Here is a 57,671-nt window from a genome sequence, read left to right as displayed (position 1 = left end):
ACGTTGCGCCGGGTGGCCTCCAGGGTGCGGCGCAGGACCTCCGCGTACTGCACAGTGCGGTAGCGGGCCTGCTCGGCGGCGAGCTGGGCGTCGGCCAGCCGGCCGCGGCTGATGAGCACCTCCAGCTTGACCTCGGCGGCGATCTGCGCGCTCGTGACGTCCGTGTCGAGCGCGCCCACCAGGACGTTGACGGCCTCGTCGGTGGTGCGCAGGTACACCCCGCCGCCGGGGCCCGGCACCTCCTCGATGAGCTTGAAGTCGTAGTCCCGCCTGACGTACTCGCCGTCGGCGCCGAAGGTGCCGTAGACCGCGCGGAAGCCGCGGTCGGCGCTGCCGACGTTGATCAGGTTCTCCAGCACCCAGCGGGCGACGCGCTCGTGCTCGCCGTGCGCGCGCGACGGCGCCTGGGCGGCGACCCGCGGCAGCAGCCTGGCCACTATCTGGTCGTGGTCCGCGCCGGTGTCGAAGTCCATCGTGAGCGTCACCAGGTCGATCGCGGCGAGCGCCACCTCGGCCATCGCGTACACCGAGTACGCGCCGGCGAGGTTCGCCTTGCGGGCGTCGAGGTCGTGCAGCGGCGCGGTGCAGGCGAGCGCCTTCAGCCTGCGGGCCAGGCCCTCGTCGGCCGCGGGCTCCGGCGCGGGGCGCACGGCGCCCGGCAGGGAGTACGGCGCGTACGGGACGGTGGTGGTCACGCCCCACACATTAGGCGGTGGCGCCGACAACGAACGAAACGGCACGGACCGCCACGGGGCGGACGCTCCCCGCGAGCGCGCACGGGATGCCATGATCATGCGTACGGGTGCGGCGGACCGCCGCGGTGTCGACTCCGGGCGGATCATCATGGCGGACACGGTCATCGATCTCAACGCCGACCTCGGCGAGGGCTTCGGGCGCTGGCGGCTCACCGACGACGAGGCGCTGCTGTCCGCGGTGACGAGTGCGAACGTCGCCTGCGGCTTCCACGCCGGCGACCCGGCGACCATGCGGCGGGTGTGCGCGCTGGCGGCCGAGCGGGGGGTGCGGATCGGCGCCCAGGTGTCCTACCGCGACCTGGCCGGCTTCGGGCGGCGCGCGATGGACGTGCCGCCGGACGAGCTGGCGGCCGAAGTCGCCTACCAGATCGGGGCGCTGGAGGTGTTCGCGCGCGCGGCGGGCTCGCGCGTGTCGTACGTGAAGCCGCACGGCGCGCTGTACAACCGGGCGGTGCGCGACGAGGAGCAGGCCGCGGCGGTGGTGGCCGGCGTGCGGCTGGCCGGTCCGCTGCCGGTACTGGGCCTGCCGGGCTCGGAGTTGCTGGCCGCGGCGGCCCGCGCCGGGCTGCCCACGGTGCCGGAGGCGTTCGCCGACCGCGCGTACACCGCCGCGGGCACGCTGGTGCCGCGCCGGGAGCCGGGTGCGGTGGTGGAGGACGGCGACGAGGTGGTGGCGCGGTCGGTGCGGCTGGCCGGGGACGGCCGGGTGACGGCGCTGACCGGCCAGACCGTCGAGGTCGGCGCGCGGTCGCTGTGCGTGCACGGGGACACGCCAGGGGCGGCGTTGCTGGCCGGCCGGGTGCGGGCGGCACTGGAGGGCGCGGGCCTGCGGGTCGAGGCGTTCACGTGAGGTCGGCCCGGCGGATGAAAGGTGCTGGCCGATGAGGGGTGCGTGCGGATGAGGGTGCGGGTGCTGCCTGCGGGCGCTTCCGGGGTGCTGGTCGAGACGGCGGACGGCGCCGCGGCGGCCGCGCTGCACGCCGAGTTGGTGCGCCGACGCGGCGAGGGCTCCTTGCCGCAGGTCACCGAGATCGTGCCGGCCGCCCGTACCGTGCTGGTCACCGGGCTGGCCGATCCGCGGGCTTTCGCCGCGGCGCTGGCCCGGTGGGAGGTGCCGCCGGTGGAACCCGGCCGCGGGGAGGCGGTGGAGCTGCCGGTGCGCTTCGACGGTCCCGATCTGGCGGAGGTGGCGGAGCGGTGGGGGATGCCGCCCGCGCAGGTCGCGGACGTGGTCACGGCGACGCCCTTCCGGGTCGCCTTCTGCGGATTCGCCCCGGGCTTCGGCTACTTGACCGGGCTGCCCGAGCGGCTGCACGTGCCGCGCCGGGCCACCCCGCGCACCGCCGTGCCGGCCGGCTCGGTGGGTCTCGCCGGGCCCTACGCGGGCGTCTATCCGCGTGCCTCGCCCGGCGGTTGGCAGCTCGTCGCCACCACCGACGCGCTGCTGTGGGACCCGGCGCGCGAACCCGCGGCGCTGCTCGTACCCGGCGCCGATGTCCGCTTCACGGTGGCGACATGACCGCCCCGCGGGCTCGACGCCGGTGTGCCGGGCGGCCGTTCGGGGGTGGCCGGCGGTGACCGCGGCGAACGGCCGTACCGGGACCGTCGCGGCGGTGCTGCACGTGCTGCGGGCGGGCCTGCTGACCACCGTGCAGGACCGGGGCAGGCCAGGTCACGCGCATCTCGGCGTGCCGCGCTCGGGGGCGCTCGACGCGCCCGCGCTGGCGCTGGCGAACCGGCTGGTCGGCAATCCACCGCACGCGGCCGGTCTGGAGACGACGGTGACGGGGTGCGCGGTGCGCGCCTCGCGCCCGGTCGTGGCGGCGGTGACGGGAGCCGCCTGCGCGGTGCGGGTGGACGGGCGCCCGGTGGCGTGGGGTGCGCCGGTACGGGTGCCGCAGGGGTCCGTACTGGAGGTGGGCGCGGCCGCACGGGGCCTGCGCAGCTACCTGGCGGTGGCCGGCGGCGTCGCGGTGGCCCCGGTGCTGGGCAGCAGGTCGACGGACCTGCTCTCCGGGCTCGGCCCGCCGCCGGTCGCCGACGGGTCCGACCTGCCGGTCGGCGCGCCCATCGGGCCGAGCGCCGCGGCCGACCCGCAGCCGTACGGCGCCGCCGGTCCGCGGCCGGGGGGCGAACTGGTGCTGCCGCTCACGCCGGGGCCGCGCGACGACTGGTTCACCGCGGGCGCGCTGACGCTGCTGCGCACCGCGTACTGGACCGTGTCGCCGGCTTCCAACCGGATCGGGCTGCGCACCCTCGGGCCCGCGCTCACCCGGGTACACGACGCCGAACTCCCCAGCGAGGGCATGGTGCTGGGCGCCGTCCAGGTGCCGCCGGACGGCCGCCCCGTGGTCTTCCTCGCCGACCATCCGACCACCGGCGGCTACCCGGTCATCGGCGTGGTGCCCGAGGCGTCGCTGCCCGCGGCGGCCCAGTCACCCCCGGGCACCAGAATCCGCTTCGTCCCGCTGCGCGCCTCCCGCGTGAGCTGAACCGTTGCCGTTGCCGTTGCCGTTGCCGCTGACGCGGCGGGAGCGGGGCGTACGGGCGCGGGCGCCGCCGCTGCCGCAGCTTCGAACACCGCCGGGTGCAGGAGCTGCTACCGCGCTGACCGCCCGACCGGCGGACCCGCCGGGTGCGGGCGCGGCGGACGCGCCCGGCACCGGCGCCGCTGCCGAGGGCTCGAACACCGCCGGACCGGCGGAACGGCCGGGTGCAGGAGTTACTACCGCGCTGACCGCCCGACCGGCGGACCCGCCGGGTGCGGGCGCGGCGGACGCGCCCGGCACCGGCGCCGCGGGGGCGCACACCGCCGGACCAGCGGGCCGGCCGGGCGCGGGCCGCACGGCAGCACCCGGTGCGGGCACAGGCGCCGCCGCTGCCGCGGCCTCGAACACCGCCGGGCCAGCGGGCCCGCCGGGTGCAGGAGTTACTACCGCGCTGACCGCCCGACCGGCGGACCGGCCGGGTGCGGGCGCGGCGGACGGGCCCGGCACGGGCGCCGCTGCCGCGGCCTCGAACACCGCCGGGCCAGCGGGCCGGCCGGGCGCGGGCCGCACGGCAGCACCCGGTGCGGGCACAGGCCCCGCCGCTGCCGCGGCCTCGAACACCGCCGGGCCAGCGGGCCGGCCGGGTGCGGGCCGCACGGGAGCATCCCGTGCAGGCGGGGGCGGCGCTGCTGCCGGTGCGGCGGGCTCGAACGCCGCTGGACCGGCGGGCCGGTCGGGGGCGGGGGCGGCCGACGGGGCCGGGAGGGGGGCGCCGGCGGGGGTGAGGCCGAGGGCGGCCAGCGCCGCGGCGGCCGCTTCGGCCGCGGCGTGGTCGAGCAGCGGGGTGGCGCCGCGCGCAGCGGCCCGGTACTCCTCCGCCGCCAGCCGCAGCAGATCCGGCAGCAGGTCGGTGCAGCGCTCGGCGATCCAGCGGGTGCCGCGGGTGGCCATCCACCACACGGACGAGGCGCGGCCGGGCGGCCGCCCGTCCGGTGTGAGGCGCGGCGCCGGACCCCGGGCGAGTCCCGCCGCGCTCAGTGCGGCGTGGAAGTCCCGTGCCAGCAGCCGGTGTCCGGTCTCGCTCGGATGCAGCCGGTCCGCGCTGAGCGTGCCCGGGTCGGCCGTCCAGGCGTGCTGCGCGACGTGGACGTGCAGCGCGCCGTGGTGTGCGGACAGCGCGTGCCCGACGTCGTTGAGCGCCCGCATCCGGCGCCCCAGCGGCCGGGCGAGCGGCCAGGGCAGGCCGAGCACGGCGCCGGGGTCGGGCAGGCACGCGGTGAGCAGTTCGGCGCCTGCGGTCCGCAACGCGCCCATGGCGGCGTGCAGTTCCGCTGCGACCGCGGCGATGTCGAATCCGCCGCGGAGCGTGTCGTTGCCGCCCACCAGGACGGACGCCAGGTGCGGCCGGTGGCGCAGCGCGACGGCCAGCTGCGGCCCGGCCACGTCGGCCGAACGCGCCCCGCTCCACGCCGCGTTCACGATCAGGACGTCGTCGCCGAGGGTGGCGCCGAGCAGCGCCGCCCAGCCGCGCCAGCCGCCGCCGGGCAGCGGGTCGCCGACGCCTTCGCTGAGCGAGTCGCCGAGCACGGCGAAGCGCAGCCCGGCGGGCGCGGCGCCGGGCTCGTTCACGACGGCGCCCTGGCGGGCGTGAGGGCGGGCGCCGCGGCCCCGTGGGCGGCCAGGAAGGCGTGCACGGCGGCCGGCCAGGTGTACTGCTCGGCCCTGGCGCGGGCCCGCGCGCGCCGCCGCGCCTCCGGCTCGGCCAGCAACCCCCGTACGGCCGCCGCGTACTGGGCCGGGGTGTCGGCCGCCGCGCCGGCCTCGCCGACCAGGGCGGGCAGCGCGGAGCGGGCGCTCACCACGGCGGGCGTGCCGCAGGCCAGGGCCTCCAGGGCGGCCAGGCCGAAGGTCTCCACCGGCCCCGGTGCGAGCGCGACGTCGGCTGCGGCGAGGAGTGCGGCCAGGTCGGTGCGGGAGCCGACGTGGCCGAGGAAGGTGACCGGCAGTCGGGCGGCCGCGGCCCGTTCGGCGAGCCGGGCGCGCAGCGGGCCGTCGCCCGCCACGACGAGCGCCGCGTCGACGCCGCCGCGCCGCAGCCGGGCGAGCACGTCCAGCGCGGTGCCCGGCTGCTTCTCCGGGGACAGCCGAGAGCAGAGCACCAGCAGGACGGCGGCGCCGCCCGCGTGCCGGCGGCGCACCTCGGGGTCGCGGTGGGCGGGGTGCCAGGCGTCGAGGTCGACGCCGAGCGGTGCGTGCACGACATTGCGCGCACCGATCCTGTCGAACTCCGCCGCCGCCCACGCCGTGGTGCACACGACCTTCGTGTAGGCCAGCGCGGTACGGCGGTTGAGGGCGTCGGCGGTGCGGCGGGCGGGTCCCCGCGGCACGCCCCACGCGCCGAGGACACCGTCGGCGCTCTCGTGCGAGACCATCACCGCGGGCACCCGGTGGCGCCTCGCCCACTCCCCCGTCCACCGCAGGGTGGTGCGGTCGGAGACTTCCAGCCGGTCGGGCGCGAGGGCCGCGAGCGCGGCCTCCACCGGGGCGCGGCGGGCCAGCACCCGGTAGCCGCCGGTGCCGGGGATCTCGGGTCCGGGGAGGGTGATCACCCGTCCCTGCGCGGTGAGTTCGTCGCTCGCCGCGGGTCCGGGGACGACCAGCACCGGTTCGTGCCCGGCGGCCGCGTAGCCCTCGCCGAGGTGGCGCAGCGCGGTGCGCAGGCCGCCGGAGACGGGCGTGACGAAGTTGGCCACGCGCACGATGCGCAGGCCCTGTTGGGGCGCGCGGGCCGAGCGGGCGTACGGCGGGTGCGCGGTCATGCGGCGGCCGCCGTGCGCTCGCCGAGGACCTCGGCGTAGTGGTCGAGCAGTTGGTCGCCGACCGCCTCCCAGGTGCGGTTGGCCACTTCGGCGCGCGCCTCCGCCCCGTAGCGCATCCGCAACCGTGGTTCGACGTGCAGCAGTTGGATCGCGGTGCGCACCGAGAGGGCGTCGCCGGGCGGCACCAGCAGGCCGGTGCGACCGTGCGCGACGAGGTCGAGCGGGCCGCCCACCGCGGGTGCGACGACCGGCACGCCGCTCGCCATGGCCTCCTGGACGGTCTGGCAGAACGTCTCGAACGGCCCGGTGTGGCAGAAGACGTCGAGCGAGGCGTAGATCCTTGCGAGGTCGTCGCCGGTCCTGCGGCCGAGGAAGACCGCGCCGGGCAGCGCGCCGCGCAGCGCGGGAGCGCTCGGCCCGTCGCCGACCACGACCACCCGCACGCCGGGCAGCGTGCAGGTCTCGGCGAGCAGCTCGACCTGCTTCTCCGCGGCGAGCCGGCCCACGTAGCCGACGATCAGCTCGCCGCGCGGGGCGAGTTCGCGGCGCAGCGCGTCGTCGCGGTGCGCCGGGTGGAAGCGCACCGGGTCGACGCCGCGCTGCCACAGGTGGACCCGGGGCACGCCCTGCCCGGTGAGAGCGGCCACCGAGGCGCTGGAGGGGGCGAGGGTGCGGGCGGCGGCGGTGTGCACCGCGCGGATGCGCCGCCAGGCGGCGGCCTCACCGGCGTTGAGATACGTCCTGGCGTACCCGGCCAGGTCGGTCTGGTAGACGGCGACGGCGGGGATGCCCAGCCGGGTGGCCGCGGCGAGGCCGCGCACGCCCAGGACGAACGGGCTCGCCAGGTGGACCAGGTCCGCCCGGTGCGCGCTGATCGCGGCCGCGGTGCGGCGGCCGGGCAGCGCGACCCGCACCTGCGGGTAGCCGGGCAGCGGCAGCGAGGGGACGCGGACGACCGGACAGGGGTCGGCGGCGGCATCCGGCATGTGCGGGCCCGCGGGGGCGACGACGAGGGGGGCGTGCCCGCGCCGGGCGAGGTGTTCGGCCGTGCGCAGCGCGCAGTGGGCCACTCCGTTGACGTCCGGGGGGAAGGACTCGGTGACGATGGCGACTCTCATACGGTCGTTGTCGCCGCCCCGGGAGTTGTCAGGGCCACGTGGATCTTTCCCGAAGGGGAACGCCCTATGAGCGTTTGCGCGCGCTGCGCCCCGATGGGGCGCGGTCAGCCCACCACTGGCCTGCGGCCCGCGACGACGGCGACTGCCCCCCGGGGGCCGGTGGCCCACCGCGCGCCGCACCGCAGCCTGTCGCGCAGTTCCCCGCGCCCCCCAAAAGACCGGCCCGCGCCCGAAGCGCCGAGCCCCGCCCCGGCAGGGGCATCGCGCCGGCCTGCGGCCCGCGACGACGACAACTGCCCCCCGGGGCCGGTGGCCCACCGCGCGCCGCACCGCAGCCTGTCGCGCAGTTCCCCGCGCCCCCAAAAGACCGGCCCGCGCCCGAAGCGCCGAGCCCCGCCCCGGCAGGGGCATCGCGCCGGCCGGCGGCCACAACGGGCCCAGGTCCGAGCGCCAAGGCTCGCCCTCGCAGGGCGCGGAGAACGCGCCGCCCGGCGCGAGTGATCAGCGGGCGGCGGTGTCTCCGGAGCTGAGGCGGCCGCGGACGGCGGTCTGCACCTCGGCCTCCTCGGCGGGGTCGGCGGCGAGGCGGCGCAGCTGGGTGAGGACGCGGACATCGCCGGAGGCGGCCCGGTGGGCGGCGAGTTCGCGGGTGGACTCCTCGCAGTCCCAGAGGCACTCGACGGCGAAGCCCGAGCCGAAGCCGGGGTCGGAGGCGGCGAGCGCGCGGGCCGCGGTGCCGCGCAGCTGGGAGGAGGAGGTCTCGCGGTAGACGTGGCGCAGCACCGGGGCGGCGCGGCAGGCGGTGTGCGCCCCGGAGCCGGCGGCGCCGCAGGCCACGTGCCCGTCGGCCAGCCGGCCGACCCCTTCGATGAGCGCGTCGAGCCCATCGGCGTCGGCGCCGCCGGTCTGCACGGTCCTGCGCAGGGCGGCCAGTACCAGGTCGCCGTCGCCGGGTCCGCCGCGGCGGGCGAGCACGCGGGCGGCCGCGGAGCCGAGCGGATCGGTGCGGGCGGCCCACTCGCGGGCGCGGTCGAGCGTCTCCTCGTCGCGCAGCCGTTCGAGGGACTCGACGGCGGCGCGCAGGACCCGCTCGTCGCCGTCTGCCGCGGCGGCCTCGATGAGGTCGAGCCGCTGGGGGTCGCGGCGGTCGGTGAGGTGGCGCAGGGCGGCGGCGCGGGCCGCCGACGGGCCGTGCAGCGCCGCGTCGAGCAGCGCGGGCCGGTCCTCGGGGCCGGCCACCGCGCCGAGGCAGCGGGCGGCGGCCTGGTCGCGTTCGACCGCGGGGTAGCCGCCCAGGCCCTGCTGGGCCCAGTCGAGCACGGCGGCGACGCTCCAGCCGGGGGTGGGCCCCGCGGAGCGCAGCTGGCGCTGCCAGCGGTCGAAGGAGACGCGCTCGGCGGCCTTGCGGACGCGTTCGGCGGTGGCGGGCCGCGCGGGGTCCTCGGCCCACAGCTGCCAGGGCCGCGGTTCGTACGCCTCGCGGACCGCGCGGGCGAGGTCGGCGTCGCCCTCGGCGGTGGCGGGGAAGCGGGCGACGATGTCGGGGCCGAGCGAGCGCAGCCCGTTCTCGTCGTCGCGCACCGCGAGCTCGTCCAGCGCCCATTCCCAGCAGCCGCCGGTCGCGGCGTAGCGGCGCAGCAGGTGCAGGGCGTCGCGGCGGCCGTATCCCGCCAGGTGCCCGAGGACGGACAGGGCGAGGCCGCAGCGGTGCTCGTCGGGCGCGACGAGGTCGTCCGGGTGGAACAGGTGCTGTTCGATCCCGTCGAGCGGGCCTTCCAGATCGGAGTAGAGGCGCGCGTAGTAGAGGGAGCGCGACTCGACCCGCCAGTCGAGGCGGGGGTCGCGCAGCACGCAGTGCTCCAGGGCGGCGAGGGCCTCCGCCCGCGGCGCCGCCAGGGCATGCAGGGGCCCGTCTCCACGTCCTCGCTGGAGGAGGCCGAGAAGGGTGCCGCTGGGCGCTATGTCTGGGTCGAACATGAGGTCAGCATCCGGTGCGGGGGATTCCATGGCAACGGGATTTCCGCTGCCGGTGCCCGGCATCCTTACCGGCCGCCGGACAATCCATGCCTGGCGGGGAGTGGGACGGATCCGTGGGGACGGGCGGCGGAAGCCTACCGGCCCGTGGGCGGGATGTCGCTTCCGGGCGGTACGGGAGGGGTCGGCGCCCTACCCGCCGGCTGTTGGCAGATCCCCACAACAGGCGGCCGCAACCGCTTACCGTGCGACGGCCGGGCCACTCGGTGCCCGTACAAGTGATCGGCCAGGTGGGAGGCCGAAAGACGGCGGGAGCGGCGCGTTTTCGACGGTCGTGCGGCATATGCCAAGAGCACCACCGGATCGGGTATCGCAGAAACCCTTACGGCCCATCGCTCACTGTGCAACAGTCGTTACCGGTCCTTCCCGTCCGCCGCGGCCGCTCCGGCGCCTGCCAGCAGACCTGTTCGGAGTGCGTCATGCCGTCCCCCACGCACGCGGGTCACCCCGCAGCTCAGCCACCGGATCCCGGTGCCGTGGACGCGCTGATCTCCCAGGCGCGTCAGCTCAGGACCCGCGTCGACGCCGTCCTGCGCGACGGCGGCACCCCGGCCGAGGACCCCCGGCAGCGCTGGCAGCGCGCGCTGTGCGACCTGGCCGTGCACCAGCTGGACGACCTGGGCACCCATCTCGGCCAGCTCAAGAGCGGCTTCGAGCTGGACCTCCCGGTCGAGGACCTGCCGGTGGACGTGCCGGCCCGCAGCGAACCGCCGGACGCGGCCGCCATCGGCGCCCTCGGGCGGGCCGGGAGCGCCGAGTGGGACCTGCTCACCGACGAGGTGCAGTGGTCCGACGAGCTGTACCGGATCTTCGGCCGCTCCCCGCTGGACGGCCCGCTGACCCTCGACGAGCTGCCGTCCTGGCTGTTCTCCGAGGACCAGCAGCTGCTCACCGAGTTGGTCACCGGCTGCCTGGTGGACGGGCGGCCGATCGACGGCGAGTTCCGTATCGTGCGCGCGGACACCACGGTCCGCACCGTGCACATGGTCGGCGAGCCGGTGCTCGGCCCCGACGGCGGCACCGTCTCGATGTGGGCGGTCGTGCGCGACGTGAGCGATCTGCGCCGCAGCCAGCGCACCCTGCGCGAGACCCGCGACTCGCTGGAGCGCCAGCGGCAGATCGCACGGACAGAACGGCGGCTGGCGGTCGAGCTGCAGGAGGCCGTGCTGCCCCCGTGGCGCGGCACGCTGCGGTTCCCGCAGGACGGCGGCCCGATCACCATGGACCTGGCGGCGCACTACCTGCCCTCCTCGACCAGCGCGCTGATCGGCGGCGACTGGTACGACGCGATGCAACTGCCGGACGGCGCCTCCTTACTGACCGTGGGCGACCTCACCGGGCACGGCGTGGCCGCCACGTCGGGCATGGCGATGCTGCTGGGCGCGCTGCGCGGGATGGCGGTGGCGGGCCTGCAGCCCGGACCGCTGATGCGCTGGCTGAACGAACTGCTGGACACCTCGCCGCAGCCCGCCCTGGGCAGCGCGCTGTGCTGCCGGTACGACCCGCGCACCCGCCTGCTGCACTGGTCGCAGGCCGGGCACCCCGCCCCCCTGCTGTTCCGCGAAGGGACGGGGCGCGTGCTGGACCGCCCGGACGGCGTGCTGCTCGGCGCGACCTCCGGCGCGCAGTACGCCCAGGCGACCGAACAGCTCGCGGCCGGAGACCTGCTGGTGCTGCACACCGACGGCCTGATCCCGCGCCGTTCGGCCGATGCCGCAGACCCGGAGGTCGCCGAGCGCCAACTGCTCGCGATGGCACCGCTGTTCGCCGGTGCGCGATCCGCCCAGGACTGTCTGCGGATGGTCGCGGAGGAGTTCGGCGTGCCGGACCGCGAGGACGACGCCTGCGTGCTCATCGCCCGGATAGGGTGACCTGCCGGTACCCGCGCGCTCACACCGACAGCCGGCCGCCGCCCGGCTTCCCGGCCCTCCCCCTCTTCTGCGGCAGCGCGCTCTCGATCTCCTGGCGCAGGTCCTGGATGCGGCGGTAGTCGGCGTAGCGGCCGGTGAGCCGGTACATCTCGCGCAGCCGGTCCCAGGTGCGGTGGGAGGACGTCGATCCGATGGTGAGCAGCGCCATCCGGGCGTAGGCGTCGGCCTGTTCGGGGTCATCGGCGATGAAGCAGGCCGACGCGAGGGACAGATAGTCGAAGATCATCGACCGGTCGTGGCCGCCGCTGCGCAGCGCGATCGCCTGCTTGGCGTGGATCTGCGCCAGCGCCGCCGCCGACGGGTCGTAGTCGGCGAGGGTTCGGTAGGCCAGCGCCTCCATGCCGTGCAGGTCGGCCTCGTCGAAGTTCTGCATCCAGTTGGGCGCCGCACCGCCCTCGCCCGCGGAGACGAAGAGCTCCTCGGCCTCGCCGAGCGTCCTGCGCATGGCCTGGCCGTGGCCCATGGACGCCTGCGCCCAGGCCTCGATGGTGTGCAGCATGGCCCGGGTGCGGGGCAGCGCGGCCTCGCCGGAGCCGGACTTGGCGAGCTTCATCAGGTCCAGCGCCTCGTCGGGCCGGCCCAGGTGCACCATCTGCCGGGCCGCCCTGGACAGCGCCTCGCCGGCCCGCGGCCGGTCGCCGCCCTCACGCGCCGCGTGCGCGGCGATGACGAAGTACTTCTGTGCGGTGGGTTCCAGGCCCACGTCGTGCGACATCCACCCGGCGAGCACGGCGAGGTTGGCCGCCACGCCCCACAACCTCCGCTGCAGATGCGGCGGATGGCGGTAGGAGAGCATGCCGCCCACCTCGTTGAGCTGGCCGACCACCGCCTTGCGCTGGAGGCCGCCGCCGCGGGAGGCGTCCCAGGCGCGGAAGACCTCCACGGAGCGTTCCAGTGACTCGATCTCCTGGGAGCCGATCGGGGCGGCTTCGTAGCGGTCGTAGGCGGCGGGGTCGGCGTGCAGGGGGTCGTCGAACACGGGGGCGTCGGCTGCGAGGGCCGGGTCGGTGTGCAGCCAGTCGTGCATGGCGGAGCTGAGTACGGTGCCGGAGGCGAGCGCGGCGCCCGCGCCCACCAGACCGCGTCGGTTGAGCATGAGGTCCATTCCCGTGAATTCGGTGAGGACCTCGGCAGTTCGCTCCGGTGGCCACGGCAGGCCGTCTCCGGTCTGTCTCTTCCCCGTCTGCCGGCGCCGGTCGAACCCGAGATCCTCGATGGTCACGACACGGCCGAGACGCTCGGTGAACAGCGCCGCCAACACCTTCGGCACGGGTTCGCGCGGCGACTCACCGGTGTCGATCCATCGGCGGACCCGCGAGGTGTCGGTCGCCAGCTGCGGGTGGCCCATGGCCGCCGCCTGCCGGTTGACCAGCCGTGCGAGTTCGCCTTTGGACCAGCCGGTCAGGCCGAACAGGTCCGCGAGTCGGGTGTTGGCTTCGTTGCCCACGTCAAGCCCCCAGGTTCCTCGGCGCAGTTGACAGTAATCCCCTCGACAATCGCCCGCGACTATTCGCCATGGTTCGCCAGGGTTCGCCAGATGGTCTGCCACCCGCGCGGGGGTGTCAGGTAGGAACGCGCCACCCCGTCCAGGCGCCGCATTCCCCAGGGTGCGGTGGCCGGGCCGGGGGCGGCGCGCCGTCAGTCCGCAAGGCACACGAAGGGAATTGCTTCCTCCATGTATCCGGCATCGTCCTCCGTGTCCGCCCCGACCCGCCCCGTGTTCCCCACTGTCGCGGAAGCGGGCCTCCGGCAGCCTCCCCGTCGGACGGCGACCGCCGTGCGACGGGGTCTGGCCACCGGCTCCCATCCGCTCAGCGGGAGACTCGACTTGACCGGGCCGCAGCAGGCACAGCTTCGCACCGCGGTCGCCGCGGTGCAGCGGATCTGCCCCGAGTTCGTCCCCGCCCAACTGCTGCGCCGCGGCGGCCGCACCGCGCTGCTGATCGGCACCTCCGGGCGGGCCCCGGCGGTGGCCAAGTGCCTGCTCGACCACTCGCCCGCGTGGACGGAACGTTTCCGCCAGGAAATAGCGGCCTACCGCACCTTCGTCCGCCACCGCCCGCCGGTGCGGGTGCCGCGGCTGATCGCGGCGGACCCGGAGAGCTGCGTGCTGGTGATGGAGCGGATGCCGGGACGGGTGGTGACCCCGCAGCGCCATCCGCTGCAGACGCCCACCCGCGGCGACGTCCGCGCGGCCCTGTCGGCGTACTCGCGGATCAACATGTGGCGGCCGCCGGCCGGCGCCTTCGACGCGCCGATCGACTACCCGATGCGCATCGCCCGCTACCACGAACTGGGCCTGCTGACCGACCGCGACACCGGCGACCTGCACAAGCTGCTGCACGGACTGGCGCACGCCCAGGGCCAGTTCTGCCACGGGGACGCGCTGCTGTCCAACGTGCTGCTGTCGCCGGCCGGTCCCTCGCTCGTCGACTGGGAGCACGCCGGCTGGTACCTGCCCGGCTACGACCTGGCGGTGCTGTGGTCGGTGCTCGGCGACGACCCGGCCTCACGCCGGCAGATCAGCCAGCAGGCGCAGGCCCCGGGCCCGGACGCCAGGGACGCCTTCCTGGTCAACCTGATGCTGGTGCTCACCCGGGAGATCCGCACGTACGAGACCGCGGTCCAGCGCACGATGCGCGCGCAGGGCCCTGCCGGGCCCGGCGCCGCGGAGGTGGGCGAGGAGCAGCGGCTGCTGCTGCGCCGGCTGCACGACGACTGCGGGCTCGCCCGCCGGGCGGTACGCGCCGCGGTCGGCACCCGCTGACCGCCCGCGCGCACCCGCCCCCGGCCGCCCCCGGCCCGCACCCGCCCGCCCCCGGCCCGCACCCGCTCGCGCGCCCGCGTGCGCCCGCACCGCCCGCCGGGCCGGAGGAATTCGCCGGCTGCGCGACCTCACCCCAGTGGTCCACACCACTGACGCGGTCCAGGTCGGCGCGCCGGGCCGGGGAAACTTCACCGCACCGGCCCTGACGTGCGAAGACGGTCTCGTATACGAGGAGCTGACGGGTGGTTGACGGATGATTCGCCAGCCGATACCTCTGTGGTGCCGATCGATCGGCACCACCTGGAGGAGGCCGCTGTGCAAGGATCCGCTCCCCCGTCCGGCAGACGCGCAGGACGCCGCCTGTCCCGTACGGTGACAGCCGTGGCCGCCGCCGCCGCGCTGCTGCCGGTGTTCGGCACCGCGCACGCCGCGGAGCCCGCGCAGAACGACACGGCGAGCCCGCTGCAGCAGGCGTTCGACGCGGCGGCGCAGCAGTACCGGGTACCGCAGAGCGTGCTGCTCGGCGTCTCCTACATGGAGTCGCGCTGGGACGCCCACCAGGGCGTGCCCAGCGTCACCGGCGGCTACGGCCCGATGCACCTCACCGACGCACGGGCCGCGCTCGAGCAGTTCCCCCAGCAGGGTCTCGGCGACGGCGGCGACGACGGGCGCGGCGACGACTCGCGCCCGCTGATCACCCACCAGACCGCGCAGGCGCCCGACGTGGCGGCGCTGCCCGCCGACCTGACCACCCTGGACCGGGCCGCCGCGCTGACCGGCCGCTCCGCGGACGCGCTGCGCGAGGACCCGGCGGTGAACGTCGAGGGCGGCGCGGCGCTGCTCGCGGACACCCAGAAGTCCCTGGGCGAGCCGCTGAGTTCGGACCCGGCGGACTGGTACGCGGCCGTCGCGCGCTACTCCGGCGCCGACGACCGGGCGACGGCCGCGTCCTTCGCCGACGACGTCTTCGACGTGCTGAAGCAGGGCCAGACGCGCACCACCGACAGCGGGCAGCGGATCGTGCTGGCGGCCGACCCTTCGCTGGTCCCCGCGACCGGCCAGGCGCAGCGTGTCGGCCTTCCCGCGGCCAACGCGGCGGGCACCGAGTGCCCGCCGGGCCTCGGCTGCGAGTGGGTGCCGGCGCCGTACCAGGACATCGGAGGCGGTGACTACGGCAACTACGACAAGGCCGACCGGCCGGCCTCGCAGAAGATCGACACGATCGTCATCCACGACACCGAGGGCTACTGGGACACGGCGATGCAGCTGGTCCAGGACCCGACGTACCTGGCCTGGCACTACACCGTCCGCTCCTCCGACGGGCATGTCGCGCAGCACGTGAAGACGCAGGACGTCGGCTGGCACGCGGGCAACTGGTACACCAACGCCAAGTCCATCGGCATCGAGCACGAGGGCTTCCTGATCGATCCGGGCACCTGGTACACCGAGGCGATGTACCGCTCCTCGGCGCGGCTGGTGCGCTACCTCGCGGCGAAGTACGGCATCCCGCTGGACCGGCAGCACATCCTGGGCCACGACAACGTGCCGGGGCCGACCGCCTCGTACATCCCGGGCATGCACACCGACCCGGGCCCGTACTGGGACTGGGCGCACTACATGCAGCTGCTGGGCGCGCCCATCCACGCCACCGCGGGCGCCTGGGGCGGCGTGGTGACGATCGACCCGGACTTCGAGGCCAACCAGCCGCTCTACACCGGCTGCGTCAAGGCGGGCGACACCTGCCCGGCCTACGGCTCCGAGGCGGTCCGGCTGTACTCCGCGCCGAGCCTGGACGCACCGCTGGTCAAGGACGTCGGCCTGCACGGCGCGACCGGGACCAGCACCACCGGCGTCAACGACATGGGCGCGCGCGCCTCCACCGGCCAGCAGTACGCGGTGGCCGGCCGGCAGGGCGACTGGACGGCGATCTGGTACCTCGGCCAGGAGGCGTGGTTCCTGAACCCGAAGACGCAGCCGACCGCAGTCGACTCGCTGGGCCTGGTGGTCACCCCGAAGAAGGGGCTCGCCTCCATCCCGGTCTACGGCCGCGCCTACCCGGAGGCCGCCGCGTACCCGGCGGGCGTGCCGGTGCAGGGGCTCTTCCCGATGCCCTACACCATCCCGGCCGGGCAGCGGTACGTGGTCGGCAACGTGGTGCACGGCGAGTACTACTACGCGGTGACCTTCGACACCGCGGCGAGCCACCAGGTGGTCCGCGGCAAGAACGTCTACTACGAGATCCAGCTCGGCCACCGGGTGGAGTACGTCAGCGCCGACGACGTGACGCTGCTCCCGTCGGTGCTGGGCGCCCCGCACTGAGCCACCCGGCCCCGGCGGGACCCGCCGCGGCCGCAGGGGCGCCACCGGATCGCTCCGGTGGCGCCCCTCCGCGCAGCGCGCCTTGGCCCGGCGCGCCTCGGCCCGGCCTGCCTCCGGCCGGGGCCCGGCTCCGGCTCAGCCCGCCTGGAACATCTCCGCGGGCAGCGGCTTGAGCAGCTGGTAGAGGTCGTCGGTGATCGGCCGGTCCCAGGTGGCGATGGTGACCTGCACGCCGTCGCTCCGCTCGAACTGCGCGCAGGCCACGCGCGCCTCGGAGATCTTGATCCGGCGGACGATCAGCAGGCTGTCGCCGTGCATGACCGGGGTGTCCTCGGACTTGGTGACCTCGGCCGGCTCGTCGTTGCCGAGCGCCGCGAGCAGCTGGGCCACCTCGAAGGGCACCTGGCCCTCCTCCAGCTCGCGTGCGGGCGAGCCCTCCGGCAGGTTGCCGATCAGCATCGCGGGGCCGCGGCCGCCGAACAGGTCGTACCGCAGGTAGATCCCCTGGCAGCTGCCGTCGGGTCCGGGCAGCAGGCCCGCCCCGAGGTCGCCGGGCCAGTCCCCGGGGTCCATCGCGAGGACGTCGAAGTCCGGCCCGGTGGGCGTGGCTGCGCTACGGCGGCGGAGGAAGGACATGCCGCCATCGTACGGGTCCGCACCGCCCACCGGGAGCCGGGCGCACGCCCGTCCGGGGGCGGCCGCGCACCGCCCGGGGCCGGGCCCACGGCCCGTCTTCCCCGGGGGCGGCCGGCCGCGAGCGGCGGCGGGTGCGGTGGATCGCGAGGCGCAGGGTCGTCCTCGTACCGGGTCGCACTCGGACCGGTCAGACGACGCAGCGAGGTGCCGTGCCAGGCGCCGGGAGCCCCCCTTTGAGGACGGGCGCTAGGTGCCGCCCCGGGTGGCGGGCTCGGGCGGGTGCACGGCGGGCGCCGGGATCAGCGCCAGCTCGCTGCGGGCGCGGGCGGCGAGTCCGTCGGCGCCGCAGTCCAGCGCGCCGGCAAGGCCCCGGCGCAGCCGGTCCGCGGCCGCGGCGTGCGCCCCTTCGCCGCGCAGCGCGGCGCCGTGCGCGACCAGGGCGACGGCCAGCTCGTGCGCCGAGGGCGAGCCGGTCAGCCGGTCGACGGCCTCGGCGAGCAGCGTCCGGCCCTCCTCGCCGCCGACGACCTGGGCGGCGATCCGCAGCGTCCGCCCGGTCGCGGAGTCCGCGCCGAACTGGCGCGCCCTGGCCACCGCCTCCAGCGCGGTGGCGCGGGCCCGTTCGGGTGCGTCGTACGCCTCGGCGAGCGCGAGGTGCGGCTGCCAGGGGCACCAGGCGGGGTTGCGCATCCCGCGGGGGTCGAGCCGCCGGCCCACCGCGGCCAGCTCGGCGGCCGCCTCCCGGTGCAGGCCGCGGGCGAGCAGCAGCTCGCCGTGCACGGCCTGCGCGTCGGGGAAGGTCACCGCGGCGGGGAACGGCGCCTGGAAGGCGTACTCGGCGGCCAGCGCGGTGGCCTCCTCGGTCCGCCCGCGGGCCAGCAGGATCTCGATCAGCACCGCCACCGAGTACCACTGCACGGGGGTGCCGCGGCCGACCCGCTCGGCCAGCCGCAGGCCGTCCCTCGTCAGCGACTCGGCCTCGACGAGCCGTCCCTGGCGGAAGCGCACGTAGCCGAGCAGCAGGTAGCCGAAGGACAGGTGGGCGCCGCGCCAGCCCTGCCGCTCGAAGTCGGCGATCCCGGTGGCGAAGAGGTCCTCGGCGCGGTCCGGGCGGTCCGCGTAGACGTAGACCATCGCGACCAGGACCGGCACCTCGAAGCCGCGGTTCTCGTCGGCCCACGGCAGGCCGCCGTCCAGCGCGCGGCCCGCGTGCCGCAGCGCCGTCTCGGTGGGCTCACCGCGCAGCACCGCGTCCCAGGCGCGCAGGCCGATGATGTACCGCTCGGTGAGGTCGCGGCCGGTGAGCCGGTCGGCCAGCCGGGCGAGCCGGCGCGAGCGGCTCGGCGAGTCCGGCTCGTCGGCCCGGAAGGCGTCCCACATGAACTGCTCGGCCTGCATCCGCAGCCGGGTGCGGGCGACCGTGGCGGTACGGGCCGCGTGCCCGACGACCTCGGCCGCCTCGCTCAGCCGGTCGCTGTGCGCGAGGGACTGCGACAGCCGGAAGACGATGCCGTCGCGCAGCGCGGGGTCGTCGATCGGCTCCTCGAGGGCGGCGCGCAGGTGGTTGACGGTGATGGTGGGTTCGAGCAGCTGCGAGGAGCACCCCAACTCGTACAGCACGGCGGCGCGTTCGTCCGCGGGCGGCGGTTCGCGCAGCGCCCTCGCCAGCTGGCTGCGGGCCGCCTCGGGGGCACCGGCCCGCAGCATCTCCCCGGCGGCGGAGCGCAGTTGGTGGACCACCCAGGGGTCGCCCTCGGGGTGGGTCTCCAGCAGGTGGCGGGCCGCGGCGGCCGGACCGAGCCCCTCGTCGACCACCGACCAGGCGGCCTTGCCGTGCAGGGCGACCCGCACCGCGTCGGGGATGGCCCGGTAGACGGCGGTGGCGATCAGCGGGTGGACGAACTCCAGCGTCCTGCTGCCGGTCAGGATGCGGGCCTCCCGCAGCCGGTCGGCGCAGTCGGCCGCCTCCTCCCGGCCGAGGCCCGCGACGGCCGCGGCCAGCGCGGGCTGGATCTCCGTGCCGAGCACCGCGGCGGCCCAGGCCAGCCGCACGGTGGAGGGGCCGAGCCGCTCCAGCCGGTTGATCAGGCCCCGGCCCTTCGCGGCGGCCGCGAGGTCGCGCAGCAGATGGATGCTGGAACCGTCGGGGCGCAGCCCGCGGTCGCGGACCTTGGCGGTCAGCTCGACCGCCTCGAACGGGTTGCCCGCGGTGACCGCCCAGCACTCGCGGCAGAAGGCGTCGTCGGCGTGCGGGCCGACGGAGGCCCGCACCAGCTGCCCGATGGCGTCGGCGGTGAGCGGTTCGAGGCCGACCGGCCGGTGCCCGGCGCGGCCCGGCAGCCCGCGGAACGCCTCGGCGCCCGGAGGGAGTTCGTCCGGGCGGTAGGCGACCACGATGAGCAGGGCGAGTTCGTCGGCGCGCGGCGCGAAGGCGGCCAGCCAGTTCAGCGACTGCGGGTCCGCCCAGTGCGCGTCGTCCAGGACCAGGACGACGGGGGCGAGTTGGACCGCGAGGTGGGTGAGCACCCAGTCGAGGCCGTCGCGCAGGCCCTGCGGGTCGGGCGAGGCGCCATCGGCGGTGCACAGTCCCAGGGCGGGGCCGACGATGCCGTACCAACTCCCCAGCGTGGCGCGGATCTCCGCGTCGGGGACGCCGGCCAGCCGCGGCTGGAGCAGCTGCCGGGCGACGTGGAAGGCGACCTGCTGCTCCTGGTCGCCGCCGCGGGCGGACAGGACGGTGCAGCCGCGCTCCGCGGCGCGCTGGCGTACTTCGGCGAGGAGTGTCGTCTTGCCGAGTCCGGCCGGACCGGCGAACGCCAGCAGCCCGCCGCGGCCGCGGGACAGGGCGTCCAGCGCCTCGCCTGCGGCGGCGAGTTGGGCCTCGCGTTCCAGCAGCTCACGCTGCGGCATGGTGCACCCCCTGGCCACGTTGGCCTGCTGAGGGGTCACAGCGTACGCCGACGGATGCGCTGTGTGAGGAGGAACGACCGTGCCGGTTCCGCCCCTGGCAGGAGGCGTTACCGGCACGGCGTCCCGTGGTCGGCCCGACCGGACCCTCCCACGTGCGCGCCCGCCCGGCCAGCCCCGCTCCCGTCACCACGCCCCCGTGCGCCCCACGTGCGCCCCGTAACCCGCCGTAACCCGCCGCTCTCGCCTCCGGGGTGCTCCGAGCCCCCGCCGTCGCGCTCAGCGGGAATCGGTCGCGGCCCGCTTGCGGGCGTGATGGCGGGCGACCCGCGCCCGGTTCCCGCACGACGGCTTGCACCACTCCTGTCGCGGGTGCTCCTGCACGAAATACCGCACGCAGCGCGGCGCCGGGCAGGCCCGCAGCCGGGCCCGGTCCGGCCCGGCGAGGAACGTGATCGCGGCCCTGGCGAGCGCGGCGGCGAGCAGCTCCGCGTCCGGGCCGACGGCGTCCGGGCGCGCGGCGGGTGAGGCGTCAGGGGCCGCCGCCGCGTCCGGGCGCTCCGCGTACGGAGCGGCCTCGTAGTGCGCGCGGGGCGCGGCGTCCTGCGGCCAGGTGAGGTGGGGGACGACGGGCACGCGGGCCGCGGCGGCGTTGAGCCGGCGCAGGGCGGTGTCCGGGTCGGGCAGCCGGGTGGCGTCGGCGCGGCTCGGCGGCGCGGGGCGCACCGCGCGGGCGAAGAGCGCGCGCACGGCGGTGCGCACCTCCACGACGGCGGCCACGCTCCGTTCGTCGCAGGCGAGTCCGGCCGGCAGGGCGAGCCGCCGCAGGCGCTCGCGCACCCAGCGGTCGAGCCCGGCGGGGTCCGCGAGGTCGTCGGCGACCCCGCCGTTCCCGTCGTGCCGGATGGTCACCGCGAGTTCCAGCGCGAGATGATCAGCTTCCATTGGCTAATGCTATCGTCAGCGAACACCATTAACACCAAGGGGGTACCCGTGTCCGACCTCCGCGAACTGCTGCGCGGAATCGAGGTGTTCTCGGGCGAGCTGCCGGAGTTCGACCTCACGGAACTGCCGGCCGACCCGCACGAGCTCTTCATCGACTGGCTGCTCGGCGCCGTACGGGAGGGAATCCGCGAGCCGCACGCGATGACGCTGTCGACCGTGGACCCCGAGGGCGACCCCGACGCCCGGGTCCTGATCCTCAAGAACATCTCGGCCGAGGGCTGGGAGTTCGCCTCCGACGGGCGCAGCCGCAAGGGCCGCGACCTGGCCGGCCGCCCGGCCGCCGCGCTGACCTTCTACTGGCCGGAGCAGGCCCGGCAGGTGCGGGTGCGCGGCGCGGTCGCGCCCGCCACCGCCCAGGACTCCGCGGCCGACTTCCTGGCCCGCACCGCCACCGCACGGGCCGAGGCCCTGCTCGGCCGGCAGAGCACCCCGCTCGGCGGATTCGCCGAGCGCGAGGCCGCGGTGCGCGCGACAGCCGCCCGCATCGAGGACGACCCGGGCCTGGTCTCACCCGACTGGACCCTGTACGTACTGCGGCCGCACCGCGTGGAGTTCTGGCAGGGCCGCGAGGACCGCTCGCACACCCGCGTCGCCTACACGCGCGGCGCCGGCGCCTGGGAGCGGGGGCTGCTGTGGCCGTGACGACGCCGGCCCCGGCCGCGCTCCAGGCGGCCCTCACCGCCGGGCAGGAACGGCTGCGCGAGCTGCTGCCCCGCCTCACCGAGGAGGCGGTGCGGGCCCCGAGCGCGCTGCCCGGCTGGAGCCGCGGGCATGTGCTGACGCACCTGGAGGGCGTCGGCCTCGCCCTGGCCCGGCAGGCGCGGTACGCCCTGCGCGGCCGGCAGATCGAGGTGTACGACGGCGGCCGCCCCGCGCGCGACGCGGCGATCGCGGCAGGCCACGGGCGCAGCGCCACCGTACTGGCGCAGGCGCTCTCCGCGGCGCTCGACGAGGTCGCGGCGTCCTGGTCCGCGGTCACCGCGGACGACTGGGCGCGGCCGGTGCGCTACCGCGACGGCACACTGCTGGACGCCGGCCTGGCCTGGTGGCGGGAGGTGGAGATCCATACGACGGACGCGCTGCTCGGCCCGTCGACCGCGGACTGGCCGCCCGCCTTCAGCGGCTACCTGGTGGAGTACCTGGCGCCCCGGGTCCCGGCGGGAGTCCGGTTGACCTTCGACGCCGACGACGGCCCGTACCACTGGACGGTCGGCGAGGGCAGGGAGCTGGCCGTGAAGGGCCGGCTCACCGATCTCGCCGCCTGGCTGGCGGGCCGCCGTCCGGCCCGCGCGCTCGCCGGCGATCCGCTGCCCACGCTCACCGACTGGCCCTGAGCGCGCGCCGGCGGGGCGGGTCCGGCGGCGCCTCGGCGTCCTGCCCGGATCCGCCCCGGCGGGCGATCCCCCAGCGCTCCGGCCGGAGCACTAGGTCAGATCGAACTCGCCGTCCCGCGCGCCGAGTACGAAGGCACGCCACTCGGCGGGGGTGAAGATGAGCGCGGGACCGTCCGGACTGCGTCCGTCCCGCATGGCGATGTACCCCTCGACGAACGCGATCTGCACGTCGCCGGTCCCCTGGCTGCTGGAGAGCCACTCCGCGTCCGTCAGGTCGACCTGCGGCTTCTTTCCGTTGGTCAACGGCTGCCCGACAGTGCTTTCGGCCACGTCCGTTCTCCTCCCACGTCGGCGTCCGCGCCCAGACTATCGGCCGCGGCACCGCCGGGCGCAAGATGGCAGAACCCGCCCCGCACACCGCCTTTTCGGGTAAAGAGGTCCTCCGCCGCGGCGCCCGTGCCGCCTTCCGTCCCGGCCCCGCGCCTCGGCCCCCGCCCCGGCCTGCCGTCCCGTCTGGATTCTGTACCTACTGGTATGTACACTCGCTGCCATGGACACCGCCGAACGCCTCATCGAGAGCGCACAGCAACTCCTGTGGGAGCGCGGCTACGTCGGCACCAGCCCCAAGGCCATCCAGCAGCGGGCGGGCGCCGGCCAGGGCAGCATGTACCACCACTTCCGCGGCAAACCGGACCTCGCCGAGGCCGCCATGCGCCGCAGCGCGGCCCAGTTGCGGGCCCAGGCCGAGGCGGTCCTGGCCGTCGGCGACTCCGCCACGGCACGGCTGGGCGGATACCTCGAACGCGAGCGCGATCCGCTGCGCGGCTGCCGGGTCGGCCGGATGGCCATGGACCCGGACGTCATCGCCAGCGACGAGCTGCGCCGGCCGGTCGAGGAGACGTTCGCCTGGCTGCGGGACCGCCTCGCCGAGATCGTCGCGGAGGGCGTCGCCGCCGGCGAACTGCGCGCCGGGCTCGACCCGTCGGACACCGCGGCCGCCATCGCCGCGGTGGTGCAGGGCGGTTACGTGCTGGCCCGGGCGGCCGGCTCCCGGGAACCGTTCGACGCGGCGGTACGCGGCGCGGTCGCGCTGCTGGCCGCCGCGCGCGCCTGACGCCCGGCGACCGCACCCCCGCCCCCGACGCCCCTTCGACGACCGCGACTTCGGCTCCCCCGAACCCGAACCCGCCGCTGCACCCGAGGAGTCCGCACGTGCACGCCATGAACTACCGCATCACCCTGCCCGCCGACTACGACATGGGGATCATCAGGGAGCGGGTCAGGACCCGCGGCCACCTCCTCGACGCGTACCCGGGGCTCGGCTTCAAGGCGTACCTGGTCCGCGAGCGCGGCACCGCGGGCTCACCGGTGAACCAGTACGCGCCCTTCTATCTGTGGAACACGCCTCAGGGCATGAACTCCTTCCTCTGGGGGGCCGGATTCCAGGGCCTGGTGGACGACTTCGGCCGCCCCGCCGTCGAGCACTGGACCGGGATCGCCTTCGAGCGCGGCCCGGCGGTGGCCGCCGCGCCGCGACAGGCGACGCGCGCGGCCCGCCGCCTTGCGGACACCGAGAACCCGGCGACCGCGGTCGGGCACGCGGTCGGGGAACTGCCGGAGGCGGCCGCCCGGCCGGGCGTGCACAGCTCGGCGCTGGCGATCGACCCGCGCACCTGGGAGCTCGTGTGCTTCACGCTGTGGGAGGACGAGGCCCCTGACGAACCGGGCGCGGAGCGCAGCAGTGTGCTGCACCTGTCCCGGCCCGGTCTGGACGCCATCGACGGCGGGCGGCAGTGGTGAGCGCCCGCCCGACGCCCGGCCCCGACCCCGACCCCGGCCTCCAGGCGGCCATGGTGAGGGCGCCGCTGGATCGTGACGCCGGCTACCGGCTGCTGGCGGAACTGGCCGGTCCCGCCACCGTCGAAGGCACCCTCACCGGGCTGGACGCCCTCGCGCCCGGCTTCCCCGACTGGATCGTGACCGCGCTCTTCGGCGGCACCTACCAGCGCGAGGGACTGGCGCTGCGCGACCGGCAGATCGCCACCCTCGCGGCGCTCACCGCGCTCGGCGGTGTGGAGCCCCAACTCGACGACCACGTGCGCAACAGCCTGCGCATCGGCGTCGAACCCCGGGAGATCACCGAGGTGATGGTGCACCTCGCGCCGTACGTCGGCGTGCCGAAGGCGCTGGCCGGCCTGCGGGTGGCCGCGGCCGTGTTCCGCGACGTGACGCCGTCGGCGTCGGCGGGCGTAGACGGCGCGGACGGCGCGTCCGAGGCCGCCGACGACGGGGACGCGGAAGCCGGCCCGGCGGCGGGCGGCGCCCGATGAGCGCGATCCGCACCGTCCTCGGGGACATCGCGCCGGACGCCCTCGGTGCGACCGACGCCCACGACCACCTCTTCTTCGCGGCGCCCGCGCTCGCCGGGCAGGAGCTGGACGATCCGGCGGCGGCCGAGGCCGAGTTGGCCGCCTACCGCGCCGCGGGCGGGACGGCGGTCGCGCAGTGGACGCCGTTCGGCCTCGGGCGGCGGGCCGCCGAACTCCCCGCCGTCTCCCGGGCGGCCGGGGTGCACGTGGTGGCCGCGACCGGGCTGCACCAGGCGGCGCACTACGACCCGGCGCTGGTGCGGGGGCTGCACGCACGCGGGCTCGGCGGGTTCTTCACCGCCGAGCTGACCGAGGGCATGGTCGAGGGCGACGATCCGGACGGGCCGCGCGGGCCGGCGCGGGCCGGCATGATCAAGGTCGCCGGGATGTTCCACGGCCTGGACGACCACTGCCGCCGGGTGATGGCGGCCGCCGCCGAGGCGCACCACGCGACCGGCGCGCCGATCGGCGTGCACCACGAGGCCGGCACCGCGGCCCCGGACGTCCTGGCGCTGCTGCACGGCGAGTGGGGCGTGCCGGTGACGTCTCTCCTGCTCGGCCATCTGAACCGCTTCCCCGATCCGGGTCTGCTCCGCGAACTGGCCGCGTCCGGAGCCTTCCTGGCGTTCGACGGGCCGTCCAGGGCCCACCACGCCACCGACTGGCGGCTGGTGGACTGCCTCACGGAGCTCGCGGCGGCCGGCCACCTCCGGCAACTGCTGCTGGGCGGGGACACCGTGGTCGCCGCGGCCCGGTCGGTGACCGGCGACGGGCCCGGCCTGCCCCATCTGCCGCGGGTGCTGCGTCCCCGGCTGGCACGGGCGCTCGGCGAGGAGGCGGCGCGGGCGGTGTTCGTCGACAATCCGGCGCGCGCGTTCGCGGTGGACTGGCGCGGTGGCACGCCGTACGGACGGCGATGAGCCGTCGCGGTCAGGACGGCAGGGCCAGTTCGGTGACGACGGCGGCGTGGTCGGACGCCCACACGCCGTCCACGGCGGTGTCCGCGGCGCGGCGGGTGAGGCGCACCCGGCCGCGGCCGCCTTCGCCCGGCGGGCCGACCAGGATGTGGTCGATGCAGCTGGGCCGCGATCCGAAGCCGGCCGCGTCGCGGTGGGCCATGTCCCAAGTGCCCTGCGGCAGCGCGGGATCGGCGAACCGCCAGCCGTCGAGCAGCACGAGGCCGGGGGCCGCGGGCGCGGTCTTGTAGCCGCACAGCAGCCGCATCTCGTCGAAGTCCGGCTCCGCGTTGAAGTCGCCGGTCACCACCGGCGGATGGGCGTGGCCCGCACTGCGCTCCCCTACGAAGGCGGCCAGCGCGCTGACCTGCGCGCAGCGGACGGCGGACTCGTCCAGGCCCGAGTTGAGGTGGGTGGTGAAGAACGGCAGCGGGCCGCCCGGCGTGTCGATCAGCGCGTGCAGCGCGGTCTTCCCGTCGTCGGGAAAGTCGCCTGCGGGCAGCCGCAGTTCCGCCGTCTCCAGCAGCGGGTGGCGGCTGAGCACCGCGATGCCGACGTCGACGCTCGTGTCACCGCCGTTGCGCCCGTGCCAGCGGTCCTGCACCGGCGAGCGCGACCACGTCCAGTGCATGCCCAGCTCTGCGGCCAGCCATCGCGCCATGTTCTCGCCGCCCGGCGCCGCGCTCCCCCACACCTCCTGGAGGCCCAGGACGTCCGGGCGCTCCCGGCGGAGCGTGTGCAGCACGGCGGTGCGACGCCGCTCCCACGGTCCGAACCGCCACCACAGGTTCCAGGTCATCACCCGCAGTGTGTCGCTGCCGATATCCACTCGCCGACGCCCCTCTTCCGCTCTACCGTGGCGCAGTGCCCACCCACGTGATCATTCTGAACGGCGGTTCCAGCGCGGGGAAGAGCAGGCTCGCGCGCTGCCTTCAGGACGTGCTGGTCCGCGAATGGCTGACCTTCGGCGCCGACACCCTGGTCGAGGCGCTGCCGGCCCGGCTGCGCTCCTCGGCCGGCGGGATCGGCTTCGCGCCGGGCGGCGAGGTCGCCACCGGCGACGCCTTCCAGCGGATGGACGTCGCCTGGTCCGTGGGCGTCGCGGCGATCGCCCGTGCGGGCGTGCCGGTGATCGTCGACGAGGTCTTCCTCGGTGGCCCGGCCTCCCAGGCCCGCTGGCGGGCCGCGCTCACCGGCCTCGCCACCCTCTGGGTGGGCGTCCGCTGCGACCCCGACGTGGCCGCGGCGCGCGAGGCCGCCCGCGGCGACCGGCCCACGGGCATGGCCCGCACCCAGGCCGCCGCGGTGCACCGCGGCGTCCTCTACGACGTCGAGGTCGACACCACCCACACCGACGCAGCGGGCTGCGCCCGCACGATCGCGACCCACGTGATCGACTGACCCCCCGGCGCGCCCACCGCGCCTCGGGGGGCTGCCCCGTCTCCCAGTCCCGTCGCCACGAACCCCGCGGAACGCCTGCCGCGCCGGGCCCTCACATCCGGCACGACCGGAACACCACCCGGGCTCACGCAGCGTCGCCCCACACCCCGCGGACGCGGCCACCCGGAGGAGTCTGGCCCTCCCCACGCGGCGGCCCGCCCGCCAGGCGCGGCCACCCGGAAGGGGCCGGCCCGCCAAGCGCACGGCGCGGCCCGCGCCGGCGGGCACCCGCAGGGCGCAGCCCTCGCGGCCCACGGACGCGGCCCGCGTCCACCGTTTCGACGCGGCGTCAGCCGCGCGGCGTGCGGATCAGCAGGCGGGTGGGCAGGACGACGTCGCGCGGCGGCGCGGACTCGCCGTCGATGCGGGAGAAGAGCAGGTCGGCGGCGGTCGCGCCGAGGGCGTGGGGGTCCTGGCTGACGACGGTGAGCGGGGGGTCGAGCCGGTCGGCGAGCGGCAGGTCGTCGAAGCCGACGACGGCGACAGGGCGGGGGCGCGGCGGGGCGTCCAGGACGCCGAGGGTGATGAGGTCGTTGCTGGTGAAGAGCGCGGTCGGCGGCTCGGGCAGCGCCCACAGGCGCTCCAGCGCGGCGTGCGTCTCGCCGTGCGACCGCAGCCCGTGCCGGACCAGCGCCGGATCGGCGGGGACGCCGCGCTCGGCGAGCGCGTCGAGATAGCCCGCGTGGCGCTCCGCCTGGGTCCAGATGTCGTAGCGGTCGCCGAGGCAGGCGATCCGGGTGTGGCCGCGGTCCAGCAGGTGGGCGACGGCGCGGCGGGCGCCGGCCCGGTTGTCGACGGTGACGGTGTCGACGGCCAGGCCGCGGGCCGGCCGGTCGACGCACACCACGCGCGTGCCGCGCTGCATGGGCTGCCGCAGGAATCCGTGGCCGCCGATCGTCGGCACCAGGATCAGGCCGTCGACCCGGCGGGCGGTGAACGCCGCGATCACCTCGCGCTCGCGGCGCGGGTCGTCGTTGGTGCTGCCGACCAGCACCACGTAGCCGCGGCGGTGCGCCTGGTCCTCGACCGACCGGGCCATCAGCGCGTAGAAGGGGTTGGCCAGGTCGTCGACGACCAGGCCGATGGCCGAGGTGCCGAGGTTCTTCTGGCGCAGGCTGCGGGCGTTGTCGTTGCGCTGGTAGCCGAGTTCGCGTACCGCGCGCGCGACCCGGGCGGCGGTGCCGGGGGCGACTCCGGCCTCACCGGCGACGACCCGGGAGACCGTCATCGGGCTGACCCCGGCCGCGCGGGCCACGTCCTTCATCGTCGGGCGCTCCACGGGCCTCCCTGTCGTCGCCGGTCGACGGTCGCCGCGTCCACCGTGGCGACAGCCTCGCACAGACGCGGGGCGCGCAGGCACCCGCGGCGCCTCGCGCGCACACCCCGCGCCAACGTCGCGTGCCGCCGCCCCACCGGTCGCCTCCCGACCCCTTGACACCACGTCAGGTACACATCAAGAATGCGATTCCGCTTGGTAACGTTCACATTGCTTCGAGCCGCTCCTGCCCCGAGGCCGCCCGGCGTCACCGCGCCGTGCCGCCTCCGCGAGAAGGTGGTACTCCGTGCTCCCTGCCGTGCTCCGCTCCCGCACCACGGGCGTCCTGAGCGCCCTGTTACTGGCCGCTCTCGGCGTCGGCGGCGTCACCTCCGCACCGGCCCACGCCGCGACGCTCAACCTGACGCAGTACGCCGACCCGTTCGTCGGCACCGACGACAGCTCCGCCCCCAACCCGGTGCCGGGCGGGGCCGGCGGCAGCACGTACCCGGGGGCGGTGGTGCCCTTCGGCGGCGTGCAGTTCAGCCCCGACACCCCGACCGCGTCGCCGTCCGGCTACCGCTACTCCGACACCTCCGTCGAGGACTTCAGCCTCACCCACTTCGACGGCGCGGGCTGCCCCAACAACGAGGACCTGCCGCTGCTGCCGATCACCGGCGCGGTCGGCGCCTCCCCCGGCAGCAGCTGGACGAGCTACGCGTCCGCGTACACCAAGTCCAACGAGACGGCGGCGCCCGGCTACTACAAGAACCGGCTCGACAAGTACGGCACCGACGTGGAGCTGACCGCCACCACCCGTACCGGCATGGCCCGGCTGACCTACCCCTCGTCCACCAGCGCGGGGCTGCTCATCAACACCAGCCGCAGCGCGACCGGCAACCGCAGCGGCTCGGTGAAGGTGAGCGGCTCGGAGGTGACCGGCAGTGTGACGGCCGGCGGCTTCTGCGGTTCGTCGAAGACCTACCAGATCTACTTCGACATCCGCTTCGACCGCGCCCCCACCGGCTTCGGCACCTGGTCGGGCGGTACCGTCTCGGCCGGCTCGTCGAGCGCCACCGGCGCCAACACCGGTGCGTACGTCACCTTCGACACCACCGGCACCCGCACCGTGCAGGCGAAGGTCGGCCTGTCGTACGTCAGCGTGGCCGGCGCGCAGGCCAACCTGACCGCGGAGAACAGCGGCTGGGACTTCAACGCGGTCCGCACCGCGGCCGACACCTCGTGGAACGCGGTGCTCAACCGCGTGCAGGTCACCGGCGGGGCGGCCACCGACCTGCGGAAGTTCTACACCTCGCTCTACCACGTCTTCCAGAGCCCCAACATCTCCAGCGACGTCAACGGCGACTACCGGGGCTTTGACAACGCGGTGCACAACTCCTCGCGGCCGGTCTACCAGAACTACTCGGGCTGGGACATCTACCGCTCGTGGGCCGCGCTGGTCGCCCTGATCGCGCCGAACGAGGCCGCGGACATCGCCAACTCCATGGTCCTGGACGGCCAGCAGGGCGGCCTGCTGCCCAAATGGTCGCAGCAGACCAACGAGGACTTCGTGATGACCGGCGACCCGGGCCCGATCATCGTCGGCAGCATGTACGCCTTCGGGGTGCGCAACTTCGACACCGCGGCCGCGCTGACGCTGATGGAGAAGTCCTCCAGCGGCGGGACCACGCAGGGCTCCCCGGTACGCGGCAACCAGTCGACCTACACCAGCCTCCACTACCTGCCCGGCGCCCCCTCGGACTCCCTGGAGTACTCCGCCTCGGACTTCGCCGTCGCGCAGTTCGCCAAGGCGCTCGGCAACACGTCGAGTTACAGCACCCACATGGCCAGGGCGCAGTACTGGCGGAACACCTACGGCACCGACTCGGGCTACGTGCAGCCGCGCAACTCCGACGGCAGCTGGACCTGGCCGCTGGACCCGGCGAGCCAGAGCGACTTCACCGAGGGCAACGCCTCCCAGTACACCTGGATGGTGCCCTACGACTTCGCCGACCTGATCAACGACATGGGCGGCCGGCAGACCGCGGTGCAGCGCCTGGACCACCACTTCACGCAGGTCAACGCAGGTCAGACGCTGCCGTACTACTACATCGGCAACGAGCCGGAGCACGGCGTGCCGTGGGCGTACGACTTCGCCCGCGACCCGGCCGGCGCCTCGGACGCGGTGCGCAAGGTGATGTCCGAGTCCTACACCACCGGCGCGGGCGGCCTGCCCGGCAACGACGACCTGGGGGCGACCTCGGCGTGGTACGTGTGGGCGGCGCTCGGGCTGTACCCGGCGACGCCCGGAGCGGACACCCTGGCGGTCAACGGCCCGTCCTTCCCCTCGGTGCTGATCCAGCGCCCCGGCGGAAACATCACCGTCAACGCGTCGGGCAGCGGGAACTACGTCCAGAACCTGACCGTCAACGGCACGGCGACCAGCCACAGTTACCTGCGCTACCCGGACGTGGCGGCCGGCGCGACGCTCGGCTTCACCATGGGGTCCACGCCGAGCGCGAGCTGGGGCACCGGCGCCTCGGACGCGCCGCCCTCCTTCACCGACGGCGCGACGCCGGTGCCGGCCGCGCCCGAACTCGGCACGAACCTCGCGCAGGGCAGGACCGTGACCGCCTCGACGGCCTGCGCCACCGCCGAGTCGGGCGACAAGGCGGTGGACGGAACGCTGAAGAACAACAGCAAGTGGTGCTCCAAGACGGCGGGCGCCACTCTCACCGTGGACCTCGGCAGCACGCAGAACGTGTCGTCCTTCGTGGTGAAGCACGCCGGTCTCGGCGGTGAGAACACCGCCTGGAACACCGCCGCCTTCCAGTTGCAGACCAGCACCGACGGGAGCACCTGGTCGACCGCCGCGACGGTCACCGGCTCGCGCGCCAGCCGTACGTACAACGCGGTCTCGCCGCGGCAGGCCCGCTACGCCCGGCTGGTCGTCACCACGCCGGCGAACACCTCGGGCAACGGCAGCGACGCGGCCCGGATCTACGAACTGGAGGTGTACGGCGGCGGATCGCCCGACCTCGCGGTGGGCAGGGCGGCCAGCGGATCGGACTCGTGCGGGACCACCGAGACGCCCGACAAGGCGGTCAACGGCAGCTACACCGGCGGCACTTCGGACAAGTGGTGCTCCAAGGTGACGGGCACCAAGACGCTGACCGTCGACCTCGGCGCGTCCCACGCGCTGACCTCGCTGGTGGTGCGGCACGCCGGCGCGGGCGGCGAGGACCCGGCGTGGGACACCAAGGACTTCGACCTGGCGGTGTCGTCCGACGGCTCCACCTGGACCACCGTCGCCCAGGTGCGCGGCAACACCGCCGACACCACCACCCAGCAGGTCAGCCAGAGCGGCCGTTACATCCGGCTCAGCGTGATCACCCCGACCCAGAACACCGACCCGGCCGCGCGGATCTACGAGTTGGAGGCGTACGGCAGCTAGCCTCCGGGCCGGACGACCGGTCCCCGCGGGGACCGGTCACAGCACCCGCTGGGCCTTGCCCAGGGCGATGACCCCGGCCGCGGACACCGTGTACAGCTCACGGTCGCGGTCGGGGTTGACGCCTATGGTGGCGCCCGGCGGCACCTCCACGTTCTTGTCCAGCACCGCGCCGCGCACGATCGCGCCGCGGCCGACCCGCACGTTGTCGTGCAGCACCGAGCCCTGCACCACCGCGCCGGCGTCGACCACGACACCGGGCGACAGCACCGAGCGGGTGACCTGGCCGCGGATCAGGCAGCCGGGGCTGATCACCGACTCGCCGGCGAAGCCGCCGGCGGCGATCTTCGCCGGCGGCAGCTGGCCGGGATGGGTGTAGATCGGCCAGCGCCGGTTGTGCAGGCTGAACGCCGGCTGGTCGGAGATCAGGTCCATGTGCGCGTCGTAGTAGGCGTCGAGGGTGCCGACGTCCCGCCAGTAGCCGTGGTCGCGCGCGGTCTCGCCGGGCACGTGGTTGGAGTCGAAGTCGTAGACCTGGGCGACGCCCTGCTCGGTGAGCCGGGGCAGGATGCTGCCGCCCATGTCGTGCACCGACTGGGTGTCCTCGGCGTCCGCGTGCAGCGCGTCCAGCAGCGTCTTGGTGGTGAACAGGTAGTTGCCCATGGAGGCGAAGACCCGGGTGGGGTCGCCGGGCAGCCCCGGCGGGTCGGACGGCTTCTCCAGGAACCGCTCGACCTGGATGCCGTCGGCGGCCGGCGTGATCACCCCGAACGACGAGGCCTCCGTCCTGGAGACCTTGATCCCGGCCACGGTGACGCCCGCGCCGTGCTCGACGTGCTGGGCGAGCATCTGCCGCGGGTCCATCCGGTAGACGTGGTCGGCGCCGAACACCGCGATGTAGTCGGGCTGTTCGTCGTGCACCAGGTTGAGCGACTGGAGGATCGCGTCGGCGCTGCCGAGGAACCAGCGCGGCCCGAGCCGCTGCTGCGCCGGCACCGGCGTGACGTAGTTGCCCAGCAGGCTGGACATCCGCCAGGTCGTGGTGATGTGCCGGTCCAGCGAGTGCGACTTGTACTGCGTCAGCACGCACACCTTCATGACGTCGCCGTTGACCAGGCTGGACAGGACGAAGTCCACCAGCCGGTAGGTGCCGCCGAAGGTCACCGCGGGCTTGGCCCGGTCCGCGGTCAGCGGCATCAGCCGCTTTCCCGCGCCACCGGCCAGCACTATGCCCAGCACCGAAGGCCCACCGCGCATGAGCCACCCCCTTGGGTCCGTGTCCGTTCGATCCGCCGGCTGCGTGTACGCAGTCCGAATGTCCCTCGCCCGGACGTCCGTTGTCTGAACGTCCGCTGTCCTGTGTCGCACCGTGCCCCACCGTCCCGGCGACGGGCCGGGACGGCCGCTCACCCCGGCTTGGGCAGGGCCGCGTACAGGTCCACCGTGCGGCGGGCGACGGTGTCCCAGCCGAACTCCCGTACCGCGCGGTCCCGGCCCGCCTCGCCCATCGCGGCGGCGGTGACCGGGTCGCCGGCCAGCCGGTCGACGGCCTCGGCGAGGGCGGCCTCGAACTCCTGCGGCCGGTCTTCCTCGTAGGGCACCAGCAGTCCGGTCTCGCCGTCCTGCACGACCTCGGGGATGCCGCCGACCGCGGAGGCGACGACCGCCGTGCCGCAGGCCATCGCCTCCAGGTTGACGATGCCCAACGGCTCGTACACCGACGGGCAGACGAACACCGCCGCGTGCGTGAGCAGTTGGACGACCACGGGACGCGGCAGCATGGCGGGGATCCAGTGCACCCCGTCGCGCACCTTGTTCAGCTCGTCGAAAAGGCCGCGGAACTCGCGGTCGAGCGCGGGGGTGTCGGGCGCGCCGGCGCACAGCACGAGCTGGATCGCCGGGTCGATCCGGCGGGCCGCGCGCAGCAGGTGCGGCACGCCCTTCTGCCGGGTGATCCGGCCGACGAAGAGCACGTAGGGACGGCTGGGATCGACGCCGATCCGGGAGAGCGCGTCGGTGCGCGGGTCGGGGCGGTAGGTGGCGGTGTCGATGCCGTTGCGGATGACGTGCACCCGCTCGGGGTCGAGCGCCGGGTAGCAGGCCAGGATGTCGCGGCGCATGCCGTCGGAGACCGCGACGACGGCGTCGGCGGATTCCATCGCGGTGCGCTCGGCCCAGCTGGACAGCGCGTATCCGCCGCCGAGCTGTTCGGCCTTCCAGGGGCGCAGCGGCTCCAGGGAGTGCGCGGTGAGCACGTGCGGGATGCCGTGCAGCAGCTTGGCGACGTGCCCCGCGAGGTTGGCGTACCAGGTGTGCGAGTGCACCAGGTCGCAGTCCTCGACCGCGGCGGCCATGGCCAGGTCCACGGCGAAGGTGCGCAGCGCGTCGTTGGCGCCGTCCAGGCTGGAGGGGGCGCGGTGGCGGAAGGCTCCGCCGTCCGTGCCCTCCCCCCAGCAGTGGACGTCCAGGTCGACCAGGGAACGCAGCTCGCGGGCGAGGAACTCGACGTGGACGCCGGCCCCGCCGTACACGTCCGGCGGGTACTCCCGGGTCAGCAGCCCCACCTTCACCAGGTTCCTCCCACCATCGACAGCCGCGTGCCTCGTGCCTTCCCCGTTCGGGGGCGGACTACCCCGTCAGGAGGTCACAAGGTCGAACTGCTCCCAGCCGCCGATGGCGGCGCGGTTGGCGACCAGTGCCGCGGCGCCGGCGTTCTCCGCCGTGACGTACTGGCCGTTGGCGAGCGCCTTGAGGCTGACGGTGCCGTTGCTGTTGTGGACGAGCTGGAAGGTCTCCCAGGGGCCGACGGCGGTGCGGTTGGCGATCAGCGGGGAGGCGCCCGCGTTGTCCGCGGTGACGATCTTGCCGTTGGCGTGGGCGCGCAGCGCGATGTTCCCGCCGCCCTGGTCCAGCAGGTCGAACTGCTCCCAGGCGCCGACCGTCGTGCGGTTGGCGATCAGCGCGGAGGCGCCGGCGTTGTCGGCGGTGACGTACTCGTTGTTCGCGCGGGCCCGCAGGGCGACCACCGTGCCGGTGCCCCCGCCGGTGGAGACGACCGGCTGGGTGGGGCGGGTGGCGGTCAGCGCGATCTGGCCCTTGAGCATCTTCCCGCCGTCGCCGGTCAGCCGCAGGTAGTAGTCGGAGGAGCAGGCGGTGCCGTCCTCGTCCAGCGCCAGGAAACCGGAGTTGGTGGGCGTCCACGCCTGCGACTCGGCGGTCTTGGCGATCTGGTTGCCCTCGTTGAACTCGTCGAACATCGAGATGTAGACGCCCTGCACCCCGGCGCGGACCATGTTGTAGAACTGCCGCCACATGAAGTCGCCGTGGGCGCGCTGGCGGAGCGTGACCGCGCCTGGCAGCACGCACGGCTGGTAGTCGATGCCGTGCGCGGCGCACTCGGCGAGGTCGGGCACGGTGGCGACGTTGTAGAAGTTGTCGGCGTCGGCCACGGTGCCGATCCGGCCGACCATCCACGGCGAGATCATGTCGAACGCGTGGTAGACGTCGGAGAATCCGGCCCGCGAGTCGCGGTCGCCGGTACGCCACCAGGTCGGCACGCCGCCGATGACGTAAACGCCCTGCGACTTGAACCAGTTGACCACGTCCAGGCAGGGCGCCGGGGCCCAGGGCCGCTTGTCGTCGTTGAAGCCGAAGCCCCAGATGCACACCACCGGCTTGCCGTTCTGCCTGGCGTACGCGGAGGAGGCGGTGTGCGCCTTCATCTTGTTCGTCCAGTCGGCCTTGATCTCCGACTGCATGGTCGTCCAGTCGGTGACGTCGTACATGATGTAGAACTTCCGGCCGTGCGACTCGGCGGCGCTGCGCACCTTCTGGGCCATCGCGTCGCGGGTCGGGCCCTCGCCGCCGGTGGGGTTGAAGCGCTGCAGGGCTGCGGTGTCGATGGTGTTCTGCTGCATCCACTGGAAGTGCGTGTCCACGGTCTGCTGGTCGTAGGAGGAGAACAGCGTCGCGGGCTGGCCGTTGCCGAGGGCCGCGTAGCCGGTCTGGTACGTCTTGGCGTAGTCGCGGACGTCCGGCCAGGCGACGATGCCGGTGTTCGAAGGGGACGGCGCCTGGCCGGAGTTCGCGCTCCAGTGCCACCAGGCGTTGATCGGGGCGCCGTCGCCGATGCAGGCGAACCAGCCCTGGTAGCCGACGGTCACCTTGCCGACGACGTCGCCGGGACCGCTGGCGGCCGGCAGTGCGGTGGAAGCGGTTGCGGTCCGTGCCAGACCGAGTGCGGCCAGTGCGGCGGCGGCCGAGCCGCCCGCCGCGGTGCCGACGAGCGTACGACGTGAGACTCCCATGGAGGGCTCCGATGTTCAACAGCTGAACCCAGCCGCCCGCGTGGAGGAGGCCGCTCGGTTCGCGCAGGTTTGCGGTGGGGGAAGGCGGCTGCCGTGTTCTGCGGCCGCCACGCTGAGCGCTTCGAACAAGCGGGTCAGGTCTGCAGGGATTCAACTGCTGTAACAAATACCTCGTCAAGCACCAGGAGAAGGATTGCCCTTTGCTCCCGCTTGATGGCGGTTCCGCCTGATGCGAGGGGCGTTGACCCCTCGCCTGTGGACGCCAGACATCGGATGACCTGCTTCACGCCTTGACCGCTTCACGATCGATGTCAGCGCTTTCACAGCATGCGGCGGGAACCATTCCGCAGGGCATGGCCGTCAGACCGGAGGGAACCGGTGGACCCGGGAGCACCGCACGGCGGGGCGCGCGAGGAGACCACCGGCAGAAACACGGCAAGAAGCACCGGCAAGAAGAGGTGAACCGAGATGTCCTGCCCCGACGTGAACTGCCGCAAGGGCGGCTGCACGACCGATCCCGAGCGAGGCCGACCCGCAGGCGACCGCGCACCCCGCACGTGAGACGAGGTCCACCCACCACCACCGGCCCACCGGCAACTCGGGGAGATTCCCCACGATTCCATCAGGAACCGACCGACACCACCCGTCCCACTCAACCGGTTCAGAGCGTTCTTCCGGGCCGGCGGCGCGGCACGTACCGTGTGACCGATCGTCGCCCCCGAGAACCCCCGAAGGACCGCCATGGCCCTCTTCGACCTGCCGCTGGACCGCCTCCGCAGCTACCGGAGCGGCTCGACCGAGCCCGAGGGCTTCGACGGGTTCTGGGCCGGCACCCTGGCCCAGGCCCGGCAGCACGACCTGGACCCGCGCTTCGAGCGGGTGGCCACCGGCCTGTCGACGGTGACGACGTACGACGTCACCTTCGCGGGCTTCGGCGGCCACCCGGTCAAGGGCTGGCTCACCCATCCCGCGGGCGCCGCGGAGCCCCTCCCCCTGCTGGTCGAGTTCGTCGGCTACGGCGGCGGCCGCGGCCTCGCGCACACCCATCTGCTCTGGGCGTCCGCCGGGTACGCGCACTTCGTCATGGACACCCGCGGCCAGGGCAGCGGCTGGTCCACCGGCGACACCGACGACCCGGTCGGCAGCGCCCCGGCGTCGCCCGGCTTCCTCACCCGCGGCATCGAGGACCCGGACGCCTTCTACTACCGCCGGGTGTTCACCGACGCGGTGCGCGCCGTCGAGGCGGCCCGTTCGCACCCGCTGACCGACTCCTCGCGCACCGCGGTGACCGGCGTCAGCCAGGGCGGCGGGATCACCCTCGCCGTCGCCGGCCTGATGCACGATTTGTCAGCAGTCGCCCCCGATGTCCCTTTTCTGTGCGACTATCAGCGCGCCGCGACGATCACCGACGAGATGCCGTACCGCGAGATCGGCCGCTACCTGTCCGCCCACCGCGACCGCAGGGACCGGGTCTTCGAGACCCTCTCCTACTTCGACGGCGTGCACTTCGCGGCCCGCGCGACGGCCCCGGCCCTCTTCTCCACCGCGCTGGAGGACGAGGTCTGCCCGCCCTCGACGGTCTTCGCGGCGTACAACTCCTACGCCCAGGACGACAAGCGGATCGAGGTGTACGACTTCAACGGACATGAGGGCGGCGGCCCGTTCCAGCAGGTCAAGCAGCTGGACTGGTTCGCCGAGCGGCTCGGCGCGGGCATCTGACCGGAGCCCGCGCGGACGCCGTGCGGAATCGTTACCAAAGTCGTCCGGGACCAATTCGGCATACTCCGATGGGTCCGGGGCAGGCGCGGATCGAACTGTCCGATGAGTGCGAGGCGATGACGTGACCACAATGCTTGAGCAGGCTGAAAGCACGGACGTGACGGGCACCGTCGAGAGCCTGTCGGCCGGGCCCACGGAAGCAACGAGCGGGCTGCCGCTGATCGACGACGCGACGGCCGTCGCGCCGAAGGACGCCCGGGTGCTCTCGCGGCTGTTCTTCGACCGGCTCCAGGAGCTGGAGGAAGGCACCCAGGCCTACAGCTACGCCCGCAACACCCTGATCGAGATGAACCTGGCGCTGGTGCACTTCGCCGCCGCCCGCTACCGGAACCGGCCGGCCACCGACCGCGAGGAGATCGTCCAGGTCGGCACGATCGGCCTGATCAAGGCCATCGACCGGTTCGACCTGTCCCGTGAGACGGAGTTCACCACCTTCGCCATCCCGTACATCGTCGGCGAGATGAAGCGGTTCTTCCGCGACACCTCCTGGGCGGTGCACGTGCCGCGCCGGCTGCAGGAGCTGCGGGTGGAGCTGAGCAAGGCCAAGGAGCACCTGTCGGTGCTGATGGACCGCGACCCGACCACCGCGGAGCTCGCGACCTTCCTCGAGATCACCGAGCAGGAGGTGCTGGAGGGCCTGGTCGCCGCCAACGGCTACACCGCGGGCTCCCTGGACCTCCCGTACAGCGACTCCGACGGCGGCTCCGAGGCCGAGGGCCGCACCCTCGCGGACACCTTCGGCGAGTGCGACCCGGCGCTGGAGCTGGTGGAGAACTTCCACAGCCTGGCCCCGCTGATCGAGAAGCTGCCCGAGCGGGACCGCCGGCTGCTGCAGATGCGGTTCGGCGAGGAGATGACGCAGGCGCAGATCGGCGAGGCGATGGGCTACTCGCAGATGCACGTCTCGCGGCTGCTCAGCCGGACGATCAGCCGGCTGCGGGCCGGGCTGCTCGCCCAGAACTGAACCCTCGGACAGTTCGCACGCGAAGGGGTCCGGTGGCCGTGACGGCCACCGGACCCTTCGCGTGCGCCACGCTCCCCCGGGCCTGAGGCCCGCGCGGACCTCAGGCCCGCGCGGGTCCGGGCTGAGGTCCGCGCGGGCCCGGACGCTCAGGCCCTGGCGGGCCCGGACGCCGACGCCGAGCCGGCGGAGGACCGGCTGGCCGAGGAGATCGGCGCGGCGATGTCCTCCAGCGACCTGCCCTCGGCCTTGACCGCCAGCGCCACCGCGACCAGCCCCGCCGCGGTCATGAGCGCGGCGCCGACGCAGAACGCCAGCACGGTGTCCCCCACCACGCCGGACTTGGTGAGGTCGGAGAAGACCAGCGGACCGCTGATGCCGCCCGCCGCGGTGCCGACCGCGTAGAAGAACGCGATGGCCATCGCCCGGGTCTCCATCGGGAAGATCTCCGAGACCGTGAGGTAGGCGCTGCTGGCGCCGGCCGAGGCGAAGAAGAGCACGACGCACCAGCAGGCGGTCATCGTGGTCGCGTCGAGCGACCCCCGGTCGAACAGCCACGCGGTGCCGAAGAGCAGGAGCCCCGACAGCAGGTACGTCGAGGAGATCATGACCCGCCGGCCGAGGGTGTCGAAGAGCCGGCCGAGCAGCAGCGGGCCGAGGAAGTTGCCCGCGGCGATGACCGCGAAGTAGTAGCCGGTGTCGCCGGCCGAGACGTTGAAGAAGGTGGTGAGGATGTTGCCGAAGCCGAAGGTGATGGCGTTGTAGAGGAACGCCTGGCCGACGAAGAGCGACAGCCCGAGGACGGCCCGCTTCGGGTACTTGGTGAACACCGTCCTCGCGATGACGCCGAAGCCGATGCTGAGCCGCGGACGGATGGTGATCTCGCCCCCGGGCGGCGGCAGGTCGGTCTGCTTCTCCGCCTCGATCCGGTGCTCCACCTCGGTGACCAGTCCCTCGGCCTCCTCGCCCCGGCCGTGGATGTACTGCCAGCGGGGACTCTCCGGGACGTGCCGCCGGACCAGCAGGATCACCAGGCCGAGCACCACGCCGAGCGCGAAGGTGAGCCGCCAGCCGATGTTCGCGGGGAAGAGGTCGGTGTTCAGCGCGACCACCGACAGCAGCGAGCCGCCGATCGCGCCGAGCCAGTAGCTGCCGTTGATGATCAGGTCGACCCGGCCGCGGAACCGGGACGGGATCAGCTCGTCGATCGCGGAGTTGATCGCCGCGTACTCGCCGCCGATGCCGAAGCCGGTCAGGAACCGGAAGGTGAAGAACCACCAGGGCGCGAAGGACAGCGCGGTCATGGCGGTGGCCGTCAGGTACACCGCGAGGGTGATCATGAACAGCTTCCTGCGGCCGAACCGGTCGGTGAGCCAGCCGAAGAACAGCGCGCCGGCGCACGCGCCGGCCACGTACAGCGCGGCGGCGATGCCGGTGATCTGGGCGGCGGTGACGGCGAGACCGCTGCCCTTCTCGGACAGCCGGCCGGCGATGTTGCCGACGATGGTGACTTCCAGACCGTCCAGGATCCAGACGGTGCCGAGTCCGATCACGATCATCCAATGCCACCTGGACCACGGCAGCCGGTCGAGTCGGGCCGGTACGTCGGTGCTGACGGTGTCGTCTCCGGCGGAGCCCGGGGCGGGCCTGGCCATGGAGGATCACCTCCTCGTCGCTCAGTTTCACATCGGGTGCCGGACCGCGCGCGATGACCGCTTCCGGCAGGGCGAGCGGCCACCATGGTGATGGGCCTCACCCGTGCCGTCCGTCTGTCCCCATCAGCAGCGCGTACGCCCGGCGACGCGGCCCGAAGGCTCCGCGCGCGACCGCCAGGAGGACATGCCCGTGCAGACCTTTCTCAGCCAGGCCCGCGCGACCCTCGTACCGCCCAGGTCCGCGCCGTACGGGCCGCTGCCGCCGATGCTGCTGGCGCTGACGCTGGTCACCGGTCTGGTGGACGCGTTCAGCTATCTGGCCCTGGGCCGCGTCTTCGTGGCGAACATGACGGGCAACGTGGTCTTCATGGCCTTCTCCCTCGCGGGCGCGAGCGGCTTCTCGGTGACCGCCTCGGTGCTCGCCCTCGCGGCGTTCGCGGCGGGGGCGCTGGCCGGCGGCCGGCTGGGGCACGCCATGCCGGGGCACCGGGCGCGGCTGCTGCTGACCGGCACGGTCCTCCAGGCGGCCCTGGTGGCCGCGGCCTGCGTGACGGGCGCCCTGGTCGGCCTGCCGGCCACCGGCGCGCCGCGCGGCGCGCTGATCGTGCTGCTCGGCGTGGCGATGGGCGGGCAGAACGCGGTGGTACGCCAGTTGGGGGTGCCCGACCTCACCACGACGGTGCTGACCATGACGATCACCGGGATGGCCGCGGACTCCCGGCTCGCCGGCGGCGCGTCCGGCAAGGGCGCGGTGCGGCTGCTGTCGGCGCTGGCGATGTTCCTGGGCGCGCTGGCGGGCGCGGCGCTGATCGGCCACGGGCACACCGACGTACCGCTGCTGTGCGGCGTGGTGCTGCTCGCCGCGGTCGCCGCCGCGCTGGCGCCCCACCGCGCCGCGACCGGCGGCTGGACCGGCGGAGAAATCTCCGGCCGGGTGTAGTTCCCGGCCGGGTCCGTTCGTCGTAGGGGTGAGAGCGGTCGAGGCGGGGACACGGGCCCACGGCCGCACCGCACCAGTAAGAGGAGAGTGCCATGAAGTACCTGCTGCTGATCTGCCATGACGGGGACCACTACGCCGGCGTCGGCCGTCAGGAGCTGGACGCCCGGCCGTGGGTCGAGGAGATGACCCGGCGCAACGTGCGGCTGACCGGCAGCCGCACCAGGGACGCCGACGACGCCACGACCGTGCGCGTCCGCGACGGCGCCCTGCTGACCACCGACGGCCCCTACGCGGAGACGAAGGAGCAGATGGCGGGGTTCGACATCATCGACTGCGCGGACCTGGACGAGGCCATCGAGATCGCCTCCAAGCATCCGGTGGCGCGCTACGGGATGGTCGAGGTCCGGCCGTTCTGGCCGGAGGACTTCTCGCAGGACGCCCCGTCGGACGCCCAGTGAGCCGCCGCCCACGGCCCGCCGGGCGATGATGAGGTCGGCCCGCCGGTGAGCGACCGGGTGAAGGAGGCCGTCGCCGCGGCCTGGTCCGAGGAGTGGGGCCGGGTGGTGGCGGCGGTCATCGGCCTGACCGGCGACTGGGACCTGGCGGAGGAGTGCGCGCAGGACGCCTTCGAACGCGCGCTGGAGCGGTGGCCGCGGGACGGGGTGCCGCGCAGGCCCGGCGCCTGGCTGACCACCACCGCCCGCAACCGGGCGCTGGACCGCCTGCGCCGGGCGGCCACCGAGGCCGAGAAGCTGCGCCAGGCGGCCCGGCTCGCCCCGCCGCAGCCGAGCGGGCAGCCGGAGCCCACGGCGGTCGCCGCCGAGGCGGACGCCGGGGCGGTGCGGGACGACCGGCTGCGGCTGATCTTCACCTGCTGCCACCCCGCACTGTCGCTGCCGGCCCAGGTCGCGCTGACGCTGCGTTCGCTGACCGGTCTGAGCACCGCGGAGATCGCGCGCGCGTTCCTGGTTCCGGAGAAGACCATGTCCCAGCGGCTGACCCGGGCCAAGAACAAGATGCGGCACGCCGCGATCCCGTTCCGGGTGCCGTCGGGCGAGATGTTGCCGCGGCGCACCGCGGCGGTGCTCGCCGTGCTGTACCTGCTCTTCAACGCCGGGTACGCGCCGGGCGCCGCGGGACCCGACCAGCGGCGGGTGACGGCCGAGGCGATCCGGCTGGCCCGGCTGCTGGTCCGGCTGATGCCCGACGAGCCGGAGGCGGCGGGCCTGCTCGCGCTGATGCTGCTGCACGACGCGCGGGCCGACGCCCGCACCGACCGGGCGGGCGACCTGGTCCCGCTGGAGGAGCAGGACCGCTCCCGCTGGGACCGGGACTTCATCGCCGAGGGCGTCGCGGTGCTGGACGGCGCGCTGGCCGTGCACCGGCCCGGCCCCTACCAGGTACAGGCGGCGGTCGCGGCGTGCCACGCGGAGGCCGCGGACCCGCGGCGCACGGACTGGCCGCAGATCGCGCTGCTGTACGGGGAGCTGGCCCGGATGGCGCCGGGCCCGGTGGTGGAGCTGAACCGCGCGGTCGCGGTCGCCATGGCCGAGGGGCCGGCGAAGGGCCTCGCGCTGGTCGAGGCGCTGGCCGAGTCCGGCGCGCTCGCGGGCTACCACCTGCTGCCGGCGACCCGGGCGGAGCTGTTGCGCCGCCTCGGCGACGTGCCGCGGGCCGCCGCGGCCTACCGCGAGGCACGGGACCTCGCACCCACCGAGGCCGAACGCCGCTTCCTCGAACGGCGGTTGGCCGAGACCGGCGGCGACGGGACCGGGCCGGCCGGGCCGGCCGGACGGCATGCCTGAAGCGTCCCACGGTGACCGGCGGGAAGCGGGGTGGACCCCGTCGGCCACTCGTGGGAGCGCTCCCACATGCTCGCGCTCCAGGTCACGTACCGTCAAGCGTTGTGCGGACCTCGCTCCTGCGGATGCGTGAGGGGGCCGTCAGGGGGCATGCTGACCCCCTCACGGGGGTTTCTTCCTGCCACGTGAGACGACTGGCGTCACAACGGGCAGGAAGAGGAGGGAACGCCACCCCCCTGTTCCCGCTCCCGGCCCACCGACGATGAGGTGCGAGGTTCCACCGTGCGACCCCAGCCGACCGCTCCCGCCCCGCGACCGCGTTCCGTCCGCACCCGTGGCGGCCAGGCCCTGGCCACCGGCCTCGGGCTCGGCCTGCTGATCACGGTCTCCGCCTGCGGCAACGGGGACGGAACCGCCTCGACCGCCTCCTCCCCCGCCGCGTCGGGCACCTCGCCGACGGCGAGCGGCAGCGCGAGCCCGTCGGGCAGCGGCTCGGCCGGCGCGTCGGTGACCGCCACCCGCAAGGCGACGGTCGCGCCGCCGCCCGTCAAGCCCACCACGAAGGCCCCGGCGAGCTGCGTGGACCGGACGGCGAGCGCGATGTCGGACGCCCAGCGGGTCGGCGAGCTGTTCATGTCCGCCGTCTCGTCCACCGGCCTGACCAGCGCGGAGTCGACGGCGATCACCCGCGGCCGGGTCGGCTCCGTCATCCTGATGGGCCACACCTCGGCCGGCGCCGCCGCGGTCAAGGCGGTGACCGACAAGGTCCGCGCCCTCGCCCCCTCGGTGCACGGCGCCAAGGTCGGCCTGCTGATCTCCACCGACCAGGAGGGCGGCAAGGTCCAGGTGCTCAACGGCCCCGGCTTCAGCGCGATGCCGGCCGCCGTGACGCAGGGGCAGTGGTCCACCGGCACGCTCCGGTCCAGCGCCACGACCTGGGGGAGGCAACTGCGCGCGGCCGGGGTGAACATGAACCTCGCGCCGGTCGCCGACACCGTGCCGTCCGACCTGGTGTCCGTCAACGCGCCGATCGGGCAGCTCGACCGCGAGTACGGAAACGATCCCGCGACGGTCGCCTCGCACAGCACGGCGTTCCTCCAGGGGATGCTGAAGGCCGGCGTGGTCCCCACCGCCAAGCACTTCCCCGGCCTCGGCCGGGTGCGGGGCAACACCGACCTCGCGGCGAACGTCAAGGACACCGTCACCACCCGCGACGACGCCTACCTGCAGCCGTTCAGGTCCGCGGTGAAGGCGGGCACGCCCTTCATGATGGTCTCCTCGGCGATCTACACCCGGATCGACCCGGCCCGCCAGGCGGCGTTCTCCTCGATCGTGATCCGCGACATGCTGCGCGGGTCGCTCGGCTTCAAGGGCGCGGTGATCTCCGACGACCTCGGGCAGGCGGTGGCGGTCGCCGACCACACCCCGGCGCAGCGCGCGCTCGACTTCATCCGGGCGGGCGGCAACGTGCTGCTCACCGTGAAGCCGTCGGACATCGTCCCCATGACCGGCGCGGTGCTCAGCCGGCTGCCGCACGACTCCGCGCTGCGCGCGGACGTCACCGACAGCGTCAAGAAGGTCCTCACCGCGAAGCACGACGCGGGACTGCTCAGCTGCAGCTGAGCGACGCGCGGCGGCGGCGTCACGGGGCGTCGCCGCCGAGCCTCGCGCGGGCCGGGCGCGGGTCGGGCGGGCCGGGCGCGGGCCGGCGCCCGAGCCGAATCCGCGCCGGTTTCGCGCCGCGGAACCCGGTGAGGGCACCCTTGCGGTGTCGGGTGGGTGAACTGCGGGGGAATTGTGGGCCGTCGGCCTTTGCGCGGGTGCGTGGGCGTCGTGCCGGGTGCTTAGCATGAGCCGCACCCACGATCCACCGCACGGAAATCCGGAGGTCCGGTGTGTCCGCCGAACCCGACACCGAACCCGACACCGAGACCGACGCCGACGCCGAGACCGGAGCCGAGGCCGGCAGCGTGCCGGACGCCGAGTCCGCCGCCGAGTCTGTGGCGGCGTCGACCGCATCGCCCGGTGCCGAGCCCGGCGCGGACCCCGACCCGGCGCCCGCCGGCGAAGTGCGCGACGCGCGGCCCGCGCCCGGTCCCGGCCCCCGGCCCGGGGGCATAGCCGGCGCTCCGCCGCGCCGCCACCGGCGCACCTGGCAGGCCGCGGCCGCCGTGGTCGTGGTGGCGGCCGCGGTGACCGGAGTCGTCGTGGCCGCGGGCGGCGCCGACGGCGGGGCGGGCACCCGCGACGGCGGCGCGAAGGCAGCGCCCGCCGCGGCCGACGGCCTGCCGCACACCGCGGTGGACGTCTCCACCGGCTCCTGCGGCAGGGGCTGGACCGCCCCGCGCACCGGCACCCAGGTCTTCGACCTGCACAACACCGGGATGAACGCGACCGAGGTCTATCTCAGCGACCCGAGGACCGGGCGGTTCTACGCCGAGGTGGAGGGCCTGGCGCCGGGTGCCACACGGCCGATGCTGGTGGACCTCGGCAGCGGCACCTACGCCTTCAAGTGCCTGGCCGAGGACACCGACGCGGTCACCGGGCCGACCGTCACGGTGCCGGGCCGGCAGCCGCAGGGCCCGTCCGCGCTGCCGGTCACCGAGCACGACCTGATCCCCCCGACGCTCGCGTACCAGAAGTGGATCGGCGACAGGATCGGCGACCTCGGGCGCGGCACCGCCGCGTTGAGGGCCGACCTGGACGGCGGCGATCTGGCCGCCGCGCGCCGCGACTGGCTCACCGCCCACCTGGTGTACGAGCGGATGGGCGCCGCGTACGGCACCTTCGGCGACGCCGACGGGGCGATCAACGGCACCGCGGCGCGCATCGGGAGCGGCGTGCACGACCCGTCCTTCACCGGCTTCCACCGGATCGAGTACGGGTTGTGGCACAGCGCCTCCGCCGCCTCGCTGCGAGCGCCCGCGGCGCAACTCGACCGTGCGGTCGAGGCGTTGGCGTCTTCCTGGCCGCAACAGCGGATGGACCCGGCGGACATGGGGCTGCGGGCGCACGAGATCGTCGAGAACGCGGAGCAGTTCGAGCTGACCGGCCGCACCGACTACGGCAGCGGCACCAACCTGGCCACCGCGGACGCCAACATCGAGGGCAGCCGGCAGATCCTCACGCTGTTGCGCCCGCTGCTGGTGCCGCGCGATCCGGGGCTGGCCGGGCTCGACGCCGCGCTCGACCGCGCCCAGGCGCACCTGAAGGCCCTGGACCACGGCGGGACCTGGACGCCGACGGCGGAGCTGACGGTCCGCCAGCGCGAGCAGGTCGACGCGGACTTCGGCGACCTGCTGGAACGACTCGCCCCGGTGGCGGCGATCTTCGACGTACGGAGGACGGCATGACGACCGACTCGCACGGGCCGGCCGGGTCCGGCTGCCCGCACACCGGGGACCTGCGCAGGCGCGGCTTCCTGCGCGGTGCGGCGCTCGGCGTCGGCGCGGTCGGCGCGGTCGCGGGTGGCGCCGGCGCCCTGGCCGGAGCCACCGCCTCCGCCGCGTCCCCGGCCCCCTCCACCGCGGGCTCCGGCGCCGCGGCGCAGGACGCCGCGTTCCACGGCGCGCACCAGGCCGGCATCACCCGGGAGGTGCAGCGGTCCACAGCCTTCCTGTCGTTCGACGTGACGGCGGCGGACCGGCGCGAGCTGACCGAGTTGCTGCACACCGTCACCGAGCGGACCCGCTTCCTGACCGCGGGCGGCACGCCGGCCGCCCTCGGCATCACCGACTCGCCGTCCGACAGCGGCACGCTCGGCCCGAAGGTGCCGGGCGACGGCCTGACCGCCACCGTGGGCGTCGGCGCGTCGCTCTTCGACGACCGGTTCGGGCTCGCCGACCGCAGGCCGCTGAGGCTGCGGGAGATGCCCGCCTTCCCCGACGACGACCTGGACGCCGCGTGGTGCCACGGTGACCTGAGCCTGCAGTTGAGCGCGCCGCACGCCGACACCGTGCTGCACGCGCTGCGGGACGTCGCCCGGCACACCCGCGGCGGGATGCAGGTGCGCTGGCGGATGGACGGCTTCACCAGCCCGCCGCGGCCAAGCGGGACCCCGCGCAACCATCTGGGCTTCAAGGACGGCACGGCAAATCCGGACATCGGCGCCCCCGCGGTCGCCGACCGGCTGCTGTGGGTGCCCGCGGGCGGCGCCGAGCCGGCCTGGGCGGCCGGCGGGTCGTACCAGGTGGTGCGGCTGATCCGGATGCTGGTGGAGTTCTGGGACCGGGTCACGGTCACCGAGCAGGAGCGGATGCTCGGGCGCGCCAAGGACACCGGCGCGCCGCTGGACGGGGCGCGGGAGTTCGACACGCCGCGGTTCGCCCAGGACCCGGCGGGCGACGTGATCCCGCTGGACAGCCACATCCGGATGGCCAACCCGCGCACCGCGCGGACGGACGACTCCCGTCTGCTGCGCCGCGGTTACAACTACGACCGCGGCATGGACGCCAACGGCAACCTCGACATGGGGCTGATCTTCGTCTGCTACCAGCAGGATCTGCGGCGGCAGTTCGAGGCGGTGCAGAAGCGGCTCGCGGGAGAGCCGCTGGTTGACTACGTCAGCCCGTTCGGCGGCGGGTACTTCTTCGCGCTGCCCGGTGTCCGCGACCGTACCGACTGGCTGGGGCGCGCCCTGCTCGCGTGATCCGGCAGCGATGGTCAAGAGAGAGTCAAAAACTCCCAAGGTTTTACTGACTCCTTGTTCACCCTCAGGCCACCAAGGGGCCTTTGTCATGTCGCGGACCGCCTCGACGATCGCGTTCGACACTGTGCACGAAATCCACTGCGGCGCGGGTGAAGCGCCACTTAGCGGAGGCTGAGAAAGCATGAGCACCACAAGCGGTACGGGTAGAGGCAGAGGAGCGGCCGCGCGCAGGCGCGCCGCACGCTGGGGGGCGTGCGCCGGAGCCGCGGCGCTCGTACTGCTGGGCGGCACCGCACCGGCCGCCGACGCCGACTCCCCCGCCCACCACGGCGGCGGCGAGAGCACGACCACTCCGATCAAGCACCTGGTCGTCATCTTCGACGAGAACATCTCGTTCGACCACTACTTCGGCACCTACCCGGTGGCCGCGAACACCGACGGCACCAAGTTCACGCCGAGCAGGCAGACGCCGAAGAAGATCGACACCCTCGGCAACGCCGGCCTGCTCACGAAGAACCCCAACCAGTACGCCCCGCAGCGGCTGAGCCCGTCGCAGGCCCTGACCTGCGACCAGAACCACAACTACGGCGCCGAGCAGTACGCCGGCGACGGCGGCAAGGCCGACGCGTACGTCCAGAACACCGAGACCAGCAAGTGCTCCGGCGGCCTGTACGGCGTGCCCGGCCTGGTCATGGACTACTACGACGGCAACACCGTCACCGGCCTGTGGAACTACGCCCAGCACTACTCGCTCGGCGACAACTCCTGGAGCAGCACCTACGGCCCCTCCACGCCGGGCGCGCTGAACCTGATCTCGGGCCAGACGCACGGCGTCATCTCGGTCGACCCCAAGAGCGGCACCGAGAACCCGACGCAGACCGCCACGCCGGACGCGTACACCGTGGTCTCGCCGGACGCCAAGGGCGTCGGCACGGTCATCAACGACCCCGACCCGGCGTTCGACGACTGCTCGGACAACAGCCACACCAGCACCAACGCGCTCGCCGTCATGCAGGGCAAGAACGTCGGCGACCTGCTCAACTCCAAGGGCGTGAGCTGGGGCTGGTTCCAGGGCGGCTTCCGTCCCGCCACCGCGTGGGACGGCAAGCAGGGCGACTACGCGAGCTGCGCGGCGACCACGCACACCAACATCGGCGGCGCGGCCTCGGTCGACTACAGCCCGCACCACTCGCCGTTCGAGTACTACAAGTCCACGGCGAACCCGCACCACCTGCCGCCGAAGAATACCGCCGAGATCGGCCACAACGGCCAGGCGAACCACAACTACGACCTGGCGGACTTCGACTCGGCCGTCAAGGCCGACAGCCTGCCCGCGGTCAGCTTCCTGAAGGCAGCCGAGTTCCAGGACGGCCACGCGGGCTACTCCGACCCGGTCGACGAGCAGAACTTCCTGATCAAGGAGATCAACCAGCTCCAGAAGTCGCCGCAGTGGAAGGACACCGCGGTGGTGATCTCCTACGACGACTCCGACGGCTGGTACGACCACGCCTTCGCCTCGCCGCAGAACGGCTCCAAGGACACCACGCTGGGCTCCAACGGCAAGTCCGTCGACAGCCCGGCCTGCCAGGCGGGCCCCAAGTCCGCGGGCGGCTACGCCGACCGCTGCGGCCCCGGCACCCGGCAGCCGCTGCTGGTCATCTCCCCGTACAGCAAGGTGAACTCGGTCGACCACACCCGCACCGAGCAGGCGTCCGTCACCAGGTTCATCGAGGACAACTGGAAGACCGCCCGGGTCGGCGACGCGTCGTTCGACCAGCGGGCCAACAGCCTGGCCGGCGCCTTCGACTTCCGGCACCCGAACGACAAGCAGGTGCTGCTGAACTCCGACGGTTCCGTGCAGTCGGTGAAGAACATCAGCACCCACACTCCCCCGCCGGGCAAGCCCGGCTCGGGTGACAACAGCGGCTCCGGCTCGGCGCCCGCCGCCAACCAGCCCGGCGCCGACGGCAACACCACCGCGCAGCTGGCCGAGACCGGCGGCTCGTCCCCGGTGCTCCCGCTGGGCATCACCGCCGGTGTGCTCCTGGTGGGTGGCGGCGCCCTGTACTACGCCCGCCGCCACCGCCGTTCGACGCCCACCGCGGCGATCTGACGCACCGTAGGCAAGCAGTACCGAGGGGCCGTCCCGGCGTCGCGCCGGGACGGCCCCTCGTCCCATGTGGGGGTTGAACGTCGGCGGCTTGTCAAGAGGACGGCAGAGTTCAGGAGTTGAAGGCAGATCGCGGCAGGAGTCCGCACCGCCCCGCGCACCCCTCCTTCGCAACCCGTCTTGTGCACAACTCTTGACATGGATGAAACACAGGGAGAAACATCGCGGTGTGTCGGGAGAGCGCTCTCTTATGGTCAATGGAGCGCGCTCACCCGAGAGTTCGTGATGTCCACGGCATCTCGCCGTCCGTCCGCGTCAGGGCCGGACGGTTCCTCAACCCTGCCCCCACCTGTGGAACCAGGAGAGTTGCTCATGCTCGCTCCCCCCACCGGCACGACGGTGCCGAGACCGACGCCCATGTGGCGCCGGCACTCGACCGTCGCGGCGGTTCTCACGGCGCTGATCGCCTCACTGCTGCTGTTCGTGCCGATGCGCTCGGCGCACGCGGCCGACACCCTGCTCTCGCAGGGCAAGACCGCGACCGCGTCCTCCACCGAGAACGGCGGCACCCCCGCCTCCGCGGCGGTCGACGGCAACACCGGCACCCGCTGGTCCAGCGCCGCCGCCGACCCGCAGTGGCTGCAGGTCGACCTCGGCGCCACCGCGACGATCAGCTCCGTCACCCTCAACTGGGAGACCGCCTACGCCAAGGCGTTCAAGATCCAGACGTCGGCGGACGGCACCAACTGGACCGACGCCTACTCCACCACGACGGGTACCGGCGGCACCCAGACGCTTTCCGTAAACGCTTCCGGGCGCTATGTCCGGCTGTACGGGACGGTGCGCGCGACCCAGTACGGCTACTCGCTCTGGGAGTTCCAGGTCTACGGCAGCACCGGCGGCGGCACCACCACGCCTCCGACCGCGACGCTCCTCTCGCAGGGCAAGACCGCGACCGCGTCCTCCACCGAGAACGGCGGCACCCCCGCCTCCGCGGCGGTCGACGGCAACACCGCCACCCGCTGGTCCAGCGCCGCCGCCGACCCGCAGTGGCTCCAGGTCGACCTCGGCGCCACCGCGACCATCAGCTCGGTCGTGCTGAACTGGGAGGCCGCGTACGGCAAGGCGTTCAAGATCCAGACGTCGAACGACGGCACCAACTGGACCGACGTCTACTCCACCACGACCGGCACCGGCGGCACCCAGACCCTCGCCGTGACCGGCTCCGGCCGCTACGTGCGGGTGTACGGCACCGCGCGCGCCACCGGATACGGCTACTCCCTCTGGGAGTTCCAGGTCTACGGCACCGCGGGCACCACCGGCGGCGGTGACGGCGGCACCACGGGTGGCGGCGGCACCGGCCCGATCCAGGGCGGCGGCGACCTCGGCCCGAACGTCAAGGTCTTCGACCCCTCCACGCCCAACATCCAGGGCCAGCTGGACACGCTCTTCGCCCAGCAGGAGAAGAACCAGTTCGGCGACGCCCGCTACCAGGTGTTCTTCAAGCCGGGCACGTACAACAACATCAACGACCAGATCGGCTTCTACACCTCGGTCTCCGGGCTCGGCAAGAACCCGGACGACGTGCAGATCAACGGCGACATGACCGTGGACGCCGGCTGGTTCAACGGCAACGCCACGCAGAACTTCTGGCGTTCGGTGGAGAACATGGCCATCAAGCCGGTCAGCGGCACCGACCGCTGGGCCGTCGCGCAGGCCGCGCCGTTCCGCCGCATCCACGTCGAGGGCGGCCTCAACCTGGCCCCCAACGGCTACGGCTGGGCGTCCGGCGGCTACATCGCCGACAGCAAGGTCGACGGCACGGTGGGCCCGTACTCGCAGCAGCAGTGGTACACCCGTGACAGCACGATCGGCGGCTGGACCAACAGCGTCTGGAACATGGTGTTCTCGGGCGTGCAGGGCGCCCCGGCGCAGAACTTCTCGGCCGACACCAAGTACACGACCCTGGCGACCACGCCGGAGTCGCGCGAGAAGCCGTACATGTACGTGGACGGCAGCGGCAACTACCAGGTGTTCGTGCCGAGCCTGCGCACCAACGCCAGCGGCGTGTCGTGGCCCAACACCCCGGGCACCTCGGTCCCGCTGACCCAGTTCTACGTGGCCAAGCCCGGCGTGTCCGCGGCGACCATCAACGCGGCGCTGGCGCAGGGCCTCAACCTGCTCTTCACGCCCGGCATCTACCACGTGGACCAGCCGATCAACGTCACCCGGGCCAACACCGTGGTGCTCGGCCTCGGTTACGCCACGATCATCCCGGACAACGGGGTGGACGCGGTGAAGGTCGCGGACGTCGACGGCGTGCGGCTGGCCGGCTTCCTCATCGACGCCGGATCGGGCAACTCCCCGCAGCTGCTCCAGGTCGGCACGCCGGGCTCGAACGCGAGCCACGCGTCGAACCCGACCACCGTCCAGGACGTGTTCGCCCGGGTCGGCGGCGCCGCGGCCCCGGTGGCGGCGCAGACCGCCTTCGAGATCAACAGCAACGACGTGATCATCGACCACACCTGGATCTGGCGGGCCGACCACGGCGCGGCGGCGACCGGCTGGACGGTCAACCCGGGCGACATCGGTCTGAAGGTGAACGGCAACAACGTGCTGGCCACCGGCCTGTTCGTGGAGCACTTCAAGAAGTACGACGTGGAGTGGTCGGGCCAGAACGGCCGGACGATCTTCTTCCAGAACGAGAAGGCGTACGACGCCCCGAACCAGGCGGCCGTCCAGAACGGCAGCACCCGGGGCTTCGCGGCCTACAAGGTCGACGACAACGTGACCTCGCACGAGGGCTGGGGGCTCGGCAGCTACTGCAACTACACCGCCGACCCGACGATCATCCAGGACCACGGCTTCGAGGCTCCGACCACCGCGGGCGTGAAGTTCCACGACCTGCTCGTGGTGTCGCTCGGCGGCATGGGCCAATACGCCCACGTCATCAACAACACCGGGCCGGGCACGTCGGGGACGTCCACCGTTCCCTCCATCGTGACCTCCTACCCGTGACCGGTTGATCCCTCCGGTCACCTGGGCCGCCGCCCGAACCTCGGGCGGCGGCCCTTGGCCGTTGCGGGCGGGCTCCTTCGGCGCCTCAGTGGGCGCGCATGCCGCCCGCCAGGCGGGGCCTGCCGGCCGGCACGACGGCGGGAGCGGCGAGAGCGGTGACGGCCGCGGCCGCCGCGCACACCGCGAAGGCGTGCGCGAAGCCGACCGGCAGCCCGCGGGTGATACCGCTCGCCGCGACGGTGGAGACCACCGCCACCCCGATCGAGCCGCCCACCTCGTGGAAGGTGTTGACCACCCCCGAGGCCAGGCCGGACTCCTCCGGCCGCACCAGCGCCAGCGCCGTGGTGATGGCCGTCACGAAGACCGCGCCGACGCCCATCGCGGCGAACGCCAGGCCGGGCACCAGGACCGTCCACACCCCGGTCGTGCCACCGAGCCTGGCCGGCAGCGCCAGGCCCGCTGCCGCGACCGCCATGTCGCCGGCGGCCACCGCCCTGGCGCCCACCGCCGCGAGCAGCCGGGCGGCCAGGTGGGCGCCCAGCGCGGTGGCGACCGCCACCGGGAGGAAGGCGGCACCGGTGCGCAGCGCGCTGTAGCCGCGGACCTGCTGGAGGTAGACCGAACCGAGGAAGAACCCGGCGATCAGCAGCGTGGTGGCGACGAGCATGAGGAGCGCCCCGGCCACCACCGGCCGCCTGGTGAGCATCCGCACGTCCATCAGCGGGCGCCGGGACGCCCGTTCGACGACCGCGAAGGCTCCGGCCAGTACGGCGGCCAGCGCCAGCGGCAGCAGCACGGCGGCCGAACTCCAGTCGCTGTCCCCCGCCTTCACCAGCCCGTAGATCAACGCGCCGACGCCGCCGGTGACCAGGAGCGCGCCGGGCACGTCGACCCGGTCAGGACGCGGCGCGCGGGCGGGCACGAAGGAGGGGGTGAGGGCCAGGACGGCGAGGCCGACCGGCACGTTGACGTAGAAGATCCAGTTCCAGCCGGGCCCGCTGGTCAGCGCGCCGCCGAGCAGCACCCCCGCGGCCGAGCCCGCGCCTCCGATGCCGGCCCACACGCCGAGGGCGCGGTCGCGCTCCCGGCCCTGGAATGCGGTGGTGACCAGGGAGAGCGCGGCGGGCGAGAGCAGCGCGGCGCCGACGCCCTGCGCGGTGCGCGCTGCGAGCAGGGTGGCGGCGTTCCCGGCGAGGCCCGCGGTCAGCGAGGCGGCGGTGAAGACGCAGAGCCCGGCCAGGAAGGTGCGGCGGGCGCCGAGCACGTCCGCGAGCCGCCCGCCGAGGAGCATCAGGCCGCCGAAGCACAGCGTGTAGGAGGTGACGACCCAGGTCAGGGAGGTGCGGTCGAGGCGGAGGTCGGCGGCGATGTCGGGCAGCGCCACGTTCACCACGGTGACGTCGAGGATCAGCATGAACTGCGCGAGGCAGAGCAGCGCGAGGGCCGCCCAGCGGCGCCTGTCCGGCGCGTGCTCCGGCTGGTGGTGGTGCGGCGCGCGGTCGGGTCCGAGCACGGATTCGGTCATGACACGTCCAGGGGTGCGGAGGCGGACGGTGGAGTGGTGCGAAAGGGGCCCTATCTGAACTGTACGGCACAGTACAGATGAACTCAACGGTTCAGTTCAGTTGGCTCGCTAGACTGCCTCCATGAGCGAGCGCACGCATGCGGCCGGATCGGCCGGGGCAGCTGGGGCCTCAGGGATGCCCCAGGCCGGCGACGGACGGCACACGCCCAGCGGTCCGCGCGCCGCACGCAAGCGCCAGGACATCCTGGCGGCCGCGCGCACCCTCTTCCTGCGTGACGGGTTCGACGCGAGCGTGGACCTCATCGCCGCTCAGGCAGGCGTGTCGAAGGTGACCGTCTACAACCACTTCGGCAGCAAGCAGGCGCTCTTCGTGGAGGTCGTCAAGGACTCGCTCGACGCTCCCCTCGGCGACACCCTGGTCAGCGCCGTGGACGCGCTCGGCGAGAGCGACGACCTGCGGACCGCCCTCACCGCCGCCGCCCGCTCCTGGGTCGCCGAGGTCCGCGCCGACCGGGACATGCTGGCCGTCCGCACCCTGGTGGCACGCGAGGCGCACCGCTTCCCCGAACTCCACGAGGCGTGGCGGCACGGCGGCGGCCCCGCGGTGCACCACCCGGCGGCGGGCGCGGCGCTCGCCCGGCTGACCGCGACCGGCCGGCTGGACATCCCCGACCCCGACGTGGCGATCATGCAGCTCTACTCGCTGCTCGTCTTCCCGCACCTGGTGTTCAGCGCCTACGGCACCGAGGTCGACGACGACTTCGCGGACCGGCTGGTCACCGGCGGCGTGGAGATGTTCCTCGCCTGCTACACCCCTCGGCGCGGCTGACCGCCGCTACCCGCGGTCCGCGTCCGCCGGCTTGCGCGCCTCGATCAGGTAGCGGGTGGAGTACGTCACGAACGGCCCCTCGGACACGATGCGCTCGTGCATGTCCCGCAGCCTGTCGCGGTAGCCGCCGACGGTGAAGCCCGGCACCATCCAGATCACCTTGCGCAGGAAGTAGACCACCGCGCCGATGTCGTGGAACTCCATCCGCAGCGACTCGGGACGCAGGTCCACCACGTCGAGACCGGCGTCCGCGGCGCCCGCGCGGGCCCGGTCGGGATGGCGGCCGTTCCACCCCTCCTCCGGCTGCGGACCGAGGAAGAACTCGACCAACTCGACCGCGCTGGCCGGGCCGACGTGCTGGGAGAAGTACACACCGCCGGGCCGCAGCACCCGGGCGATCTCCTGCCACCACACGGTCACCGGATGCCGGCTGACGACCAGGTCGAAGGCCGCGTCGGCGAACGGCAGCGGCGGCTCGTCCGAGTCCGCGACGACGACCGCGCCGCGCGGGTGCAGCAGCGCGGCGGCCTTGGCCAGGTTGGGCGGCCAGGACTCGGTGGCGGCCATCAGCGGCGGCAGCGCCGGCACCCCGGCGAGCACCTCGCCGCCGCCGGTCTGGATGTCCAGCGCGGCGCCCACCTCCGCCAGCCGCTCCCCCAGCAGGCGCTGGTAGCCCCAGGAAGGGCGCTGCTCGGTTGCCCGGCCGTCCAGCCAGGAGAAGTCCCAGCCGTCGACCGACACGGAGTCGGCCTCGGCCACCAGTTCGTCGAAGGAGCGTCCCATGATCCCAGCATGACGCCCGGCCCGGCGCCGCACCAAGTGCGTTTTCCGGGCCGGGCGTCACCGTATGCGCCGGATCGTCAGCTCGCCGTGCAGGTCAGTGCCGGCACCGCCCCGGAGCCCGTGCCCTGGAAGCCGAAGCTCGTACTCGCCGAGGCGCCGAGCGCGCCGTTGTAAGCCGCGTTGACCGCCGACACCGACGCGCCGCTCTGCGTGACGGTGGCGTTCCACGCGTTGGTGATCCGCTGGCTGCCGCCGTACGTCCAGCCGACCTTCCAGCCGTGGATCGCCGAACTCCCGCTGGTCACCGTCACGTCGGCGGTGAAGCCGCTGCCCCAGTCGTTGCTGACCTTGTACGTCGCCGTGCAGCCGCCCGCGGGCGGCGGGTTGGTGCCGCCGCCCGCCGCGGTGGTCGCGGTCACCGGCGCGGAGGCGGCCGACACGTTGCCCGCCGCGTCGCGCGCCTTGACGGTGTACGTGTACGCGGTGGACGCGGCGAGCCCGCTGTCGGTGAAGGACGTCCCGGTCACCGAACCCGCCAACTGGGTTCCCCTGTATACGTCGTAGCCGGTGACGCCGACGTTGTCGGAGGACGGCGACCAGGAGAGCGAGGCGGTCGACGCGGTGGTCCCGGCGACGGTCACGCCGCCCGGCGCGCTCGGCGCCTGCGTGTCACCCCCCGGGTTCCCGCCGCCGGTCGAGGCGGCGAAGGAGAAGCTGTTGGTGGCCAGCCCCTGACCGCCCTGCCACACCTCGAACCCGGCCTCCGCGTCGATCAGATAGTGCGCCGCGTTGACCGAACCGCGGCTCACCGCGTCGTCGATCAGCGCTTTCACGTCGAGCCCGGAGAAGGAGGTGCCGCCGCCCTGCAGCACGTACGAGACGATCTTCCACGAGGTCTGGTTGCCGGTCCACACGTCCCAACTGTGCCCCGCGGCAGAGGAGGTCCCGGTCTTCCCGCCGAACGGCTGCACTCCGCCGCGGCTGTTGAGCCAGATCATGATCTCGGTGCCGTCCGGCTGGCCGGTGGTGGTCGGCGTCGAGTTGATCCAGAGGTCGTACGCGACGTCGTACGCGCCGGAACCGACCTGGGTCGTGTTCCACGACGAGGTCGCGCTGCCCAGCTTGCTGATCTGGATCGGCAGCCCGCTGTTGGGGGTGCAGTCGCCCCAGTGACAGCCCTTGAAGATCGACGGGTACGTGGCGGGCGCGCCGCTGGTCGTCAGGTTGAAGTTCGCGGTGTCGATCGACCAGCCGGTGCCGCCGTTGTAGCTGATGCACTGCTGTGTGGTGGAGTTCCACTCGTTGGCCTGGATGGTGTAGTCGCCGGCGGCGATGGTGCCTTGGGGCTCACAGGTGGTGGTGGCCGCGTGGGCGGGTTGCGCCAGCGTCACCGGCAGCAGCAGGGCCGCTGCGGCGGTGGCCGCCGCGGCGGCCGTGCGCAGGCGGTGGCGGAGCGGCCGGTGGCCTAGTGGGGGGTGGGAGCGGACGAGAAGGCGTTTCACGGGAAGTTCCTTCCGTACGTGGGGGGATGGCCGGTTCCACGCGGACGCTTGGGAGCGCTCCCATTTCTCCGGACCGCCTCACATGAAGCCAGGGGGCGCGGGCGGCGTCAAGAGTGCGCGTTGGCTTCAGGACGTGAAGGGGGGCGCGGGGGAGGTCGGTTGCGGGGGTCGGGGGCCGGTGGGCCTCCGACCGGTCCGCGCGGGTGGGGGGTACGCCCCGCCGCTCC

44 protein-coding genes (1 of these 44 running past the window's edge) are annotated in these 57,671 nt (G+C 74.1%); 25 read left to right on the top strand and 19 right to left on the bottom strand.

The annotated features are described in order from the left end of the window. On the bottom strand, nt 1-695 hold the beginning of the coding sequence (locus V2S66_RS25890; RefSeq protein ID WP_330798955.1) for a hypothetical protein. It extends 805 nt beyond the left edge of the window; only the first 695 of its 1,500 coding nucleotides appear in the window; the start codon lies at nt 693-695; its stop codon lies beyond the left edge, outside the window. A 148-nt stretch (nt 696-843) separates the two neighbouring features. Between V2S66_RS25890 and V2S66_RS25885 the strand changes: the two genes are divergently transcribed. The 3 genes from V2S66_RS25885 to V2S66_RS25875 are packed head-to-tail and all read left to right on the top strand — an operon-like array spanning nt 844 to nt 3,247. Next, nucleotides 844-1,605 carry a LamB/YcsF family protein gene (locus V2S66_RS25885; RefSeq protein ID WP_330799009.1) on the top strand — a complete coding sequence of 254 codons (762 nt, stop codon included), beginning with the start codon at nt 844-846 and terminating at the stop codon, nt 1,603-1,605. A 48-nt stretch (nt 1,606-1,653) separates the two neighbouring features. Beyond that, entirely contained in the window at nt 1,654-2,274 is a 621-nt protein-coding gene (locus tag V2S66_RS25880) for a 5-oxoprolinase subunit B family protein (RefSeq protein WP_330799007.1), read from the top strand. Between the two features lie 55 nt (nt 2,275-2,329). Beyond that, complete coding sequence (locus tag V2S66_RS25875; RefSeq protein ID WP_330798953.1) at nt 2,330-3,247, top strand: 5-oxoprolinase subunit C family protein; 918 nt, start codon at nt 2,330-2,332, stop codon at nt 3,245-3,247. Here the strand turns inward: V2S66_RS25875 and V2S66_RS25870 are convergent. The 4 genes from V2S66_RS25870 to V2S66_RS25855 form a co-directional block, all read right to left on the bottom strand. Next, complete coding sequence (locus V2S66_RS25870) at nt 3,191-4,873, bottom strand: SGNH/GDSL hydrolase family protein (protein ID WP_330798952.1); 1,683 nt, start codon at nt 4,871-4,873, stop codon at nt 3,191-3,193. The genes V2S66_RS25875 and V2S66_RS25870 overlap by 57 nt on opposite strands. Beyond that, nucleotides 4,870-6,063: a glycosyltransferase gene (locus V2S66_RS25865; RefSeq protein ID WP_330798950.1), complete on the bottom strand. Its 1,194-nt coding sequence runs from the start codon at nt 6,061-6,063 to the stop codon at nt 4,870-4,872. Before V2S66_RS25865 ends, V2S66_RS25870 begins: the two co-directional genes overlap by 4 nt. Further along, nucleotides 6,060-7,181 (bottom strand): glycosyltransferase family 4 protein, encoded by a 1,122-nt coding sequence (locus V2S66_RS25860; RefSeq protein WP_330798948.1) that lies wholly within the window; start codon nt 7,179-7,181, stop codon nt 6,060-6,062. Before V2S66_RS25860 ends, V2S66_RS25865 begins: the two co-directional genes overlap by 4 nt. Nucleotides 7,182-7,682: 501 nt before the next feature. Continuing rightward, nucleotides 7,683-9,158 carry a HEAT repeat domain-containing protein gene (locus V2S66_RS25855; protein WP_330798946.1) on the bottom strand — a complete coding sequence of 492 codons (1,476 nt, stop codon included), beginning with the start codon at nt 9,156-9,158 and terminating at the stop codon, nt 7,683-7,685. Between the two features lie 476 nt (nt 9,159-9,634). Here V2S66_RS25855 and V2S66_RS25850 point away from each other — a divergent pair, with 476 nt between their 5' ends. Continuing rightward, complete coding sequence (locus tag V2S66_RS25850; protein WP_330798944.1) at nt 9,635-11,086, top strand: PP2C family protein-serine/threonine phosphatase; 1,452 nt, start codon at nt 9,635-9,637, stop codon at nt 11,084-11,086. Between the two features lie 19 nt (nt 11,087-11,105). On the opposite strand, the gene V2S66_RS25845 is transcribed toward V2S66_RS25850, so the two are convergent. Continuing rightward, entirely contained in the window at nt 11,106-12,593 is a 1,488-nt protein-coding gene (locus tag V2S66_RS25845; RefSeq protein ID WP_330798942.1) for a DNA-binding protein NsdB, read from the bottom strand. Between the two features lie 228 nt (nt 12,594-12,821). On the opposite strand from V2S66_RS25845, the gene V2S66_RS25840 reads away from it, so the two are divergent. Together V2S66_RS25840 and V2S66_RS25835 are read left to right on the top strand one after the other, a co-directional pair. Then, nucleotides 12,822-13,913 carry an aminoglycoside phosphotransferase family protein gene (locus V2S66_RS25840; protein ID WP_330798941.1) on the top strand — a complete coding sequence of 364 codons (1,092 nt, stop codon included), beginning with the start codon at nt 12,822-12,824 and terminating at the stop codon, nt 13,911-13,913. 315 nt (nt 13,914-14,228) lie between these two features. After that, nucleotides 14,229-16,232: an N-acetylmuramoyl-L-alanine amidase gene (locus tag V2S66_RS25835; RefSeq protein WP_413966483.1), complete on the top strand. Its 2,004-nt coding sequence runs from the start codon at nt 14,229-14,231 to the stop codon at nt 16,230-16,232. 135 nt (nt 16,233-16,367) lie between these two features. Here the strand turns inward: V2S66_RS25835 and V2S66_RS25830 are convergent, their stop codons facing one another. The 3 genes from V2S66_RS25830 to V2S66_RS25820 all read right to left on the bottom strand — a co-directional run bounded on the left by V2S66_RS25830 (nt 16,368) and on the right by V2S66_RS25820 (nt 20,720). Next, complete coding sequence (locus V2S66_RS25830; RefSeq protein ID WP_330798939.1) at nt 16,368-16,868, bottom strand: hypothetical protein; 501 nt, start codon at nt 16,866-16,868, stop codon at nt 16,368-16,370. Nucleotides 16,869-17,114: 246 nt separating this feature from the next. Then, nucleotides 17,115-19,778, bottom strand: a complete 2,664-nt coding sequence (locus V2S66_RS25825; protein ID WP_330798938.1) for an ATP-binding protein — start codon at nt 19,776-19,778, stop codon at nt 17,115-17,117. 276 nt (nt 19,779-20,054) lie between these two features. After that, nucleotides 20,055-20,720 (bottom strand): CGNR zinc finger domain-containing protein, encoded by a 666-nt coding sequence (locus tag V2S66_RS25820; protein WP_330798935.1) that lies wholly within the window; start codon nt 20,718-20,720, stop codon nt 20,055-20,057. Nucleotides 20,721-20,768: 48 nt separating this feature from the next. Here V2S66_RS25820 and V2S66_RS25815 point away from each other — a divergent pair, with 48 nt between their 5' ends. Together V2S66_RS25815 and V2S66_RS25810 are read left to right on the top strand one after the other, a co-directional pair. Beyond that, on the top strand, nt 20,769-21,422 hold the full coding sequence (locus tag V2S66_RS25815) for a pyridoxine/pyridoxamine 5'-phosphate oxidase (protein ID WP_330798933.1): 654 nt from the start codon (nt 20,769-20,771) through the stop codon (nt 21,420-21,422). Further along, the gene (locus V2S66_RS25810; protein ID WP_330798931.1) at nt 21,413-22,114 is read left to right on the top strand and encodes a maleylpyruvate isomerase family mycothiol-dependent enzyme; all 702 of its coding nucleotides are present in this window, start codon (nt 21,413-21,415) and stop codon (nt 22,112-22,114) included. Before V2S66_RS25815 ends, V2S66_RS25810 begins: the two co-directional genes overlap by 10 nt. A gap of 90 nt (nt 22,115-22,204) precedes the next feature. Here the strand turns inward: V2S66_RS25810 and V2S66_RS25805 are convergent, their stop codons facing one another. Next, on the bottom strand, nt 22,205-22,444 hold the full coding sequence (locus tag V2S66_RS25805; protein ID WP_330798930.1) for a DUF397 domain-containing protein: 240 nt from the start codon (nt 22,442-22,444) through the stop codon (nt 22,205-22,207). Between the two features lie 220 nt (nt 22,445-22,664). On the opposite strand from V2S66_RS25805, the gene V2S66_RS25800 reads away from it, so the two are divergent. The 4 genes from V2S66_RS25800 to V2S66_RS25785 all read left to right on the top strand — a co-directional run bounded on the left by V2S66_RS25800 (nt 22,665) and on the right by V2S66_RS25785 (nt 25,403). Then, complete coding sequence (locus tag V2S66_RS25800; protein WP_330798929.1) at nt 22,665-23,228, top strand: TetR/AcrR family transcriptional regulator; 564 nt, start codon at nt 22,665-22,667, stop codon at nt 23,226-23,228. Nucleotides 23,229-23,326: 98 nt separating this feature from the next. Continuing rightward, nucleotides 23,327-23,914, top strand: a complete 588-nt coding sequence (locus tag V2S66_RS25795; protein ID WP_330798927.1) for a DUF4865 family protein — start codon at nt 23,327-23,329, stop codon at nt 23,912-23,914. Next, complete coding sequence (locus tag V2S66_RS25790) at nt 23,911-24,444, top strand: carboxymuconolactone decarboxylase family protein (RefSeq protein WP_330798926.1); 534 nt, start codon at nt 23,911-23,913, stop codon at nt 24,442-24,444. Before V2S66_RS25795 ends, V2S66_RS25790 begins: the two co-directional genes overlap by 4 nt. Then, complete coding sequence (locus V2S66_RS25785; RefSeq protein WP_330798924.1) at nt 24,441-25,403, top strand: phosphotriesterase family protein; 963 nt, start codon at nt 24,441-24,443, stop codon at nt 25,401-25,403. The genes V2S66_RS25790 and V2S66_RS25785 overlap by 4 nt, the downstream gene beginning before the upstream one ends. Before the next feature lie 10 nt (nt 25,404-25,413). On the opposite strand, the gene V2S66_RS25780 is transcribed toward V2S66_RS25785, so the two are convergent. Continuing rightward, nucleotides 25,414-26,238, bottom strand: coding sequence for an endonuclease/exonuclease/phosphatase family protein (locus tag V2S66_RS25780; RefSeq protein ID WP_330798922.1), 825 nt, complete (start codon nt 26,236-26,238; stop codon nt 25,414-25,416). A 65-nt stretch (nt 26,239-26,303) separates the two neighbouring features. Here V2S66_RS25780 and cpt point away from each other — a divergent pair, with 65 nt between their 5' ends. Beyond that, on the top strand, nt 26,304-26,840 hold the full coding sequence (gene cpt, locus V2S66_RS25775; RefSeq protein ID WP_330798919.1) for a chloramphenicol phosphotransferase CPT: 537 nt from the start codon (nt 26,304-26,306) through the stop codon (nt 26,838-26,840). A gap of 328 nt (nt 26,841-27,168) precedes the next feature. Here cpt and V2S66_RS25770 read toward each other — a convergent pair whose 3' ends face one another. After that, nucleotides 27,169-28,158, bottom strand: a complete 990-nt coding sequence (locus V2S66_RS25770) for a LacI family DNA-binding transcriptional regulator (RefSeq protein ID WP_330798917.1) — start codon at nt 28,156-28,158, stop codon at nt 27,169-27,171. Nucleotides 28,159-28,441: 283 nt separating this feature from the next. On the opposite strand from V2S66_RS25770, the gene V2S66_RS25765 reads away from it, so the two are divergent. Further along, nucleotides 28,442-31,588 (top strand): GH92 family glycosyl hydrolase, encoded by a 3,147-nt coding sequence (locus tag V2S66_RS25765; RefSeq protein WP_330798915.1) that lies wholly within the window; start codon nt 28,442-28,444, stop codon nt 31,586-31,588. A 36-nt stretch (nt 31,589-31,624) separates the two neighbouring features. Here V2S66_RS25765 and V2S66_RS25760 read toward each other — a convergent pair whose 3' ends face one another. The 3 genes from V2S66_RS25760 to V2S66_RS25750 all read right to left on the bottom strand — a co-directional run bounded on the left by V2S66_RS25760 (nt 31,625) and on the right by V2S66_RS25750 (nt 35,892). After that, nucleotides 31,625-32,842 (bottom strand): glucose-1-phosphate adenylyltransferase, encoded by a 1,218-nt coding sequence (locus V2S66_RS25760; protein WP_330798913.1) that lies wholly within the window; start codon nt 32,840-32,842, stop codon nt 31,625-31,627. A 149-nt stretch (nt 32,843-32,991) separates the two neighbouring features. Next, nucleotides 32,992-34,155: a glycogen synthase gene (gene glgA, locus V2S66_RS25755; protein ID WP_330798911.1), complete on the bottom strand. Its 1,164-nt coding sequence runs from the start codon at nt 34,153-34,155 to the stop codon at nt 32,992-32,994. 66 nt (nt 34,156-34,221) lie between these two features. Further along, nucleotides 34,222-35,892, bottom strand: a complete 1,671-nt coding sequence (locus V2S66_RS25750; RefSeq protein ID WP_330798909.1) for a xylosidase — start codon at nt 35,890-35,892, stop codon at nt 34,222-34,224. A 741-nt stretch (nt 35,893-36,633) separates the two neighbouring features. On the opposite strand from V2S66_RS25750, the gene V2S66_RS25745 reads away from it, so the two are divergent. Both V2S66_RS25745 and V2S66_RS25740 read left to right on the top strand, forming a co-directional pair. Next, nucleotides 36,634-37,611, top strand: coding sequence for an acetylxylan esterase (locus V2S66_RS25745; RefSeq protein ID WP_330798907.1), 978 nt, complete (start codon nt 36,634-36,636; stop codon nt 37,609-37,611). 130 nt (nt 37,612-37,741) lie between these two features. After that, nucleotides 37,742-38,635, top strand: coding sequence for a SigB/SigF/SigG family RNA polymerase sigma factor (locus V2S66_RS25740; protein ID WP_330799003.1), 894 nt, complete (start codon nt 37,742-37,744; stop codon nt 38,633-38,635). Nucleotides 38,636-38,781: 146 nt separating this feature from the next. On the opposite strand, the gene V2S66_RS25735 is transcribed toward V2S66_RS25740, so the two are convergent. Beyond that, the gene (locus V2S66_RS25735) at nt 38,782-40,287 is read right to left on the bottom strand and encodes an MFS transporter (RefSeq protein WP_330798906.1); all 1,506 of its coding nucleotides are present in this window, start codon (nt 40,285-40,287) and stop codon (nt 38,782-38,784) included. A 184-nt stretch (nt 40,288-40,471) separates the two neighbouring features. Between V2S66_RS25735 and V2S66_RS25730 the strand changes: the two genes are divergently transcribed. From V2S66_RS25730 to V2S66_RS25695, 8 genes are all read left to right on the top strand, one after another. After that, the gene (locus V2S66_RS25730; protein WP_330798904.1) at nt 40,472-41,227 is read left to right on the top strand and encodes a YoaK family protein; all 756 of its coding nucleotides are present in this window, start codon (nt 40,472-40,474) and stop codon (nt 41,225-41,227) included. Between the two features lie 92 nt (nt 41,228-41,319). After that, the gene (locus tag V2S66_RS25725) at nt 41,320-41,685 is read left to right on the top strand and encodes a YciI family protein (protein WP_330798902.1); all 366 of its coding nucleotides are present in this window, start codon (nt 41,320-41,322) and stop codon (nt 41,683-41,685) included. 45 nt (nt 41,686-41,730) lie between these two features. Continuing rightward, a complete protein-coding gene (locus tag V2S66_RS25720) occupies nt 41,731-43,032 on the top strand; it encodes an RNA polymerase sigma factor (RefSeq protein WP_330798901.1) in 1,302 nt (433 codons plus the stop codon). Nucleotides 43,033-43,311: 279 nt separating this feature from the next. Next, a complete protein-coding gene (locus tag V2S66_RS25715) occupies nt 43,312-44,652 on the top strand; it encodes a glycoside hydrolase family 3 N-terminal domain-containing protein (protein WP_330798898.1) in 1,341 nt (446 codons plus the stop codon). A 446-nt stretch (nt 44,653-45,098) separates the two neighbouring features. Beyond that, nucleotides 45,099-46,382 (top strand): EfeM/EfeO family lipoprotein, encoded by a 1,284-nt coding sequence (locus V2S66_RS25710; protein ID WP_413966485.1) that lies wholly within the window; start codon nt 45,099-45,101, stop codon nt 46,380-46,382. After that, entirely contained in the window at nt 46,379-47,677 is a 1,299-nt protein-coding gene (gene efeB / locus V2S66_RS25705) for an iron uptake transporter deferrochelatase/peroxidase subunit (RefSeq protein ID WP_330798896.1), read from the top strand. Before V2S66_RS25710 ends, efeB begins: the two co-directional genes overlap by 4 nt. Before the next feature lie 181 nt (nt 47,678-47,858). Next, nucleotides 47,859-49,790 (top strand): alkaline phosphatase family protein, encoded by a 1,932-nt coding sequence (locus tag V2S66_RS25700; protein ID WP_330798894.1) that lies wholly within the window; start codon nt 47,859-47,861, stop codon nt 49,788-49,790. A 414-nt stretch (nt 49,791-50,204) separates the two neighbouring features. After that, on the top strand, nt 50,205-52,805 hold the full coding sequence (locus tag V2S66_RS25695; protein WP_413966484.1) for a discoidin domain-containing protein: 2,601 nt from the start codon (nt 50,205-50,207) through the stop codon (nt 52,803-52,805). A gap of 85 nt (nt 52,806-52,890) precedes the next feature. On the opposite strand, the gene V2S66_RS25690 is transcribed toward V2S66_RS25695, so the two are convergent. Further along, entirely contained in the window at nt 52,891-54,330 is a 1,440-nt protein-coding gene (locus V2S66_RS25690) for a DHA2 family efflux MFS transporter permease subunit (RefSeq protein WP_330798892.1), read from the bottom strand. A gap of 121 nt (nt 54,331-54,451) precedes the next feature. On the opposite strand from V2S66_RS25690, the gene V2S66_RS25685 reads away from it, so the two are divergent. Beyond that, the gene (locus V2S66_RS25685) at nt 54,452-55,159 is read left to right on the top strand and encodes a TetR/AcrR family transcriptional regulator (protein ID WP_330798890.1); all 708 of its coding nucleotides are present in this window, start codon (nt 54,452-54,454) and stop codon (nt 55,157-55,159) included. A 6-nt stretch (nt 55,160-55,165) separates the two neighbouring features. Here V2S66_RS25685 and V2S66_RS25680 read toward each other — a convergent pair whose 3' ends face one another. Then, on the bottom strand, nt 55,166-55,942 hold the full coding sequence (locus tag V2S66_RS25680; RefSeq protein ID WP_330798888.1) for a class I SAM-dependent methyltransferase: 777 nt from the start codon (nt 55,940-55,942) through the stop codon (nt 55,166-55,168). Nucleotides 55,943-56,019: 77 nt separating this feature from the next. Continuing rightward, nucleotides 56,020-57,444 (bottom strand): GH12 family glycosyl hydrolase domain-containing protein, encoded by a 1,425-nt coding sequence (locus V2S66_RS25675; protein ID WP_330798886.1) that lies wholly within the window; start codon nt 57,442-57,444, stop codon nt 56,020-56,022. Nucleotides 57,445-57,671: the final 227 nt, after the last annotated feature.

It is taken from the genome of Actinacidiphila polyblastidii, from assembly GCF_036353415.1.
Lineage (GTDB): Bacteria > Actinomycetota > Actinomycetes > Streptomycetales > Streptomycetaceae > Actinacidiphila > Actinacidiphila polyblastidii.
The sequence above is the reverse complement of the archived record's forward strand: the minus strand, read 5'-3'. Positions and strand labels throughout refer to the sequence as shown.

Bases quoted from the DNA above. Each gene is read 5' to 3' on its own strand.
- V2S66_RS25885 (WP_330799009.1), top strand. From the start codon at position 844: ATGGCGGACACGGTCATCGATCTCAACGCCGACCTCGGCGAGGGCTTC.
- V2S66_RS25880 (WP_330799007.1), top strand. From the start codon at position 1,654: ATGAGGGTGCGGGTGCTGCCTGCGGGCGCTTCCGGGGTGCTGGTCGAG.
- V2S66_RS25865 (WP_330798950.1), bottom strand. From the start codon at position 6,063: ATGACCGCGCACCCGCCGTACGCCCGCTCGGCCCGCGCGCCCCAACAG.
- V2S66_RS25860 (WP_330798948.1), bottom strand. From the start codon at position 7,181: ATGAGAGTCGCCATCGTCACCGAGTCCTTCCCCCCGGACGTCAACGGA.
- V2S66_RS25855 (WP_330798946.1), bottom strand. From the start codon at position 9,158: ATGTTCGACCCAGACATAGCGCCCAGCGGCACCCTTCTCGGCCTCCTC.
- V2S66_RS25850 (WP_330798944.1), top strand. From the start codon at position 9,635: ATGCCGTCCCCCACGCACGCGGGTCACCCCGCAGCTCAGCCACCGGAT.
- V2S66_RS25840 (WP_330798941.1), top strand. From the start codon at position 12,822: ATGTATCCGGCATCGTCCTCCGTGTCCGCCCCGACCCGCCCCGTGTTC.
- V2S66_RS25830 (WP_330798939.1), bottom strand. From the start codon at position 16,868: ATGTCCTTCCTCCGCCGCCGTAGCGCAGCCACGCCCACCGGGCCGGAC.
- V2S66_RS25825 (WP_330798938.1), bottom strand. From the start codon at position 19,778: ATGCCGCAGCGTGAGCTGCTGGAACGCGAGGCCCAACTCGCCGCCGCA.
- V2S66_RS25820 (WP_330798935.1), bottom strand. From the start codon at position 20,720: ATGGAAGCTGATCATCTCGCGCTGGAACTCGCGGTGACCATCCGGCAC.
- V2S66_RS25800 (WP_330798929.1), top strand. From the start codon at position 22,665: ATGGACACCGCCGAACGCCTCATCGAGAGCGCACAGCAACTCCTGTGG.
- V2S66_RS25785 (WP_330798924.1), top strand. From the start codon at position 24,441: ATGAGCGCGATCCGCACCGTCCTCGGGGACATCGCGCCGGACGCCCTC.
- V2S66_RS25780 (WP_330798922.1), bottom strand. From the start codon at position 26,238: ATGACCTGGAACCTGTGGTGGCGGTTCGGACCGTGGGAGCGGCGTCGC.
- V2S66_RS25760 (WP_330798913.1), bottom strand. From the start codon at position 32,842: ATGCGCGGTGGGCCTTCGGTGCTGGGCATAGTGCTGGCCGGTGGCGCG.
- V2S66_RS25750 (WP_330798909.1), bottom strand. From the start codon at position 35,892: ATGGGAGTCTCACGTCGTACGCTCGTCGGCACCGCGGCGGGCGGCTCG.
- V2S66_RS25745 (WP_330798907.1), top strand. From the start codon at position 36,634: ATGGCCCTCTTCGACCTGCCGCTGGACCGCCTCCGCAGCTACCGGAGC.
- V2S66_RS25740 (WP_330799003.1), top strand. From the start codon at position 37,742: ATGCTTGAGCAGGCTGAAAGCACGGACGTGACGGGCACCGTCGAGAGC.
- V2S66_RS25735 (WP_330798906.1), bottom strand. From the start codon at position 40,287: ATGGCCAGGCCCGCCCCGGGCTCCGCCGGAGACGACACCGTCAGCACC.
- V2S66_RS25730 (WP_330798904.1), top strand. From the start codon at position 40,472: ATGCCCGTGCAGACCTTTCTCAGCCAGGCCCGCGCGACCCTCGTACCG.
- V2S66_RS25725 (WP_330798902.1), top strand. From the start codon at position 41,320: ATGAAGTACCTGCTGCTGATCTGCCATGACGGGGACCACTACGCCGGC.
- efeB (WP_330798896.1), top strand. From the start codon at position 46,379: ATGACGACCGACTCGCACGGGCCGGCCGGGTCCGGCTGCCCGCACACC.
- V2S66_RS25700 (WP_330798894.1), top strand. From the start codon at position 47,859: ATGAGCACCACAAGCGGTACGGGTAGAGGCAGAGGAGCGGCCGCGCGC.
- V2S66_RS25695 (WP_413966484.1), top strand. From the start codon at position 50,205: ATGTGGCGCCGGCACTCGACCGTCGCGGCGGTTCTCACGGCGCTGATC.
- V2S66_RS25690 (WP_330798892.1), bottom strand. From the start codon at position 54,330: ATGACCGAATCCGTGCTCGGACCCGACCGCGCGCCGCACCACCACCAG.
- V2S66_RS25685 (WP_330798890.1), top strand. From the start codon at position 54,452: ATGAGCGAGCGCACGCATGCGGCCGGATCGGCCGGGGCAGCTGGGGCC.
- V2S66_RS25680 (WP_330798888.1), bottom strand. From the start codon at position 55,942: ATGGGACGCTCCTTCGACGAACTGGTGGCCGAGGCCGACTCCGTGTCG.